We start from the raw sequence: 57671 nt of genomic DNA, 5'->3' as shown, positions 1-57671 counted from the left end.
CAAACAGCGGTGCCTCGCTGCGCAGTACGGTCTGGGCGGTCAGGTGGCCGGCCGCGTCATAGCGCAGCTGACGCTGGACGCTGCTGCTCAACTGCTCCTTGACGACGCGCCCAAGCGCATCGCGCTCGATCAAGATCGGCGCTGCGTCGTTAATGGCGATGCTCGCCGCTTGGTCGCGCAGATCGTAGGTGGATATGATCTTGTTGCCGGCGCTGGTTTGCCGCGACAGCTGGTTGCCGGCTTCGTCGTAGCTGTACGTGATCTGGAAGCCATCCTGCACTTCTTCGCTGAGGTGACCATCGGCGTCGAACTTGCGCAAGATGTGCCGATGCGGATTGCGCATCTCGACCAGCATGCCGTTCTTGCCGTAACCAAACGTTTCGTGGAGTTGCTGCGCCGGACGGTCGCTATCGTGCAAGGTTTTTTTTATGATGCGACCCAGCCGGTCGGTGGTGTAGGCGATGATGCGGCCCAGCGGATCGGTGGCGCTTAACAGATTGCCGCCGGCGTCGTAGCGATAGTGGCGCGACTGTTCCCAATAATCGATTTCTTCAACAACCCGGCCCAGCGCATCGCGCTTAAGCCGATAGCTTTCCTGACGCTGATTGACCACGCCGGTCAGTTGCTCTTCAGTGTCATAAAGATATTGCATGATGTGGCCGTCAGCCTGCAGACTTTTAGAAATTTGGCCTGTACCGAAGTATTCCAGCCGGGTTCGGCCACCGTTCTGGTCGGTATAGCCGATCAGTTGGTCCTCGGCGTCATAGTCGCAATGGATACTGACGCCGTCCGCCTGCCGGGTCTGTAGCAGGCGGCCTTTGGCGTCATAGCGATATTCGGTGACGTTGCCGGCAGCGTCGGTGCTGCGCTTCAGGCAGCCGAGCGCGTCGTGCTCGAAATGGCTGCGGTGGCCGAGCGGGTCGGTCAGTTGCGCCAGGTTGCCGTAACGGTCGAAGGCCAAGCTAGTAGTGGCGCCGCGCGGGTTGATGTGGGTGACCAGTTGGCCGTGGGCGTCGTAGGTAAAGCGCGAACGGGCGCCCATCGGGGTGCTTTGTTCAAGCGGCAGGCCGTGCTTATCCCAGATGCGCAGCCAGTGCTGACCGAGTGGGTCAATCACCTCGGTCATGTGGTTGGCATCGTCGAATACCGCATTTACAGCAGTCCCGTCTGGCTGCAAGAGCTTCAGCAAATTGCCACGCTCGTCATAGTCAAATTCGGTGCGCAAGCCAGCGGGGTCGACCACGGCGGTAGTGCGTCCCACCTCGTCATACTCAAATATCGTGACGCCACCCAACGGGTCGATCTCGCACAAGGGCAGATTGTTCTCGTCGAACTTGATCAGCGAGGTATGACCCAGCGAGTCGGTGACTTCAGTTTCGCGCAGCAGTTCGTTGTAGGCGAAGCGGTAGTCATGCAGCCCGTGATCGCCCCAGGCGTGCACCACCCGCCATTCGCCGTCGTAGGCATAGTAAAACGACAGGCCTAGGCGGTCAGTGTGGCGCACCATGTGATGGCGGTCGTACTCAAAAGTACGGGCGGCGTTGAGCGCATCGAGCGCGGCGACCATGTCCCGGTTCTGATATTTGTATGCCACCAGCGGGTGGGTCAGGCCGGTGGCTGGATCGTGCAGACTTAATTGATGAATTTTTCCATCGTGTTCATGGACTTCAAGGAAGCGGCCCGGCAAGGCGTCGATGCCGCTCTCTACGATCCGCGTCAGATGACCGTCGGCACGTTCGAAGCGCCAGTGATTGCCGCACAAATCCTCGATCCGATCAATCGGCAGATGCAGGGTTCGATGCAGCGGCGTCACATTCGATACCGGCTTGCGGAAGACGTAGCGCAGGTCGTCCTTGGTTAGTACTTGCAGGACGTCAGCGCCATCATCCTGCGCCCAGATCAGGCGGGCGCCATCGACAAATTCGGTCACAGCATGCTCGATACCGGTGGCCGCAGGTAAGTGCGAAAAGACAGCGGCACCGCTGGCTTCGAAGAACAGGACCGTGCCGTCGGCGTCGATTTCCAGCCGGAAGTCAGCCGGGGTCTGCCAGCCATAACCGCACATACCGTCATGACTGTTGCCCGATGCATAGTTGCGACTCCAGCTCAGCGGCAAGCGGCCCGGAATGGAGAAATCCTGGTGCGAGACGGCGACGCTGCCATCGCGAATATCGACAGGTTCAGCTCGCAATACTTTGCACTTAAGGAAGCCGGCCTCCATATTCTCGAACAGCTTCTTGTATTTCGTCTTAAGGGCGTCGGCGGCGCGCTTGAAAGCCTTGGTCCCGCGCAGAGCCTTTAAGCCCTTGCCCAGGCCTTTGGCCAGGCCAGCCAGCGCCAGCTGAGCGGCGATTCCCTCCAGTGCCTCCATGATACTCGGCGGGCCGCCGACGAAGACGGTGTCGGGTATCGCCAGGTTGACCGACGTCGGCAGGGTCATCGACATATGCGGTTCGGCCGACTTCTTGAGCCGGAACGGCGGCACCATGCCGACCACGCTGCAATCGAGCACCGGCGTGCCCAGGCGTGAAAATGGCGAGCCATCGGCCAGCACGGTCTTGCTGCCCATGAAGATCTGGTCGTCAAACTGCGGTCCCTCGGGAGCGCGCAACGGCGGCATCCACACTCCCAGGGGGATATGGACCGACAAGCCTTGGGTGCCTGCCGTGGCGCGCTTGACCCCGGCCACCTGCACCGTGGCGCCAATGAACGGCAGATAGTCGAACGGATCCAGAACAATGGAAATGTGCGCCGTCGGCAGCGGCCCTGGCGGCATCTCGTACATGTGAATATCGATACCGATCTGCGGATCGAAATGTTTGGCGGCGTTGGTCATGGACGCTTCCCTGTCAGGCTGTCGTGGCGGCGCCCTGCGGCTCGGCGACATGTGCGTTTGGATTGGCGGCTACCGGGCCGTCGATCACGCCGGAGGAGTCAGGCAGCTTGGTGAATTGCGGCGGCTCGCTCCATTGCGGCACATCCTTGTCGAGCGGATGCTTGACCTCGGGCAGCCCGTTCCAGAGCGGGTTGAGCAGCTCGCGCGCCAATGCCACCACCTTGCGGAAATATTCGTCGCCGCCGGCGATCAGTTGTTCGCGCTCCTGGCGCTGGCGCTGGAAGCTGCTTTCAAAACGTATGTGCATGGCGCTTTCGATTTTTTCCAGATCACTGGCCTGCGGTTGTGCGCCCAGCTTGGCGGCTTGCTGTTCGGCTTGCAAGTGCGCGGTGGAGATAGCGGCCTGGTAGTCTGTCGCGCTGCGCTCCAGTTTTGCGGTGCGCGCCGGGTCCTGTACCCGCAGCAGATCGTGCAGCGCCAGCGCCATGGTGGTGAGCGGACGTTCGGCCGGGCTCACAGCCTTGGCGGCGCGCAAGGCCAGTGCGCCGTGCTCGCGCGCCGGCTGTTGCTGGCCGTTCTGCGCATAGCAGTAGGCGGCCATGCGGAAGCCTTCGATTTCAAACATGGGATTCGGCACGCGCTGCGCCTGTTCCGCCGCGCTGCGATAGGCTTGCGCGGCGCGCTCGGGCTCCTTCGCCACCAGCCATACGCCGGCTTCGCCGAACCAGGTTTGCATGATCAGGTCGGCGCCCATCGGATGCTTGCTTTGCTCGGCCTGGGTTGCGCATTCGCGCGCATCGCGATAGCGCTTGATGGCGTCGGCATAGTTCTTTTCCTTGAGGTAGGCGCCGGCGACCGCCATCTGCAGCACGACCTGCTGGTCCGGCCATTGCTCGCGCTGCACAATCTCCATCGCTTTTTCGGCTCGTGCGGAGGTTTGCGCGGCGCTGCCCTTTTCCACCAGGGTGATGACGTCGGTAAGCAGCTGGCGATACGCCACGGTAGGGCCGGCGCCGCCGGCCTGGGCCACGGTTTCCCGGGCGATGTCGAACATGTCGATGGGTGCTTCGACCACGCGCACGCGGTCGCCATGGCGTTGCGCCAGCGCTTGCCAGCGCTGATCGGTGACCGTATCCACCAGCACCAGCCGCACGCCGGCGCCGTCCGCTGCCAATGCGGGGCTGCGCAACGCGGCATCCAGCCATGCTTCCCACGCCTCCTGGCTGGTGACCGGATGCGGCGCCAGCACTGCCGCCACGTAGCGCAGATGCTCCAGCTGGGCCTGATGGTAGCGTGCAAACGAAGCCAGCGTAGCCATCACGCCGGCGGCCGAATCGTGCTGCGGCGTCTGCGCAACGGACCAGTCGGTGCTCACGCCTTGCTCGCGCAGGCTGTCCTTGCTGTCGATATAGTTTTCCGCCAGCGACTGGCGCAGTGCGCGGCTGTAGCCGAAACTGGTATCGAACGCGGCATCGAAGCGCAGGAACAGGTCCGGCGTGGTCCAGTCGCCTGGGTGCTGCTGAATCTCGAAGAAAGCTTGCAGCATGCGGTCGGCATTGGCGGGGATGCGCCATACCAGCACTCGCATGCGCGGATCCTGGGTATGTTCCAGCCACAGGTCGCGCAGGGTCGCGACTCTTTTTTCGACAGGATTCTTAGCCATGCTGGCCCCTCTCAATAATGCTTAGCTGTTCAGGTTGATCTTGCTGCCGTTGATCGACACGCCGCCGCCGTTGACCTTGATGATCGAACCGCCTGCCTTGATCGTGATCTCGCCGCCATCGATGCTGATGCCGGCCTCGCCGACCACCAGCTCGACCTTGCTGGCGGAGCTCATTTTCTGATTGGCGCCGGAATACACGGTGTGGCTGCCGGAGACTTCATGCTGCATATCGCCGTCCACCGACAGCAAACGATGGCCCATATTGCTATCCTTTATCTCGCCATTGACCGTACGCTTATCGAGCCCGGTCACCGTCACTTCGCGGCCGGCATGCATGGTCTGGTTGACGGCGCCGGTGACGGTGTGCGTGAGCGTGCCGCTGATATCGTGTTTCCAGTCGCCGTTGGTATTGCCGCTATAGTTGCCGATCAGCGTGTTGCTGTGATTGCCGGTGATGTTTTCGGTATAGCCCGCTGCGGTGATGGTCCGCGTCTGGCCGGCATGATAGGTTTGCGTCACCGCACCGGTCACCGTGGCGGTCGAGGCGCCGGTCACTGTGCGGGTATCGGTGCCGGTCACCGTCGCGCCGCGGTTGCCGCCCACCGAGATATCCTGGTTGGCGCCGACATTCAGGCTGTGGTTGACGGCGACCGTGGTCGCCTTGTTGTTCTTGACGGTGCTGTTGTGATCGTTCAGCACCGTCACCGCCATATCCTTCTGGGCGTGCATGTTGAGCAGTTCGCCGCCGGCCGTGTCGTGCATGGTGACTTCGTTGAAGCCGCCGCCGCGCACGGTCTTGGAGCGCATGCCGCTGACTTCCTGGCCGAACGGCGGCATGTTGTCGGCGTTGTAGACGCGGCCGGTGATGATGGGCCGGTCCGGATTGCCGTCGAGGAAATCGACCACCACTTCCTGGCCGATGCGCGGCGCCGACACCCCGCCCATGCCGGCCCCGGCCCACGGGCTGGCGACCCGCACCCAGCAGGAGCTCTGGTCGTTGAACTGGCCCAGCCGGTCCCAGTGGAACTGCAATTTGACGCGTCCGTACTTGTCGTGCCAGATCTCTTCGCCTTTCGGTCCCACCACGGTCGCGGTCTGCGGTCCCGGCATCCTTGGCCTGACCGTATCGCGTAAGGGACGGAAAGGAATCTTGCGGCGCAAGGCGGTGACCTCGACACGGTAGATGCAATCCTGGGCGGTGCTGAAATCGCTGGCGAAATTATTCCGCGCATCATGCGCGATCTGCAAGGCGATGAAACGGTGCTCGGTGGCGTCGTCACTCTCATGTTCGAAATGGCCTTGCAGATCGAAATAACGGCCGACGACCAATTCGCGATAAGTGCCGGAACCTTCGAACAGCTTGGTCTGCCAGCCCGCCTCCTCGGCGCGCACCGCGCTCAGCTGTTCGCCGATCGCGCTATTGCCGTAGCTGGCGGAACCGTCGTAGGCATAGCGTTCGAACTGCGGCAGGTTGCCGCGCGGGACGTCGGTTTTCTGCTCCACCGCCAGCGGATTGCGCGGCTGCTTGAAATCGAAGCTCTTGATGCTGTGCACGCTGGCGCCGACCCTGCGCCGCGGCCGCCAGTCGTCCAGCACGTCGCTGGCCTGCAGTTCCTGGTTCGGCTGGAAGCGCACCGTCGCATCGTCTTGCAGCGGCAGGGATTGGGTGGAATCGTCGGCCAGCACCAGCTTATGGCCGCTCTCGCTATGCTCGAAACTATAGTAGATGCCGGCATCCTCCAGCAGCCGCGAGACGAAGCTGAAATCGGATTCGTTGTACTGCACGCAGTAAGACAGTTTCGGATAGCGGCTGGCGATCAGGTCGAAGCGATAGTCGGCCAGCTGGCCGTACTTGTGGAACACTTCCTGGGCGATGTCGAGCACCGACAGATCCTGGAACACGCGGCAGTTGCTGGCGTAATCCAGAAAGGAAAACCAGGGCGCCAGCTGCGCCTGGTAGGTGGCCATGCCGCCGTCGCTGCCGGTGCGCGCAAATTCGCGCACGAAGCCATGGAAATGGCGTTCGCCGGACTTGGTCTGCATGGTCAGCAGCAGCGGCTGGCCAACCAGCTGCTTCAGCTCAAGCTGCTCGTAGGGCGACAATAACTCCAGCGTCAGGTCGAAGGGTTTGGATAGCGCTTCCGTGCCGTGCAAGCGGTGCACCAGCAGCAGGTCGGCATCCAGCGGCGTCTTGATACGGACCAGGCGGCGATCCTGGTTGAAGCGGCCGACGCGGGCCAGCATCGCAGAAGCGTTTGGATACATTGACATTCTCCGTTTCGCAAAAGGAATGGCTCTGCTGAGGATAGCTATTCAAGCCACGATCCCGAATGAGTTAGGCGCGGACATTGGCGCGCATGGACACTTCATTGAATTACCGAGCAGCAATATTATTGCCGGAATGCAATTATATCGAGATTTAAGGACGATGCGACATTCCGCGACAATAATTTACATTGATGGAATTAACAGCGGATGACGCCGGGTAATTGCGCAGCCAGCCGGCAGCCGGCTGCGGAAGGAAGCTTGCAGGGAAGCAGCTCGGATGGCGATGCCTGGCATCGCCATGTGTGAATTACTGCAGTACGTTATTGCAGCGCACCAAACGGCTTGGCATCGCCGCCGGCGTCGGTCGGTGCTGCGGCTTTGGCGGCACGCACGACTTTCTTGCGCAATGGGCGACTGGCCTTAGGCTTGGCTTCCGCCACTGCCGACGGATCAACCACGGTTTCTCCCAGGCTTTCGCGCAGCAATTTTGTCTGGCTTTGCGCGTCCGTCAACACAGTGCCGTTCAAATCGCTTTGCGCATTCAGGTCATTGAGGGCCTTGATAGAGAGCTTGAGGCTGCCCAAGGCGACCACGCCGCGCGCATATTTGTCGGCCGGATCGCGTTGCAGCACTTCCAGTGCGTAGGCAACCGCGTCGCCATAGCTGCCGGCATCGTATTTGATCTGGGTCATGCGCAGCCATGGCGTTTTTTCGGTTGGACGGGCTTGCGCCACGTCCTTGAGCACTTTGATTTCCTGGTCGGCTGCGCTGTTCTTCTGCGCCGTATCTGCAACGGCAGGCACGGTGGCAGCGGCCGATGCGGCGAGCGGCAGCATCAGGCAGCTCATGGCAACGCTGCAGATCAGTTTGTTTTTCCAATGATTCATAGTCCCTTACTCACTTTCTTAAAAATATTAAACCGGGGCAGCACGGCACGGCCGTTTCTCACATGACAATCATAGTCGGCTATCAACCGCCGCCACGACTATTGCCGCCTAATTAACAAATAATGACAATTCACGCAGGCGAAACGACCGCTTTCTCAACATGAGGCCTCCGTTTTCACCTGCCGATAACAATCCGGGCGCCGGCATCGCATAGCGGGCAGCGGCAGCTTATCAATACATGCTCTGAGGACACATGTTACTACGGAAACATATCCTTTTCCTTTTTGACACCTGCATCGAAAGCAAACTGCAGAAAAACCACAACTGGAGGCATTGGCAATTTACCTATCGTTTGTAGAGCCCTGGGGAAACACTGGAGTATGATTGCATCAAGGAAATGCCAACATTTGTCCGGCGTTTCATGTAATGTATTGGCAAGATGTTATTTACTGTTGCGATATGTTGTCGGTCAGGGCGGCAGCGGGTTTCTCCTCGATCCTGCGACTGCGACCTTTCTTAGCTCAAATTATTTTTGTGGGTTTTCTTTTATGTTTTCTGTCGAACAATTACTTAATCCCATCAGTGACTCCGCACCTTGCGGCGCCGACCTGTCCTTTTCCAGCGACCTCGACGCCATCGCCCATGCACGCCGTTTCGACGACCCGTCGCTGGACCAGGGCGAGTGGATTACCGAACTGAAAGAGGCCGACTGGGGCTTTGTCGTCGACAATTGCGCGCGCCTGATCGAAACCCAGAGCAAGGATTTGCGCCTGGCGGTCTGGCTGAGCGAAGCCAATGCCAAGGTGCGCCATTTCCGCGGGCTGGCCGATGGCTATCTGCTGCTGGCCGGCTTGAGCGACCGCTTTTGGGACATGCTGTATCCGATACCGGACGACGACGATCAGGAACTGCGCATCGGCAATGTCGGCTGGCTGCTGTCGCGCTCGGTGCAGCTGGTGCGCGAAATCCCGCTCACCGAAGGCCGCGGCACGGCGTTTTCCACCATCGATTTCGAATCCGCGCGCATCCGCGCCGCCAATGAAGAACGCGGCAACAGCGATGGCGGCGACGGCGTCAAGCTGGCGGATGTGGAGTCGGCACGGCGCAAATCCTCTCCCGCTTACTACGAAAAACTGCTGGCCGACGCCAACGCCTGCCAGCAGGCGTTGCTGCAGCTGGAAAAGTCGATCGATTTCCGGGTCGGCCAGGACGGCCCCGCTTTTTCCTCGGTCAAGGAAGCGCTGGAAAGCGTGATTGCAACCATTACCCGTTTCGCCCAGGAAGCCGGGATCAATACCCGCCCTGCAGCGCAGGCCAATGGCGCAGACACCCATGCCAACAATGGACAAAACGCGGGACAAAGCACACCCAAGGTGCAACAGGAGGCGAACAAGGTGGAGCAGCAGGAACCGCAAGCAAGCGGCCTTAACGGCCCGATCCAGAACCGCACCCAGGCCTTGATGCAACTACGCCACGTGGCAGATTTCTTCCGCCGCACCGAGCCGCACAGCCCGGTCGCCTATCTCGCGGAAAAGGCCGCCCACTGGGGCGAGCTGCCGCTGCATCACTGGCTGCGCACGGTCATCAAGGATCCGGGATCGCTGGCGCATGTGGAAGAATTGCTGGGACTGCAGGGCGACAGCCAGTCGCACGACCAGAACTGAGGCCCCGAGCCCAGCCGCCCTACTTACTGGGAAACCCGGAACTCGATCCGGCGGTTGCGCGAGCGGCCGTCGGCGGTATCGTTGGTCATGATCGGCCGGTCCGGTCCCTGCCCCGAGGTGACGATCAGGTCGCCATTGATGCCCTTCTGCCCCAGATAATCCTTGACCGCATCGGCGCGCGCCTTGCTCAGCGCGATGTTGCGCGCGCGCAGGCCCTGGTTGTCGGTATGGCCGATCACTTCCACCTTCTTGTCCTTCAGCTTCGACAGCGCCGCCGACATTTCGTCGAGGATGCGCATGCCCGAAGGCGTCAGCGTCGCCTGTCCGCTTTCGAATTCAATGGTGCGGTTGGCCAGCGTCTGATCCAGCAATCCCTGTTCCGAAGCCGAGACCCGCAAACCGTTCTTGACCGTATAGGTCGGATTCAGGTTGCCGGCGATTTCACTGGCGATCTGCTGGCGCTGCGCTTCGTTGCTCACTTCGCCGTTGATGCTGACGGTATTGCCGTCGATTTTCAGCTGGCCGCGGCTGACCTGTTTCAGGCTGGGATTGATCAGCTTTTGCACATAGCCGTTCCAGTTGGCCGGCGCCACTACTGACCCGACCGAGATCTGGTCGACCACGCGGTCGGCGCCATACAGTTCCTGCAACTTGCTCAGCGCACTCTGTTTGCTGGCTTCGTCCGGCACGGTGCCGCTGACCAGGATCTGGCCGGGTTTCGGTGTCGCCACCGGGGGCGCCACATTTTGTGCCAGCGCCAGGTTCGACAGCAGTAACGATGTCAGGGCAATGCTCAGATAACGCATGCGTCAGGCTCCAATAAATGCTTCACGAAACGAATCATGAGCCGATTTTAACGATAAGGTGGGTTGCGCCAGGTAGCTGGCGATTTTGGTGATGCTGTAGTCCGTGCTGACCTGTTCTTCGACCCAGTTGGCGTCCTCGAAAGAGATGTGATGCTCCAGCGCCACTTGCGGATCCATGATCGCTTGCAGAGTGCGCGGCGAAGCGCCGCTGAAGCCGATCACCATCGCCGGCCGGTCGTTGATGCGGGTGACGAAAGTGGCCAGCTCGAAATTGCCGCGCAACAGGAAAGGCGTGATCAGGTGCAGCCAGTAGGACGCCACCAGGTTGCGGTACAGCGGATCCTCGGGCAAAGGCATCACCAGGCTCTTTTCCAGGCGCGAGGAAGCGCTCGCCATCACCGGCTGCAACAGGATGCCGAGCGCCAGGATCAGGTGCCGCAAGGAGCCTTTGAAGCCGGTGCTGCGCAACATGTTCTCCAGTCCGCCGACGCTCTGGATTTCCATGAAATCGGCAAACGCCGCGTGATAAGCGCCGCTGCCCAGCTGCAAAGGAATGCCGGTAGCGGTCAGGTTTTGCAAGGAAATCGCCGGATCGGTTGCCGCCACCACTTCGGAGGCCTGGCTCTCCATGCGGTTCCACAGGCGCGAAAAGGCCATCGGACTCTTCGCCGTGAAATCCTGCGGCTCGTCGATTTCCATGGTGCTGACGGCGAGGAAGGGAAAGCGCCGGTTGGCCTGGTCGTTGCTGGCGATCAGATGACCGGCGATGGCGCGCCGGCTGCGCGGGCCGATGAACGCGAAGTGCAGCGGACTGACGGCGTCGTAGGCGATCTTCCAGCGCGGCTCGGCCGACAGCAGGTCCATGGCTTGCGCCAGCCACTCGTCGAGAATCGACACCAGCGGCATGTTGTCGGTCGCCTTGATGAAATCGCCGCGGCTGGGGATTTTTCCGAAATAACCGATATTCGCCAACTTTTCTCCAACGCTCATTGTGCTGCCCCTCCCGCAGTCGCTACGCCTGCCGCAGTGGCTGCCGTTGCTGCTCCTACCGCTCCTGCCGCTCCCGCTGTTGCCGTTGCCGCCGGTGGCGCTGCAGCCGGATTGCTGGCCGGGCTGGCGGCGCTGCCGACGATGGTCTCCGGCAGTTTCAGGCCACGGAAGCCCTGTCCTTGCTGGGCGCCGCCGTCCGGCGCCTTGGCGCTGACTTGCGGGCTGCTGATGATCTTCAGGTTGATCGGCACGGTAATATTTTCATTGGTCCAGCTGAGTTCGAAGTTGCCATCCTTGCGCTTGCGCACCGCCGTGTTGATCAGGCGTTCCAGGCCGAAACGGCCAGGCTGGTTGGCGATTTCGACGGTGCGACCATCAAACGTCACCGCCGTGATGCGGGCGCCGGCCACGCCTTGCGGATTAGGCCAGACAAAGTTGGTCCACTGCGCCTGGGTATTGCGGTAGCGCAGTTGCTGGCCATCGATTTCGATGGTGTATTCGGTGGTGCCGGCTGCCGGCAGCGCCTGGATCTGGAACACGGTTTGCGCATCGGCCGCAGCCCCGCCGCCGCCAGCCGCCGCGGCGCTGCTGGCGCCCAGCGGCGCAACCCAGCGCGCGAAGCTCGACACCATGGTCGGCGACAAGGTAATGCCCATGTCAGCCCAGGTCTTGGCCGCCAGCGTGTCGCCGCGGCGTACTACCAGCGGCCCCATCGAGGCATTCACGAATTTCGCGATGCTGCCGTCCGGGCCGAAGGTCTGGCCGATCTCGGCGCTGGTCGCCTCGATCTTCGAATTGGCGGCAAACGGATATTTCTCGGCCAGGGTTTTCTCGAACGGCGCGTATACCTGCGCCGCCCAGGTGCGGTTCATCTCGGCCTCGGTCGGCTTGATGGTGACGGCGAAAGCCTGGATCAGCGGCCGCACCAGGATCGGGCGGATCGCCTGCTTCTGCGAATCGCTCATGCCGACCAACATTTGCTCATCGACATACTTGAGCGCATCCGCCAGTTCCGAACCGCTGCCGTTCAAGGTCTGCTGCATCAGCTGGTTGGCGCCCGGGCCGGTATCGCCCTGGTTCTTGATCTGGTTGAAACGGGTACGCAGTTTCGACAAGGTTTCCATGTAACCGCGCATCAGCGTGGCGTTATTGTCCTTGGCGCTCACCATGCGCGCCACGCCGGCAAATTCCTTGCCGACCGGTCCCATCGGCATTGCGGCGGCGTCGGGGCTGGCATTGACGTTGACATTCACGTTAACCCCGGACGGCGCCTGCCGCAGGATGGTTTGCTTGAACCAGGCGACCACGCCGCTTTGCGCGCGCCCCAGGCTGCTGTTGATCAGCGAAGGGTTATCCCACGAGGTCTGTTCATACACGGCGCTGACGAACTTGTTGATCGGCGAAGTGGACGGATCGCCGAAACGGTTCATGGCCTTGACCGCGTTGTCGAAACCACCGAGGTCGACGATATTCGCGCCCTGCATGAATTTCTGCCATTCCTTGGCGTACTCGGTCTTGTACTGCGTGACCAGCGCCTTTTGGATCTGCTCCGGGCTGCCCTCCAGCGTCAGGTCGTCGCTGGAAGCGGTCTTCAGCACCCAGTCCGCGCTTTGCAGTTCCTTGTTGGCGGCTTCCTTGAACGCGCCCTGGACGAACTTCTCCCAGGCATCGCGCGTGAATGTCCCTGGAATCGCGTAGCTGCCGACGATCAGTTCCTTGTCCTGGTCGCCGACGATGCTGGCCACCGTGATCGACGGGAAGCGGGTCGAGGCGCGCGCCTTGATATCGGCATACACGCGATCCCTTGCCGCCATGCCGCGCACCACGCGGCGCAGGTTGTCGCGCGACTGGTCGACCAGGGTCAGCTTGCTTTCGATGGTCGGCCAGGACGGATCGCTGATTTGCGACAGGTAGAAACTCATCAGGCGCTCGGCGCTGCGGATCATCTGTTCACGCGTCATGTTGCCGCGGTTGCTTTCCAGCCAGCCGCGCCAGAAGCGGGTCAACTGATCGTTCAGATGGCTCGACTCGGCACGCTGGCGGTCGCTCAGCATCAGATAGGTTTTCAGGGCGTTGTAGCCGTCTTCGACATTGGTCGGCGAGGAATCCTTGTATTGCTGGGTAGCGCCGCTGCTGCCTGTCGCAGCTGCTGCCTGGGCGCTGGCGCCCGGCGCGGCGGCGCCAGCCGCGGACTGGCCCGGCTGCCCGGCTGCTGCGCCCGCCGCCGGCGCCGTCGCGCCAGTCAGCTGCACCGGATGCGACATCGGCTCCAGCTGCCCGGCATGCGCATTCATTTCAGACAGGAAGGATTCGATATTCGCCGTGACGGGCTTGAGCATGATGTCCTTGACGCCGGCGAAGTATTCCTCTCGCAGCTTCTGCTGCAGCAGATCGCCCTGGTACAGCCCGAAGCCCAGCGACAGCGGACGGCCATGGTCATATTTTTGCAATTGCTCGATGCGGTCTTGCAGGATTTCCATCGCTTCAAAGCGCGATTGCAGGTCGATCCGTTTTTCCTGCAGCTTGATGGCCTTGTCCAGGTCTGCCTGGACGTTGGCGGTCAGCTGGCGGTTGCCGATGTAGGACCAGCTCCAGCCGGCCAATGCCAGGCCGACGAAGGCTGTCGCGGCGAAGAACATGGTGTAGCGCAGGCGGGTCTTGTGGCGGCTGGCGTATTGCGACACCAGGTCCTTGTCGGCAAAAATGACTTTGCGGAACAGGTTGAGCAGGAAGAAGCCGTGCTTGGAGTGGATTTCAGGGCGCTCGATTGCTTGCAGCTTGAGATCGAAACGGTCGGCGATCCGTTCCGAGGAACTGCTGATGCCGCTGCCTTCCTGCAAGGCGCTGGTGAAATAGAAGCCGCGGAACACCGGCTTGAACTGGAACGGGTTTTCTTCAAACAGGGTGGCGATGAACGCACGCAGGGAGCTCTTCACCGCAGCGAATTCGAGCGGGAAAGTCAGCACGCCCGGCGGCAGGCGGTCACCGCGGCTCAAGGCCATGTTGGCCAGGCTGATTTCCTTCAGGCCTTCAAACAATTCATCAAAGCGTTCATCGAAATGCGCCAGCACATCCTGGCTGCTGGTCTTCCTGTTGTACGGCAGCGTGGCGCCCCATACGCGGTCCTTTTCGCCGCGGTCCATGTCGACGAAGAACTCGGTAAAGCCGGTGATCAGGTCGGCCTTGGTGAACATCACGTAGACCGGCGCAAAGACTTCCAGCTTCTCGGTCAGCTCCTGCACGCGCTGGCGCAGGTTCTTGGCCAGGTTGATGCCGAACTCGGGACGGTTGCCGGCCAGCTCGGCGACGCTGACGGCGATGATGATGCCGTTGATAGGCGCGCGGCTGCGGTGTTTTTTCAGCAGGCCGAGGAAGCTGAACCACTCGGCGCGGTCTTCCTCATGGACGGAATAGCGTCCTGCGGTATCCAGCAGGATGCCGTCGGTGGTAAAGAACCAGTCGCAATTGCGGGTGCCGCCTATGCCCTGCACGATATTGCTGTTCTTGTCGGCCAGCGGAAATTGCAGGCCGGAATTGGCGACCGCCGTGCTTTTGCCGGCGGCAGGATTGCCGATGATCATGTACCACGGCAATTCATACAAGGCAGTAGCGCCGGATTTCTCACCGAGCTTGGAATTCTTGATGGTGGAAATCGCCTCCAGCATCCGCTTGCGGATGGTCTCGGTCTCGTCGCGGCCGACAACGCTAGGCTTGTCGGCGGCTTTCTCAGCCTGCCCTTCCAGCATGTCGCTCAGGTTTTGCGACGCCTTTTTAGTACGCTGCTTGCGGTACAGCCAGACCAGGCCCCAGATCAGCAGGACCGCGAGCAGGAAAATCACAACCCAGATGCCGTCGACCTGCAAGGCATCCGCTGCAAGAAAGAGAAAACAGGCCAGGGCCACAAAACCGACGATTGCCAGGGTGCGTGCATTCGTCAAAAATTGCCAAATTCGTTGCATAGGTATCAGTAATTAAGTAATTGATTCTTTTGAAAGTGATGCAAAACGGCAATTTCCACCGGCAGCCATGACGATAGCCGATTCAGCGTCACGACTGCACATTGTTGCCCTATGTTGCTTTTACACAACAAAAATCTGCCCTGTTCGACACGGACATCCGCGCCTGACTGCATCAACCTAAACGGTAAATCTGGATTGCACTGCAAACAGCTGCTTCATTTTTTCATTACCCCCGGCTTGCGGAATTCCACATGCCCCAGGTCCATCATTTTCCAGCGGCCGCCCCAGGTCAGCCCTACCGATTCAGCCACTTCGCCATACAGCTGATAACCGCGCATGGCCCACGGGTCTTTCTCCGTAATCACCAGCTTGCCGTTGCGCATGAACGCCGAATCGGCGGCCAGGCCATACTGGTGGTAACTCTGGAACGCCTTGGCATTGGTCACGCTGCCCCCCATCTGCGCCAGCGCATTCTGCCGTTCCGGACTGCGATACCCTTCGATAATCACCATGTCATAGCCATGCTGCTCTTTCATGATCTTGAAAGTCATCAGCAGGCGCTGGGTGAAATCGGCATCCAACTGCTGCCAGTTGCGGCTGGCGGTATCCAGCATCGGCCGCACCTGCGCTACCTCCTGGGTAGTAAAGACCTCAGGCGGCAATGGCGGCGGCGGTACTAATTGCTCTCCTTCCAGCAGCGCGGCAATCTGCTGGTTCACAACTTGCCCTGAATCATCATAGCTGCCCAGCATCGCTTTTCCACTCAGCATCCAGGCAATCAACGGCGGAATCAGCACAACCGCCATTCCTGCGAGCAGAATCAAATGATGTCTTTTAATAAATTGCCAAGTTGAGAGCCTCGACGCTTGCAGGTTTTGCGCAAAGGATTTTGTTGTCCTCGACCGGCGTTCTTTCCAGTTCTGGACCTGGGCGCCGAGTTGCTGCCGCCCTCTAAGCAGTGCAGAAAATACAATTTCACGGGCAGCCGGAAACAACAGCAGACCCGAGATGCCGCAGGCGAGTATGAAATAAAGAGCAACGGCTAAGACCAACGCAAATACCTTTCGTGAATATTACCAAAAAAAAATTGTATTTTTTTGGTAATATATTGCCTGTTGACATATTTAGTTGTCAGAGAGTATACCTTATCAAACTGGGCGTCACGTCGGTCTGTGTTTAATACCTGACATTTGGAGAACTGTGTCTTGCAACCATCAGAAGAAACTGCGCGCGGCTCTGTAAAACCGAATTTGCTATCAGGTTCGACATCGACAGACAATCGCAGCGGGAGCATCCTGAACGCCCTGGAGGGCAAGGACTCTTCTGCGAAAGGCATTGCGCAAAAGAAATCCGGCGTAGTGCGCGGCGCTGTCGTGCTGGCCTTGCTGGCAACGATCGGGGCTGGCGGTTTTTTTGCCTGGAATCAACGCAGCAGCCAGCTTGCCGACGCCACCGCGGCCAGCGCGCCGGCCGCGCCTACGCCGGCTGCACCTACGCCGGCCGCACCGAAAGAATTACCGTCAAGCACTCCAGCCCTCGCCGCCAATGCGTCCGCATCTGAAAAAATCGAATCGCAAGCGGCGGTCATCGAAAACGATCCGGCCATCCACACTGACAAATCCGACGCAGCTGCCGACCAGGCGCCCGCCGATCCGCGCGCCAAGCTGACCGAGAGCCTGGAAGCCGGCGTGCCGGTAACTGCCACCTCGCTCAAGAGCGCGCTGGAAGAACCGAAGCCGGCAAAGGCGAAACCTGTCGCAAAGAGCGTGAACGCGCCACTGGTCAATCGCAACGTGCCGGACAAAAAAGCAGTTGCGCAGAAGCCGGCCAAAACCGCCAGCACGCCGCCCGACAGCGACGTGAATATATTGACCGCGCTGGTGTCGCACGGCGACAGCGTGAACGAACCGGCCAAGCCTAAAGAAACTGCGAAATCCAGGCAGCAAGCCAAAAAGAAAGCCGCCGAGCCAGTGCTGGCGCAAAACAGCGCCGACGGACCGGATATCGTTGAGCGCAAAGCCGGCGACAGCACCGCCGGCCTGCTGCAGCGCTGCCGTCAGCTCGGCATGATCGAAGGCGAGCTGTGCCGCTGGCGCATTTGCTCCGGACGCTGGGATACCGATACGGCGTGCAAGGTCAACCGCTAAGCACTTGCAAACGGCATCGAAAAAAAGGACACTTTCACGGTGTCCTTTTTTATTGTGGCTATCCGGTCCTGATCCGCGTGGCGCAAGAAGTCTGCTGCGCGCATTGGAGCGGAAACCTGCATAGGAAGCTGCAAGGCGGCCTGCCGCTGCCGCTCTGCCCGATCCGGCCCCGCTTCAGCGCACGCTCACCTCGACCCGCCGCGCCTCGGCGTTGTCGCCGCTGCCGGTAGTCACCTGCGGCTTCTCCAATATGATCGCGTCTTCCGCCACGCCGCCGATCAGCAGCAGCGCCTTGACGCTCTTGGCGCGTTCCTTGGAGATTTCTTCATTCCTGGCCGCATCGCCGGTGGTGTCGTGGAAGCCGCTCACCACCACTTTGGCGTCGCTCTTGGCCTTGGCGGCTTCGATGACCGGCGCCAGCTTTTCGCTGGTGTCGGCCGGCGCCTCCGACTTGCCCGATTCGAAATAGATCACCGCGGACGGCGCTGAAGCCGGCGCAGTCGCCGCTGCTGCGGCGCTGCCGGCGCTGGCCGTTTCAGCTGCGGACGCCGTAACCGGCGCCGGCGCCAGGATCACCTCCGGCCCGGCGACCGCCTGGTTCATGCCGCTCCCCGGCAACAGCGGCACCAGCAGCAAGGCCACGATGTTGATGATCTTGATCAGCGGATTGACCGCCGGACCGGCCGTATCCTTGTAGGGATCGCCGACCGTGTCGCCGGTCACCGCCGCCTTGTGCGCCTCCGAACCCTTGCCGCCATGGTTGCCGTCCTCGATGTATTTCTTGGCATTGTCCCAGGCGCCGCCGCCGGTGGTCATGGAAATCGCCACGAACAGGCCGGTGACGATGGTGCCCATCAACAGCCCCCCCAGCGCCGCCGGACCGAGGATCAGGCCGACCAGGATCGGCACCACCACCGGCAGCAGCGACGGGATGATCATTTCCTTGATCGCCGACGAGGTCAGCATGTCGACCGCCTTGTCGTACTCCGGCTTGCCGCTGCCGTCCATGATGCCTTTGATGTCGCGGAACTGGCGCCGCACCTCGACCACCACCGCGCCAGCGGCGCGCCCCACGGCTTCCATCGCCATCGCCCCGAACAGGTAGGGGATCAGGCCGCCGATGAAGAGGCCGACGATCACCAACGGGTTGGAGAGATCGAAGACGGTGCTCTTGCCGACCGAATCGAGGGCATGGGTGTAATCGGCGAACAGCACCAGCGCCGCCAGGCCGGCCGAGCCGATGGCATAGCCCTTGGTGACCGCCTTGGTGGTATTGCCGACCGCGTCCAGCGGATCGGTAATCGCCCGCACCGAATCCGGCAAGCCCGACATTTCGGCGATGCCGCCGGCGTTATCGGTAATCGGACCGTAGGCGTCCAGCGCCACGATGATGCCGGCCATCGACAGCATGGCGGTAGCGGCGATGGCGATGCCGTACAGGCCGGCCAGCCAGTACGACGCGAGGATGGCGATGCACACCGCCAGCACAGGATAGGCAGTCGACTTCATGGAAACGCCCAGGCCGGCGATGATATTGGTGCCGTGGCCGGTGGTGGAAGCTTGCGCTATGTGGCGCACCGGCTTGAAATCGGTGCCGGTGTAATACTCGGTGATATAGACCATCAGGCCGGTGAGGACGATGCCGATGAAGGCCGAGCTCATCATTGGTATGCGCATCGGCTCCGGCAGGATCAGCCAGGTCACTGCCGCAAAGCCGAGCAGGCTCAGGATCGCCGCCCACCACAGGCCGGTATACAGCGCCGACATGATTTTCTTGCCCGGCTTGGCCTTGACCATGGAGCAACCGATGATCGAGGCCAGGATGGAGACGCCGCCCAGGGCCAGCGGATACAGCACCGCCTGCAATTCGGCGCCATGCACCAGCAGCGAACCGAGCAGCATGGTGGCGATCAAGGTCACCACATAGGTTTCGAACAGGTCGGCCGCCATGCCGGCGCAGTCGCCGACATTGTCGCCGACGTTATCGGCGATCACCGCCGGATTGCGCGGGTCGTCTTCCGGAATGCCGGCTTCCACCTTGCCCACCAGGTCGGCGCCGACATCGGCGCCCTTGGTGAAGATGCCGCCGCCGAGACGGGCGAAAATCGAAATCAGCGAAGCGCCGAAAGCCAGCCCGATCAGCGGCCGGATGACATCATGCAGCGACGCGCTGGCAACGCCGGTGAAGGCCAGCAGCCACAGGAAAAACAAGGTTACGCCGAGCAAGCCAAGGCCGACCACCAGCATCCCGGTGATGGCGCCGCCGCGGAAAGCGACGTTCAGCGCCGGCCCCATGCCCTTGGTGGCAGCCTGGGCGGTGCGCACATTGGCGCGCACCGAGACATTCATGCCGATGAAGCCGCAGGCGCCCGAGAGCACGGCGCCGATCAGGAAACCGGCGGCGGTCACCAGCCCCAGTCCCGGCAGTATCGCAATGACGATGAACAGCACCGCGCCGACGATGGCGATGGTGCGGTACTGGCGCGCCAGGTAGGCAGCGGCGCCCTGCTGGATCGCGGCGGCAATTTCCTGCATGCGCGGATTGCCGGGATCCTGCTTCAATATCCAGCTGCGTGAGACCAGCCCGTAGATCACGGCAATGATGCCGCAAGCGACGGCAAACCATAGACTTGATGCCATATTGACTCCTCCTGTTTTTCGAACGGCTGCACGACAAAATAAGACAATCACACCATTTCACCGGTCTGCGCGACGCCAACTTGGCGCCTGCGATTCCCGGCCGATACTGCGTAATGCAAAATTTTTCGTTACCCTTTTATTTTCAGTGAGATGCTTGGGCTGGCTTTGACTGCTTGCTGCCTGAAGATTGGCGCTTGGCTTTTTGAAGCTTGGATTTATTCTAAATGACTTTATCGGAAAGTATTGATTAAAAGAAAAAGCGGACCGAAGTCCGCTTTCTTTATGCTTCCAATGCCGCAAACGCGCTATCGCGTATCTGCTCGACCGGACCGACGCCGGCGATCTTGCGATACTTGGGCGCGCCCGGCAAGCCGGCCTTGGCCCAGTCGCCGTAGTAGTTGACCAGCACTTCAGTCTGTTCGTGATACACGGACAAACGCTTCTTGACGGTTTCTTCCTTGTCGTCGTCGCGCTGGATCAGGTCTTCGCCGGTGACATCGTCCTTGCCTTCCACCTTCGGCGGATTGAACTTGGCGTGGTAGGTGCGGCCCGAAGACAGATGTACGCGGCGGCCGCTCATGCGTTCGATGATGGCGCTGTCGGGGACGTCGATCTCCAGTACGTAATCAATCGACACACCCGCTTCTTTCATGGCATCGGCCTGTGGAATGGTGCGCGGGAAACCGTCGAACAGGTAGCCGTTGGCGCAATCGGACTGTTTCAGGCGGTCCTTGACCAGGCCGATGATGATGTCGTCGGAGACCAGGCCGCCTGCATCCATCACCTTCTTCGCTTCAATACCAAGCGGAGTGCCAGCCTTGACTGCTGCGCGCAACATGTCGCCCGTGGAAATCTGCGGAATGTTGAATTTCTCTTTAATGAAAGTCGCTTGCGTGCCTTTACCGGCACCAGGCGCTCCTAAAAGGATGAGGCGCATGTTAAAGTCCTAAGGTGAGTTTGTGAATTGATTGTGGCGACGGCGCACAGCGAACTGGCAGCGACGTCTCCTGAGATGCTTATTTATATCACGCTATCTTTGCATGAAACTTACCATACAATTTTACCAAACAGCGCGCTTTGCCCACGATTTGGGCACGATTTCTGTTGGTTCAACGATAATTTGCCGACGTTCCCCGGTATTTCATGCAGTGAAAAAACTGCGCACCCGCTCCAGGTCTTCCGGCGTATCGACGCCGGGCGCCGGCGCCGCGGGGGCAATATGCACCGCAATCGGGTAGCCGTGCCACAGCACTCGCAGCTGCTCCAGCGCTTCTATCTGTTCCAGCGGCGACACGGCTAAAGTCGGATAGGTTTGCAAAAAATCATTGCTGTAGGCGTACAGGCCGATATGGCGCAATGGCTGGTAGCCGGCCGGCAGGCTCTGCTGCGTTTGCGCAAAACCGTCCCGGTGCCAGGGAATCGTCGCCCGTGAAAAATACAGGGCGCGCCCGGCCTGGTTCAGGACGACCTTGACCACATTCGGATTGAATACGTCGGCGACAGCGTCGATGGCGTGCGCCGCGGTCGCCATCGGCACCTCGGCATCGATCAGGGCGGCAGCGGCCGCGATCAGGGCCGGATCGATCATCGGTTCGTCGCCCTGCACGTTGACCACCACGGCATCGGCCGCCAGGCCCAGCGCCGCCGCCACTTCCGCGATGCGGTCGGTGCCGGAGGGATGGTCGGCGCGCGTCAGGCGCGCGGCGATCCCGTGTTGCGCGCAGACCGCCAGGATTTCCGCATGGTCGGTGGCCACGATCACCTGCGCCGCCCCGGATTGCGCAGCGCGCTCGGCGGTGCGCACGATCATCGGCTTGCCGCCGATATCGGCCAGCGGCTTGTTGGGCAGGCGGGTAGAAGCCAGCCGCGCCGGGATGATGACCGTGAAAGGCTTGCTCAAGCTCACAGCGTCTCCTAGGCTGCGGGGGCCGCGCCGGCGGCCGGAGCGTTGAGGTCGCGCGCCTGGTCGGCCCACATGATGGGGATGCCGTCGCGGATCGGATAAGCCAGCTTGTCAGCGTTGCAAATCAGTTCCTGGGCTTTCTTGTCGTGATGCAGCGGCCCTTTGCAGATCGGGCAGACCAGGATGTCAAGCAGTTGAGTGTCCACGGAGTTTCTCCAGAATTTGATGGGACAGTGCGGCGTCAATCTGCGCCGTCACCGGAACGACCCAGATGCGCGGGTCGTTTTTAATAGAAGCTATTTGCCGACATTTTACTGCATCCTTTTCCGTGATCAGGATCAGCTCGGCCTGCAGGGCGGCAAACGGGTTGTCGGAAAAATCATGATGATCGGGCAAGGCCAGCGTCTCGAAGCTCAGGCCGGCGGCGCTCAGCATGCTGAAAAAGCGTTGCGGATTGCCGATGCCGGCCGCCGCGACGATCTTCGACGCCGCATCGCCCAGGCTGGCCAGCGGCCGCGCGTCAGTGGGATCGGCAAGACGTTCGGCCCGGTCGCCCGCCAGCTGCATGCGGATCGAATCGACCGGCATGGAGGCCGGAATCGCGGGGGCATTGACCACGGTAAAGTCGCGCCGGCGCGAAGCCGGTTCGCGCAAGGGCCCGGCCGGCAGCAGCCAGCCGTTGCCGGCGCCGCGGGAATCGAACAGGACGATTTCGATATCGCGCTGCAGACGGTAATGCTGCAAGCCGTCGTCGGACAGAATCAGGTTGACTTCGGGATGCGCCTGCAGCAAGGCTTGCGCCGCCGCCACCCGGTCCCGTCCGACCACTACCGGGCATTGTGCGCGGCTGGCAATCAGCAAAGGTTCGTCGCCGACCTCTGCCGCCAGCGAAGCTGCATTCACCTGCCGCACCTGCGGTTTTCCATCGGAAGATTGCGCCGCGTAGCCGCGCGAGATCACACCTGGCACGTAGCCGGCCTGGCGCAGCGCCTGCACCAGCCAGATCGTCAGCGGCGTCTTACCTGTGCCGCCGACAAAGATATTGCCGACCACGATCACCGGCACCGGCAGGCGGATGCTGGCCTGCCAGCCGGCGGCATAGAGTCGTCGGCGCAATGCCGCCAGCAAGCCGAACAGCAGCGACAGCGGCCACAGCAGGCATGCCAGCAAGCCGCGCCGCTGCCAAGCGGCGCTCAGGGTCGATTCAAGCGAGCTTTTACTTGTGGCCACTAGTCTGGGCGGCAAACGTGATCTTGTCGAAACCCGCCAAACGCGCGGCTTCCAGCACATTGATCACAGTCTGGTGGGTCGCCATGGCATCGGCATTGATGATCACCACCGGGTCGGCCTTGGACTGGCCATCGGCCTGCACCGCACTCTTCAGGTCCAGCGCCAGCGACGCCGCATCCTTGGACGACACCTGCACGTTGTTCACCGCGTACTGGCCCTGCGGATTGACGGCGACGTTGATCTCTTGCGGCTGCGTCATGGCCTTGTCGGCGTCGGCGGTCGGCAAGGTGATCTGCAGCGCGGTGAACTTGCTGTAGCTGGTGGTCACCATCAGGAAGATCACGATCACCAGCAAGACATCGATGAACGGGATCAGGTTGATTTCAGGGTCCTCGCGGCCCTTGCCTTTACGAAAATTCATTTACGGGCACCATGAACTGTATCAACGAATTTTACCGCCTGCTGCTCCATGTCGACGACGAAGCCATCCACCAAAGCGCGGAAATGACGATAGAAAATCAAGGCAGGCATGGCAATCGCCAGGCCGAAGCCGGTGTTATACAAAGCCACCGAAATGCCATGGCCCAGCTGCGTAGGATCGGCGCCGGCGCCGGTCGTCGCGCCAAAGATCTCGATCATGCCGACCACGGTGCCGAACAAGCCCATCAGCGGCGCCAGCGAGGCAATCGTGCCCAAAGTTGTCAGGAAGCGTTCGAGGTCATGCGCAGTTGCCTGGCCTGCCTCTTCGATTGATTCCTTCATCAGGTCGCGCGGCGCGTCGACATTGCGCAGGCCGGCAGCCAGCACCCGCCCCAGCGGCGAATTGGTTTCCAGATTGGTCAGGACTTCGGTATTGATCTTGCCGTTGTGATAAACCCGTATCACTTCCTGCAACAGTTGCGGCGGCAGAATCCGCGGACGGCGCAAATAAACGAGACGTTCGATAATCAATGCGGTAGCAATGACTGAGGCAGTTAACAACAACCAGATTGGCCAGCCTGCAGCTTGAATAATGGCAAACAAAAGAAACTCCTTGGTGAGGTACGAATGCAGTAGAGCGTATCGGTGAGACGGGATCGCCGAGACAAATGCAAATGCAGATGAGGGGTTCATCGGCATGGATGCAGAATGTAACTTGTTGACGGCTTGCGGGCAAGCGCGACAAGCATTGCTGAGCAGAAATTTTTATCGCAGTGTTTCCCGCTGTGTTCTATGTTGATAAAACGCTTCTCGTAGTTTCACACACATTATGTGAACAAGATTGTGGACAAGTAGCGAACTCGATATTGAAGTCCATGATTTAAAAGGAATTTTTCCCGTTGCTGCAAAAACAGGCAGGTTTTGCCGGCGCTGCGCGCGCAAAGTTCTCCACAGATTTTGGGGATAACTTTGTGCACAAGCGCACTGGATTCAGCTGAAGTCATTGATTGGAAACGCATTTTCACCAGTGTGAAGGAATGCTGCAAATGCGACTGAAACGCATATCTGCGGACGGCGAGAAGGATTTCCACCATCATCCGTGATCGTTTTGCCATGCTTGCCTGGCGCATATCCGACACGTATCCGACGCGTATCCACAAGCCGGCGGAAATCCACAGTTACCCACAGAATATGTGGATAAGCTTGTGCGCAAACCCACTGCTTTCATGACAAGCCCTTGATTTGTTTCGCTTTTCCATTGCTGTGCAGCGGCTGTGCTTTACAATGTCAGCGCTCCTGCCGCGCTCGCCGCAGCGGACCAGGTAATCATTTGAATCGAAAGCCCGCATGAATCTCTCCAGCTCTCCCGACAATCGTTCCGACGGACCGCAGATGTTGACGGTCTCCGCCTTGAATCAAGCCGTTGCGCGGATGCTGGAACGCAGCTTTCCACTGGCCTGGGTCTCGGGCGAAATCTCGAATTTCAAGAGCTACGCTTCCGGCCACTGGTACTTCACGCTGAAGGACGATGCAGCGCAAGTGCGCGGCGTGATGTTCAAGGGCCGCGCCCAGCATGCCGGCTTTACCCCGCGCGACGGCGACAAGGTGGAAGTGCGGGCCCTGGTGACCCTGTACGCCGCGCGCGGCGACTACCAGCTCAATGTCGAAGCGATCCGGCGTGCCGGCGTCGGCAATCTGTACGAAGCGTTTTTGCGCCTGAAAGAAAAACTCAACGCCGAAGGCTTATTCGACCCGGCGCGCAAACGGCCGCTGCCGCCGTTCGCCCGCACCATCGGCATCGTCACCAGCCTGCAGGCGGCGGCGCTGCGCGACATCCTGACCGCACTGGCGCGCCGTGCGCCGCATGTGCGCGTGATCCTGTATCCGACGCCGGTGCAAGGCGACGGCGCCGCGGAAAAAATCGCGCGCGCCATCAACACCGCGGCGACGCGCGCCGAATGCGAGCTGCTGCTGGTGTGCCGCGGCGGCGGCAGCATCGAAGACCTGTGGTCGTTCAATGACGAAGCAGTGGCGCGTGCGATCGTGGCGGCGCCGATGCCGGTGATTTCCGGCGTCGGCCACGAAACCGATTTCACCATTGCCGACTTTGCCGCCGACCTGCGCGCCGCCACGCCGACCGCCGCCGCCGAGCTGGCCACGGTGCCGCGCGGCGACTGGCTGGCGACGCTGGAAGCGCACGCCGACGACCTCACCCGCGCCTTGCGCCGTCAGCTGGGCGAGGCCAGCCAGACATTGGACTGGCTGGGACGCCGCCTGAGCAGCCCGGCCGCCACCATTGCCCATGAACGGGTCAAGCTGCAAAGCCTGCACAGCCGCTTGCTGCACGCCACCCGCATTCCGCTGACGCAGTCGCGCTACGCCCTGCTCAACCTGCGCACCCGCCTGGCCGCACAGATTCCCGACACTACGGCGCCACGCAGCGCACTGCTGGAGCAGAGCCGCCGCCTCGGCAGCGCGCTGGCGGCAAGCAACCGCGACCGCAGGCAGGCGCTGGCAGCGCTTCATGCGCAACTCGAACTGCTGAATCCGCAGCGCACGCTGGAACGCGGCTACGCCATCGTTTCCGATGCCAAAGGCCATGTGATCCGCACACCGCAGGCCTTGCAGCCGCGGCATTTCATCACTGTCCAACTGGCGCAAGGCAGCGCCAAGGTCGGCATAGACAGTGTGCAGGCAACACTGGATTGAGCGGCGGCTTTCGCGGATGCCGCGCGGGCCGCACAATGGATGGATAAAAAGGCGCAGGAAAGCGCAAGCTTGCTGCATGGAATAGCTAAGCGCTTTACAATAGCTCTTTCCTGGAAACTGTTCATCACTTGTACTTGACTTGTATAGGCAACAGCTTCTTTGTAATCCCAATAAAACTATAGGAAGGACGCACAACATGGCACACACTCTCCCGCCCCTGCCGTACGCTCTGGATGCATTAGCTCCACACATTTCCAAAGAGACTCTGGAATTTCACTATGGCAAGCATCACCAGACCTATGTGACCAACCTGAACAACCTGATCCCAGGCACAGAATTCGAAAACGCATCCCTGGAAGACATCGTCAAGAAATCCTCCGGCGGCATCTTCAACAACGCAGCGCAAATCTGGAACCACACGTTCTACTGGCACAGCCTGTCGCCGGTAGCACAGGGTGGCGGCAGCGCACCAACCGGCGCATTGGCAGATGCGATCAACGCCAAGTGGGGTTCGTTCGACAACTTCAAGGCTGAACTGACCAAGACCGCAGTCGGCACTTTCGGTTCCGGCTGGGCCTGGCTGGTGAAGAATGCCGACGGTTCGCTCGGCCTCGTGTCGACTTCCAACGCAGCGACTCCGCTGACTACCGACGCTAAGCCTTTGATCACCGTCGATGTCTGGGAACATGCTTACTACATCGACTACCGCAACGCCCGTCCAAAATACCTGGAAGCATTCTGGGCATTGGCGAATTGGGAATTTGCTTCGAAGAATTTCGCATAACAGACCATTTGTCCCGGCCGCTCAGGAATAAAAGACTGAGCGGCACGCATCTGAAAAGCGCTTACTTCGCGGTAAGCGCTTTTTTTTGTTAACGGCCTCTTGTCAGTCTTGCTGCCAGCTCGCCTCATAGGCATCCAGGGCCGATGGCGGGAGGTCGAAATGCGGCGGCGTCTCCGACATATGCTCCGCTGGCGCGACCGCACTGATTTCGCCATAGGAAGACGCCATCGTCTGCCGCCACTGATCGACTTCGGCCGCACCAAGATCGGCCTGCTGCAGGCCATCGGCAAGCCGTGGCATGGACTGCAGCCAGCGGCCGGTTTGCGCCAGCGATACCCGCGCCCGCCAGCCCCCGCCTTCCGTGGCCCGCCTTTGCAGCGCAGCGATGGCGCAGAAAGCAGCCAGGTAACCGGTGGCGTGGTCGAGCGCCTGGCACGGCAGCTTGCCAGGCTGGTCGCTGCCGGCGGCCCGACCCGCTTCCCAGGCGATGCCGGTAGCCGACTGCACCAGGCTGTCGAAGCCGCGCCGCTCGGCCCATGGACCGGCGTGGCCGTAGGCGGAAAGACGCACCTCGACCAAACCAGGCCGCAGCGCCTGCAATTCTTCGCTGCTAAAGCCAAGCGCGGCGAGCGCGCCGGGGCGGTATGCGTGCAGGAAAACATCGGCGCCGCGTATCAGTTCGCGCAGGCCCTGGCGCCCCGCTTCGCTGCGCAAATCCAGCTGGGCGGCGCGCTTGCCGCGCCCGTTGTCGATCACCAGCGTCGGAATGTTCGGCAAGTGCGCGGCGCCGATCGCCAGCACTTCAGCGCCATGCTGCGCCAGCGTGCGGCCCGCCACCGGCGCCGCGATCACGCGCGACAGATCGAGCACCCGCACGCCGCTGAGCGGCCGCTGCCCGGGCTGCGGCAATTCAGGAACGCTGTCGGCGACACGTTCAATCTCGAACAAGGGCAGCGAGGCAATCGCCGCCGCCTGCGGATGCGCCAGCCATTCATCGGGACTGCGCACCAGCGCTGCAACCATGCCCTCTTGCGCCAGGCGCGCATCGAGTTCGCTGGCCTGCCAGCCGGCGATGGCGGCAGCCACCGCGGCGCGGTGGCCGGCGCATTGCAGGACCCGCAGCACGCCGTCGCGGTGATGCGGGAAATTGGTATGCAGCTGTATCCAGAGGCCGTCGCCGGCCTGGTAATAGCCGGCGATAGGACTCCAGGGATCGGCCGGCGGCTTGCCGTCTATCAGCAGATAGCGTTCGCTGCGGAAGATGGCGAGCGCATGGCGCTGGTCGAGCGCCACGCTTTGCCGGCGGCCACCGCGCAAACGCCAGAACTCGGCCGCCGCCAGCGCCTGCGCGCCGATGGTGGCGGACGCCAGCGCGCCGACCTGGAACTGCGAAGGCAATTGTCGCGCCAGATTGGAAAAGCTGAGCTGCCCCAGTGCATCCGGCGCTTGGCCGGCGAGATGCCAGAGCGTGCTGATCAATTGATCGGCTGTGGTATCGGCTTGCATGATCGTCCTTATAGGAAGTAACGATTCAGTCTAGAATTTGGCTACCGGCCGCGTCAATCTTGATTGCGGCAATCGATACAAAGAAATTTCCAGATGAAGAAATTGCTAAGCGCGGCTGAAGCCGCCAGCCTGCTCGGCGTCAGCACCGCTACATTGTATTCCTATGTCAGCCGCGGCATGCTCAGTTCCCAGCCCGGCACAGGCGAGCGCAGCAAGCTGTATCCGCGCGACCAGGTGCTGCGCCTGGCGGCCAGACGCAAGGATGGACGCCAGGCCGGCCACGCCGTCGAGCAGGCGATCGACTGGGGCAAGCCGATCCTGGAATCGCGCATCGCCCTGATCGAACACGGCGTCATCCGCTACCGCGGCCATGACGCCATGAAGCTGGCGCAGGGCGCCACGCTGGAACAGGTTGCGATGATCCTGTGGGACAGCGCCTGCAAGAACTATTTCGACGCCGCAGCTCCAGCCATCGACCCGCAACGCTGGTCAGCCATGCGCCAGCCGTTTGCCGGCTGCCTGCCGCTGCAGCGCGGCGCTGCCCTGCTGGCGGCTGCCACGCCTTTGCTAAAGACATCCGATCCGCTCACGGATGGCGCGCAGCTGATGCGGCTGCTGGCGGCGGCATTGCTGGATGCCGATATCGGCAGCGCGCCCCTGCATCAGCAGTGCTGCGAGGCCTGGCGCCTCAGCGCTGAACACGCCGACCTGGTGCGGGCGGCGCTGATCGCTTGCGCCGATCATGAGTTGAATGTCTCCACCTTTACCGTACGCTGCGTGGCCTCGACCGGCGCCACGCTTCCGGCGGCGCTGCTGGCCGGCTTGTCGGCCTTGTCCGGTCCGCGCCACGGCGGCGAATCGCTGCGCGTGCGGGCCATGATCGACGCCGCCATGTCCAGCGAGGACATGCGCAGCGTGCTGCAGCAGCATTTGAGCCAGCCCGGCCTCATCCTCGGTTACGGCAGCCAATTGCCGGGCTTCGGCCATCCCCTGTATCCGGACGGCGATCCGCGCGGCCGCATGCTGATCCAGATGCTGGCGGCCCAAGCCGGCAGTGCCGATATCGCCGCCCTGCTGGCGATTGCCGACGCCGCCGGCGAGCTCACCGGCCAGGCTCCGAATATCGATTTTGCGCTGGCGGCAATCGAACATGCCTTCGGCCTGGCGCGCGGCGCTTCGCAAACCTTGTTTGCATTAGGCCGTTGCGCCGGCTGGATCGCGCACGCCAATGAACAGACGGCGGGCGGGCAGTTGATCAGGCCGCGGGCGCGCTATGTAGGATCCTTCGATTTTCTGGATTAATTCGCGGGCCTGGCGATTGCCCGCCACAACATCCTGAACAGCGCATTCGCCTGCAGCGCCAGCGGCTCTTTCTCGCCGCGCATGGTGTGCATGTGCACCAGCCGCTCGAGGATGCCGATGAAATAATCCAGCAGGATTTTTTCATCCACCTCGTCCGTCAGGACGCCTTCCGCCCTGCCGTCAGTCAAAGTCTTCATCAGGACTTCCATCATTTCCGGCTGGCGGAAAGTGCGGTCGCGGCCCCACGCGCTGATCTGCAGCGAACTCATGATGAGCTGGCTGACCTTGGGATTGCGGTCGAAAAAATCCAATACCACCCAGAAGACCTTGCGCAGCTTGTCCTGGCAGCTTTCGATGCCTTGCAGGTGATCCAGCATGCGCGAGGCCAGCGTACCCAGCCAGGTTTCCAGGCAGGCAAACAGCAGCGCCTCCTTGCCGCCGTAGTATTTATAAACGGTCTGCAGGGATACGTTCGCGGCGGCGGCGATTTCACCAAAGCTGACGCTGTGGAATTCGCGTTCCGAAAACAAATCCAGCACCGCGCTTTCTATCCTTTGCCGTATCGCCGGCTTGAGCAGGGAGCGGTCGAGGAGGATTTTCTGTTTTTCCACAGCCATGGTTTTTGTCATTTTTGTCATTTTCGTCATACGTGTAATTAAAATTACCGAAACGGCCGTCAGCACTGCAATTGCTTGATTTAGAGTGCCTTACCAATTGACGCTTGCTACTGCTTTCAATAAAGTAAGTATTCAGCTGCAATCAGACACACCCAAAGTGTAATAATTATTACGCAAACATACAAGCCGGAGACGCTATGACTGAAGCTTATATTTTCGATTCCGTGCGCACGCCGCGCGGCAAGGGCAAGAAGGACGGCAGCCTGCATCAGGTGACGCCGGTCAACCTGCTGGCGCAGCTGCTGCAGGCGCTGGAGCAACGCAACCGGCTCGATACGTCTCAAGTGGACGACGTCGTGCTCGGCTGCGTGACGCCGGTCGGCGAGCAAGGCGCCGACATCGCGCGCACCGCCGTGCTGTATGCCGGCTGGGACCAGTCGGTGGCGGGCGTGACGCAATCGCGTTTTTGCGCTTCCGGCCTGGAATCGGTCAACCTGGCGGCGATGAAGGTCATGTCCGGCCAGGAGCAGCTGGTGGTGGCCGGCGGCGTCGAGAGCATGTCGCGCTGGGCCATGGGCTCGGACGGCGGCGCCTGGTTCATGGATCCGCGCGTCAACCAGAGCACCGGCTTTGCGCCGCAGGGCATAGGCGCCGACCTGATCGCCACGCTGGAAAATTTCTCGCGCAGCGATGTCGACAACTTCGCCCTGCAATCGCAGAAAAAGGCGGCCCATGCGCGCGCCGAAGGTTACTTCAGCAAATCGCTGGTGCCGGTGACCGACCTCAACGGCCTGGTGGTGCTGGATCACGATGAATACATCCGCGCCCAGACCACCATCGAAAACCTGGCCGCCTTGAATCCGGCTTTCGAGCAGATCGGCCAGATGGGTTTTGATGCGACCGCGCTGCGCAAATACACCACGGTCGAAAAAATCAACCACGTGCATCACGCCGGCAATTCCTCCGGCATCGTCGACGGCGCCGCGCTGGTGCTGGTCGGCAGCAAGGAGATGGGCGAGAAGCTGGGATTGAAGCCGCGCGCCCGCATCGTTGCCACCGCCGTCACCGGCTCCGAGCCGACCATCATGCTGACCGGGATCGCCCCGGCGGCGCGCAAGGCGCTGGCCAAGGCAAAAATGTCGGTCAAGGATATCGACCTGTTTGAAATCAATGAGGCGTTCGCGGCCGTGGTCATGCGCGCCATCCGCGACCTCGATATCGACCCGGCGCGAGTCAATGTCAATGGCGGCGCTATCGCCATGGGCCATCCGCTGGGCGCCACCGGCGCCATGATACTCGGCACCGCGCTCGACGAACTGGAGCGCAGCGGCAAGCAGACTGCCCTGATCTCGCTGTGCGTCGGCGGCGGCATGGGCATTGCCACAATCATAGAACGTGTTTGATTCACTGACGGGATACCTATCATGAGTGTGAATTTTCAGAAAGACAGCGACAACATCGTCACCCTGACCCTGGACATGCCGGGCCGTTCGATGAATGTGCTGAACGAGGCGCTGACGGCGCCGTTCATGCAGGCGATTGCCGCCATCGAAGCGGATGCCACTATCGCCGGCGTCATCATCACCTCCGGCAAGGCCGATTTCGTGGCCGGCGCCGATATCGAAAAGCTGTACCAGATCACCGAAGCGCAAGCGGCCTTCGACCTGGTGCAGGAATTCAAAGCCTTCATGCGCCGCCTGGAGCTGTGCGGCCGGCCGGTGGTGGCAGCGCTCAACGGCACCGCGCTGGGCGGCGGCCTGGAGCTGGCGCTGGCTTGCCACTACCGCATCGCCATCAACAATCCGAAAGCCAAGTTCGGCCTGCCGGAAGTCAAGCTCGGCCTGTTGCCGGGCGGCGGCGGCACCCAGCGCCTGCCGCGCATGATCGGCATCCAGAGCGCGCTGCAGCTGATCCTGGAAGGCAAGGAACTGCGCGCGGAAGAAGCGCTGCAACAAGGCATCATCCAGGAGCTCGCCGACGACAGGCAAGACTTGCTGGCCAAGGCCAAGGCCTGGTGCCTGGCCAACCCCAAGGCCAAGCAGCCTTGGGACGACAAGAAATTCCGCTGGCCCGGCGGCGATTCGCGCAGCCCGGGCAACGGCCAGCTGTGGGCGATTGCGCCGTCGATGGCAAGCGCCAAGACTTTCGGCAACTATCCAGCCGCCACCAACATCATGAGCTGCGTGTTCGAAGGCGGCATTGTCGATTTCGATACTGCCTGCGAAATCGAATCGCGCTACTTCGTCAATTGCGCCTTGTCGCCGGTCGCCAAGAACATGATCGGCACGCTGTGGTTCCAGCTCAATGCCATCAACAAGGGCAAGTCGCGTCCGGAAGGCTTTGCGCCGTCCAAGGTCAGCAAGGTCGGCATACTGGGTGCGGGCATGATGGGCGCTGGGATTGCCTACGCATCGGCGAAAGCCGGCATCGAAGTAGTGCTGCTCGATAACAGCCTGGAAAATGCGGAAAACGGCAAGAACTACTCCGCCAAGCTGCTCGACAAATCCATCCGCCGCAAGCAGCAAACCGAAGAAGGCAAGAACGCCCTGCTGGCGCGCATCCAGCCAACCGCGGATTTCAATGACCTGGCAGGCTGCGACCTGATCATCGAGGCGGTGTTTGAAGACCGCGCCATCAAGGCCGACGTGACCCGCAAGACTGAAGCGCTGATCAGCGCCGACGCCGTCTTCGCTTCCAATACGTCAACCCTGCCGATCACCGGCCTGGCGCAGGCCAGCGTGCGGCCGGCCAATTTCATCGGCCTGCACTTCTTTTCGCCGGTAGACAAGATGCCGCTGGTGGAAATCATCGTCGGCGAACATACCAGCCAGCAAACCCTGGCGCGCGGCTTCGACTATGTGCAGCAGATCAAGAAGACGCCGATCGTGGTCAACGACTCGCGCGGCTTCTACACTTCGCGGGTGTTCGGCACCTATGTGATGGAAGGCTTGCAGCTGCTGATGGAAGGCCAGCATCCGCGCGCCATTGAAATGGCCGGCTTGCAGGCGGGCATGCCGGTAGGACCGCTGGCGGTGCACGATGAAGTCAGCCTGTCGCTGTCGCTGCACATACTGCAGCAGACCCGCAAGGATTTCGCCGAAGCCGGCAAGCCTTTTGCGGGCCACCCGGCCGATGCAGGACTGGAAAAAATGGTGACTGAGCTGGGCCGCAAAGGCAAGAAAGCCGGCAAGGGTTTCTACGATTATCCAGAAAACGAGAGCAAGCACCTGTGGCCGGGCTTGCAGCAAGCGTTTCCGTTGGCGGCCGCGCAGCTGCCGCAAAAGGATTTGATCGAACGGATGATGTTCGTGCAGGCCAATGAAGCAGCCAAATGCTACGAAGAGAAAGTCGTGCTGACCGTGGCCGACACCAACATCGGCAGCATTTTCGGCTGGGGCTTTGCACCCTTCCAGGGCGGTGCGCTACAGTACATCAACGCTTACGGCGTCGCCAATTTCGTCAAGCGGGCGCGGCAGCTGGCGGAGCAGTTCGGCAGCTACTTTACGCCGGCTGCAATCCTGGTGCAGATGGCGGAACAAGGCAAGCAGTTCGAATAAGCCTGGCGTAAAAAAACAGCCTGGATGCGCGCGACGCGATCCAGGCTGGATCCGCTCAATCCGATCAGGAAATCCTGCTGGCGTCGAACAGGGAAGGAATGCGCTGCGCCAGCATCATGTCGCCTTTGAGCTTCAGCTTGCCGCTCATGAAGGCCATGGCGCCGTTCAGCTCGCCTTTCAGCAATGCCTTCAGGTCGTCATCCGCCATTGTCAGCGCGACATCTGGCGCATCCATCACGCCTTCGTGAGCGGTACATTTTCCGTGATCGATCAGCAGGTACATCGGCTTCGATATGTCGAACTGGATGCTGTTCTTCATGTTCAGCGCGGCGGCTGCATCCAGCGCGCTCGGCATGAGCTTGATGATGTCGTTAACGGTCATTTTTATCCTCGGGTTGTTTTAAAAATCTGTTGCTGCTCTGTTTGACCTGGCTCGGGGCCGGCCTGTCATTCCCATCCGACCGCGCTGCGCACCAGCAGTTCCCGCTCCATCAGGCCGGCGTAGCGCCTTTCCACTTCGCTGCGCTTGACCTTCATGGTCGGCGTCATCAAGCCGTTGTCTATGCTCCAGGCATCTTTCAGCACCACGCACTTGGCGATCTTTTCATGCGGCTCCAGCGTCGCATTGACCAGCGCCATGTCGGCAATCAGCTGCTGCTCGACTTCGGCGCGCGGCTTGCTGCGCGCCGCCGCGGTCAGGGTTACCGCCATCACCGGCTGGTTCATGCCGCTGCCGATGAACAGCAGGTTTTCCACATCGGCATTGCGCGCCAGCGAACATTCGATGGGCGCCGGCGCCACGTATTTTCCCTTGGCGGTCTTGAAGATGTCTTTCACGCGGCCGGTAATATACAGGTAACCGTCCTCGTCCACCCTGCCCTGGTCGCCGGTGCGCAGATAGCCATCCTCGGTGAAGGCGGCGCGCGTGCTCTCCGGATCCTTGTAATAGCCCATCATCAGGCCCGGATGCTTGAACAGGATTTCGCCGTCCTCGGACAGCTTGAAGCCAGCGTTCTGCGGCGGCTTGCCGACCGAGCCGACGCGGTTCTGGTCGGGCAGGCAGGCGCTGGAATAGACCGAGGCTTCAGTGGGCGCATAACCCTGCAGCACCGTCAGGCCGAGATTGCGCTGGTACCAGTCCAGCAATGCCGCCGGTATCGGTGCCGCCCCGGACAGGCAGAAGCGCACATGCTGCAAGCCGACCGCGACCCGGATCTTGCGCCGGACGATGGTGCGCAACAGGGGTATTTTCATCAGGCGGTCCAGCTTCTGCTGCGGCATCTTGTGCAGGATGGCGGCCTGTATGCGCCCGTACACAAGCGGCACGCCGAAGAAGCGGGTGGGTGCGACCTGCGCCAGCTGCTCGCCCATCTTGTCGACGTTTTCGAGGAAATGCACTTCGCCGCCGTTGTAGCAGCTCGGCAGCGCAATCGCAAAGCGCTCGAAGGCATGCGCCAGCGGCATATACGAGAAATAGCGCTCCTGGCCGAGCGAAGGCGCCAGGTTCATGATGCTGTAAACCGCAAACTGCACGTTGCCGTAGCTGAGCATCACGCCTTTGGGCTTGCCGGTGGTGCCCGAGGTGTAGATCAGGGTCATCAGCGCCTCCGGCGGCGGCGCCTGATAGTCTTCGATTGCCATGGGCGCGTTGGCTGTGACCAATTCATCCCAGCCGAGCTGTCCTGCCGGCGCCTCCTGATACGGAAAGGAAATGGTGAGCATCGAGGCCGGGATCGCTCCGGTGAAATCGTCCGCGTCCGGCATCGGCCCGAGGAACACCGCCTTGGCTTCGCTATGCTCGAAGATGTAGCGGGTAGTGGCCGCCGCCTGTTTCGGATACATGCCGACGCTGACGTGGCCGGCCATGGAGATCGCCAGGTCGGCCATGATCCAATGCGCGGTGTTGCGGCCGGAGATGCAGATGCGGCTGCCAGGTTCCCAGTTCATCGCCTTCAGCGCTGCCGCCATGCGCCGTACCTGGTCGCTGCCCTGCGCCCAGGTAGTGACTTCCCATTCGCCGAGAACCGGCTGGAACAGCCAGGGCGCGTTGGGCTTGGCGGCGGCCCATTGCAACATCATTTGCACTGAATTCTTTTGTTCGTCCACGGGTGTCTCCTCGCACGAAGTTCAGGATGATTGCTGCCGATTTTTATATTTTCTTCGATCTTGCCGGTAATCGCCTTGCATTGATTTCGTCCATATCAGATTGCGCCGTGCGCCGCCAAGGCAGCCAGCTGCTTGTCGTCGATGCCAGCCAGCCTCGCCAGCACTGCGGCGGTATCCGCTCCCAAGGCCGGACAGGCGCCAGCCGCCGCGACAGTAGTATCGCTGAAGCGGATCGGCAGGTCGGACAAAGGCTTGCCGCCTTCCATCCGGATCAGGCCGCGGGCTCTGACCTGCGGATTGGCGAGCGCTTCGTCCGGGCTGTAGATGCCGGACACGCAGCAGTCGCGCTCCGCCAGCAGCAGCTCCCACTCATCGCGGCTGCGTGTCTTGAACAGATCGGCCAGGGCTTGGCGCAACGCTGCCCCATCCGGTCCAGTCGCCAGCGGCAAGGCGGCCAGGTCGGGCCGTCCGACTGCCTGGCAGAAATTGAAAAAGAATTTCGGTTCGAGCGCCGCCAGCGCCACGTGCTTGCCGTCGGCGCAGGCATAGATGCTGTAATTGGGCAGGCCGCCGCTCAGCACATCGCTGCCGCGCGCCTTGCTCTCGCCCAGCGTGCGGATAGCGGCCAGCGAGAGCGCCTGCAGCGCCAGCGTGCCGTCCAGCATGCCGACGTCGACCAGCGCGCCCTGCCCTGACGCGCGCGCGCCGATGACGGCGGCCAGGATGCCGAGGGCGCAAGTGAGCGCGCCGCCGGCCAGGTCGGCGCTTTGGAAATTCGATAGCACCGGCGCGCCGTCGGCAGCGCCGGTCTGGTCCAGCACGCCGGCATAGGCGCAGTAATTCATGTCGTGGCCGGCGCGGTCTTTATAGGGACCGGTCTGGCCGTAGCCGGTCAGCGCCGCATACACCAAACGCGGATTGATCTGTTTCAGAACCTGGTAACCGCAACCCAGCTTGTCCATCACGCCGGGCCGGAACGACTCGATCAGGACATCCGCCTCGGCCGCCAGCTGCTTCAGCAGCTCCACCGCCTGCGGTTGCCGCAGGTCGAGGGTGACGGATTGCTTGCCGCGGTTGACCAGCGTGAACAGTTCCGGCGCCAGCAAGCGGGCATAATCGCCGCCCTGGGGCTCTTCCAGCTTGATCACCTCGGCGCCCAGCTGCGCCAGGTAAAAACTGCAAAAAGGACCGGGCAGCAAACGGGTCAGGTCGAGCACCCGGATGCCGGACAGGAGCGGGTTAGCCATGGCTGTCAGGCTTGGGCTACTTGCTCTGGCCGAACGGCGAGTTGACGCCTTGCAGTATCGACATCAGCGATTCGCCGATGGTCTTGGGATAGGTGGCATCGCTGAAATCGCCGATCTCGGCCCATCGTTCCGCCACTTCCTCCGGACCGAAAGCCTGGCCGCGGAAATGATGGCCCTGGGTGCGCTCCCAGCGCAGCTTGGCATGAAAACCGGCGCCGACCTCGAACAGGCTGCCGCTTTCCTTGCAGCTGTCGTGGCACAGATAGGCTGCCAGCGGCGCGACGTATTCCGGCTTGAGCGCCTCCAGCATCTGCGGCGGCATCACGGTTTCGGAGATGCGCGAACCGGCCAGCGGCGCGATAGTGTTGACCAGCACATTCTTGGATGCGCCTTCCACCGCCAGCGTATTGGCCATGCCGATCAAGCCCATCTTGGCCATGCTGTAGTTGGCCTGGCCGAAATTGCCGTAGATGCCGGCGGCCGAAGTGGTCATGACGATGCGGCCGTAGCCCTTGTTGCGCATGTGCGGCCAGGCCGCGTGGGTAACGCGGAAGGCGCCCAGCACATGGACGCGGTAGATCAGGTCCCAGTCGTCCTCGCTCATCTTGGCGAAGCTGCTGTCGCGCAGGATGCCGGCATTGTTGATGACGATGTCGACGCCGCCGAAATGATCGAGCGCGGTCTGCACGATCTGGCCGCCGGCTTCCACCGAATCGTAATTGGCGACCGCCGTGCCGCCGGCGGCGATGATTTCCGCCACCACCTGGTCGGCAGCAGCGCTGGACTTGCCGCCGCCATGGACGTCGCCGCCAAGGTCGTTCACCACTACCTTGGCGCCGCGCGCCCCCAGCAGCAAGGCATGCACGCGGCCAAGACCATTGCCGGCGCCGGTGACAATCGCCACGCGGCCGTCATAGCGTAATTCATTTCGTAATTCATTTGCCATGATTTCTATCTTTATTCAATTGAAAAAAAAGCTCCGGCCACCCTGCAATCAGATGGTGCGGGAAATGATCTCTTTCATGATTTCATTGGTGCCGCCATAGATGCGCTGGGCGCGCGCATCGATAAAGGCGCGCGCAATCGGGTACTCCTGCATGAAACCATAACCGCCGTGCAGTTGCAAACATTGATCCAGCACCTTGCCCTGCAGGTCCGAGCACCAGTACTTGGCGGCCGCGGCAGCGTCCACCTGCAGTTCGCCCTTGACTTCCAGCTCGACGCAGCGGTCGACGAACACGCGGGCAATCTGCAATTCAGTCTTCATCTCGGCCAGCTTGAAGCGGGTATTCTGGAACGACGATACCGAGCGGCCGAAAGCCTGGCGCTCGCGCGTGTATTCGATGGTGACGTCGAGCATCGCTTCCGCGTTGGCCACCGAAGTGATGGCGATCAGCAGGCGCTCCCAGGCCAGCTCCTGCATCAGCATGCTGAAGCCGGCGCCGACCTCGCCGACGATATTGGCCTTCGGCACCCGCACGTTGTCAAAGAACAGTTCGCAGGTATCCTGGGCCTTCATGCCGATTTTCTTCAGCGGCTTGCCCTTGCTGAAACCGGGCCGGTCGGCCTCGATCACCAGCAGCGAGACATTCTTGGCGCCGCGCGCCTTGTCGCCTACCTTGAGCGCCACCACCGCCATGTCGCTGTTATAGCCGTTCGTGATGAAAATCTTGGAACCGTTGACGATGTAGTCGTCGCCGTCTTCGACGGCAGTAGTCTGTATCGCCTGCAGATCCGAGCCGGTGCCCGGCTCCGACATCGCAATCGCGGTAATCGCCGTGCCCGCCGCCATCTTCGGCAGCCAGGCCTGTTTCAGCTGCTCGCTGCCGTAGCGCAGCAGATAAGGCGCCACGATGTCCGAATGCAGCGGCCAGCCGATGCCGGAGGCGTTGCTGCTGGCCAGCTCTTCCAGCACGATGGTGCTGAATTTGCGGTCGACGCCGGAACCGCCGTAGTTTTCCGGCATGTTGGTGCAAAGGAAACCCAGTTCACCGGCGCGCTGCCAGATATCGCGGTCGACAAAGCCTTGCTCTTCCCAGGCAGCGTGGCGCGGCAGGACCTCGGCATGGAGGAAGCGACGCAGGTTTTGACGGAATTCTTCGTGGTCGGCATTGAACAACTGACGCGGGATCATTGAGTCTCCTGATATTTTATAGTGTGTAATTTTTTTTACACTTCGATTGATTTCTGATAAAAAAATTACCCAATCGATGGTATTTAAGGATTTATCGCTTGTCAATCTTAAAGCTAGTGCCACACCTCGACCAAAAGGTAATATTTATTACACATAGGCTTTGCCATAGCCCAAACAATGACTGGCAAAGGCTGGCGACCGAGAGCGTGCATATTCAGGCTGTCATTGCCAATGGATAAAACAAACATTGCGCGGCCCATAAAGTCACCTATAGAATCCGGCTTTGCAGAGTCCCGATCCAGGACCCGTCAGCAAAGTCATGCGGTCGTCATAACGATTCGCTACCATTAAAAATTTTACGGGGGCCCCATGAAATTCAAATTCAACGCACTAGCCATTGCCTGCGCGCTCGCGACCGTGAGCGTATCAGCGCATGCCGTTACCGAGATATCGTGGTGGCACTCGATGGCGGGCGCCCTCGGCGACCGCGTCAACGGCCTGGCCGACGAGTTCAACAAGAGCCAGACGGAATTCAAGGTAGTGCCGGTCTATAAGGGCGCCTACGACGAAGCGATGGCCGCGGCGACCGCTGCCTATCGCGCCGGCAACGCCCCCGACATCCTGCAGGTATTCGAAGTCGGCACCGCCACCATGATGTATTCCAAGGGCGCCATCAAGCCGGTCTCGGAAGTCATGAAGCTGGCCGGCGAATCTTTCGATCCGGCCTCCTACGTGCCGGCCATCGGCGGCTACTATGCCGCGCCCAAGGGCGCCGGCCTGCTGTCGCTGCCCTTCAACAGCTCGACCACGGTGATGTTCTACAACAAGGACATGTTCGCCAAGGCAGGCCTCGATCCGAACAAGCCGCCGGTCACCTGGACCGAACTGGCGGCCGATGCGGCCAAGCTGAAAGCCAACGGCGCCAAGTGCGGCTACACCACTACCTGGCAGTCATGGGTGGAGCTGGAATCGTTCTCGACCTGGCATAACGTCGAATTCGCATCGAAGAACAACGGCTTCGACGGCTTGGATACGCGCCTGAAGTTCAACAGCCCGCTGCACGTCAAGCACATCGAGAACCTCGCCAACTGGGCCAAGCAAGGCTTGTTCACCTATGCCGGCCGCAAGGACGAGGCAACCTCGAAATTCTATTCCGGCGAATGCGGCCTGCTGACCGGCTCGTCTTCCAGCTATGCGGATATCGCGAAGAATTCCAAGTTCAAGTTCGGCATCGCTACCCTGCCGTACTACAACGACGTCCCGGGCGCGCCGCAAAACACCATGATCGGCGGCGCTTCGCTGTGGGTCATGGGCGGCAAGAAGACCGAGGACTACAAGGGCGTGGCCAAGTTCTTCAAGTTCCTGTCCAAGCCTGAAGTGCAAGCCAAGTGGCATCAGGAGACCGGCTACCTGCCGACCACGCTGGCCGCTTACGACATCACCCGCAAATCCGGCTTCTATGACCGCAATCCCGGCACCGACGTCCCGGTCAAGCAGATGATCACCAAGACGACCGACAAGTCGCGCGGCATCCGCCTCGGCAACATGCCGCAGATCCGCACCATCATCGATGAAGAACTGGAAAATGTCTGGACCGGCAAGATCACGGCCAAGCAGGCGCTGGACACCGCAGTGGAACGCGGCAACCTGCTGCTGGAACGTTTTGAAAAAACCAACAAGTAACCGTCTCGCACGCTGACCCGGAGCCGCACACGGCTCCGGTTTCGGCAACATTGGAATAGTTGGTCTTTCCCGCAGCGTTCGCCTACACTGCGGGAATTGCAGCCCCGCCTTACCCTGATACCCCGCATCGCCGCGGACGATAGAAAGTCCCATCGTGGAAAAACGCGCTCGCTTCAAATCTGCCTGGCTGCCCTATGCGCTGGTAGCGCCGCAGATCATTGTCACCCTCTTGTTTTTCGTCTGGCCGGCGGTGCAAGCCCTGTACCAGTCGATGCTGCTGCAGGATGCCTTCGGCGGCTATTCGGAATTCGTCTGGTTCGACAACTTCCGCACCCTGTTCGCCGACAGCAACTACCTCGGCTCGTTCAAGACCACGGCTGTATTCTCGGTGCTGGTCGCGGTGCTCGGCCTGTCGCTGTCGCTGATCCTGGCCGCCTTTGCCGATCGCGTAGCGAAAGGCGCCGCCGTCTACAAAACCTTCCTGATCTGGCCGTATGCGGTGTCGCCGGTGGTGGTCGGCGTGCTGTGGATGTTCATGCTGAGCCCGACGCTGGGAATCGTCTCCCACTGGCTGCATTACGTCGGCATCGACTGGAATCACGTGCTGAACGGCCGCCACGCCATGATCCTGATCGTCATCGCCGCGGTCTGGAAACAGGTCAGCTACAACTTCCTGTTCTTCCTGGCCGGCTTGCAATCGATCCCGAAATCGCTGATCGAGGCTGCCGCCATCGACGGCGCCGGCCCGGTCAAGCGCTTTGCCACCATCGTTTTCCCGCTTTTGTCGCCGACCACGTTTTTCCTGCTGGTGGTCAATATCGTCTACGCCTTTTTCGATACCTTTGCGATCATCGAAGCCACCACCCAGGGCGGCCCCGGCAAGGACACCGAGATCCTGGTCTACAAGGTCTTCAACGACGGCTTCAAGGGCGGCGACCTGGGCGGCGCTGCTGCGCAGTCGGTGATCCTGATGACCATCGTCATCGTCCTCACGGTGGTGCAGTTCAAGTATGTTGAAAAGAAAGTCCAGTACGCATGAAAATTATCTTGAAAGACGCCCATGATTGAGCGCCGCCCCATTCTCGACATGGTCAGCCACCTGGTGCTGATCCTGGGCGTGATCATCATCGCCTTCCCGCTCTATGTGGCGTTCGTCGCCAGCACGCAAAGCGCGGAGCAGGCCTCTGCTGCGCCTTTGTCCCTGCTGCCCGGCAGCCACTTCATCGAAAACTACAGCGCGCTGCTGACCAAGGGCAGCTCCGGCAACGTCTCGGCGCCTCCGGTAGGCCGCATGCTGGCAGTGAGCCTGATTTCCGCGCTGGCGATCGCCATCGGCAAGATCTCGATCTCGATGTTGTCGGCGTTTGCCATGACCTACTTCCGCTTCCCGGGACGCTCGCTGTTTTTCTGGATGATTTTCATGACCCTGATGCTGCCGGTGGAGGTGCGCATCACGCCGACTTACCAGGTGGTGTCGGATTTCCACATGCTCAACACCTATGCCGGCCTGACCATTCCCCTGATCGCGTCGGCCACTGCCACCTTCCTGTTCCGCCAGTTCTTCCTGACCATTCCGGACGAACTGGCGGAAGCGGCGCGCATCGACGGCGCCGGCCCCCTGCGTTTCTTCAAGGACGTGATCTGGCCGCTGTCGCGCACCAATATCATCGCGCTGTTCGTGATCATGTTCATCTACGGCTGGAACCAGTATCTGTGGCCGCTGATGATCGCCACCAACCAGGACATGTATCCGATCGGTATCGGCATCAAGACCCTGATTGTCGGCGGCGATTCCGCGGTGGAATGGAATATGGTGATGGCCACCCTGGTGCTGGCGATGCTGCCGCCGGGTCTGGTGGTGGTCGTGATGCAAAAATGGTTTGTTAAAGGTCTGGTTGATTCCGAGAAGTGATATGGCACAAGTACATCTGAAGAACGTCAAGAAAACCTACGGCAAGGCGCCCAAGGCCGTCGATGTCATCCACGGCATCTCGATCGATATCGCCGACGGCGAATTCATCGTCATGGTCGGCCCTTCCGGCTGCGGCAAGTCGACCTTGCTGCGCATGGTGGCGGGGCTGGAAGATATCACCTCCGGCGACATCGTGATCGGCGAACGCGTGGTCAACAAGCTGGAGCCGAAGGACCGCGACATCGCCATGGTGTTCCAGAACTATGCGCTGTACCCGCACATGAGCGTCTACGAGAACATGGCTTACGGCTTGAAGATACGCGGCCTGAGCAAGGAAGATATCGAGACGCGCGTGCAAAAGGCGGCCAAGATCCTGGAACTGGGCGCGCTGCTGCAGCGTACCCCGCGCCAGCTGTCGGGCGGCCAGCGCCAGCGGGTGGCGATGGGACGCGCCATCGTGCGCGAGCCGGCGGTATTCCTGTTCGACGAGCCGCTCTCCAACCTGGACGCCAAGCTGCGCGTGCAGATGCGCCTGGAAATCCAGAAGCTGCACCGCACGCTCGGCACCACCAGCCTGTATGTGACGCACGACCAGGTCGAAGCCATGACCCTGGGCCAGCGCATGATCGTCATGAACGGCGGCCGCGCCGAGCAGATCGGCACGCCGGCGGAAGTCTATGCGCGCCCTGCCACCACCTTTGTCGCCAGCTTTATCGGCTCACCGCCGATGAACCTGCTACGCGGCCGCGTGGCGGCTGACGGCAACAGCTTCGCCATCGACAATGCAGCCGCCGTCAACCTGCCGTTCAGCTGCCATCCGATCGCCGGCCATGACTGCATCATGGGCCTGCGTCCGGAGCAGCTGATCTTCGGCCAGCCCGGCCTGAGCCTGCGGGCGGAACTGGTGGAAGCGCTGGGCGCCGATTTGCTGGTGCATGCTTCCATCGGCGACCAGTTGCTGGTAATGCGGGTGCCGGCGGCGACTGCGGTCGAAGCCGGGCAGGCAATCACGGCGGGCTTCGATGCCGCAGCCTTGCATTGGTTTAATCCTGAGACCACCCAGCGCATCGAGTTTGGCTGACAGGCGGCCCGGCCAGACACTGTCCGGGCCGCCTTCAATCCGCCGGTTGCAGGCTGATCCGCTCGACCGTGGCTTTCTCCACCGCTGCGCGCGAATATAGCAGCGGGAAATATTCGCCTTTCAGCCACTTGTCGGCCAGGTCGTGATAATGCGGGCTGTCCGGATCGCCCGACTGTCCCGGCGAGTTGACTGCGCGCGAGTTGTCCCAGTTGCCGACATCAACCACCACCCGGAACGAGGGACCGTTGGTTTGCTGGAAATCGCTGCTGCGGTAAGTCGACTGGTTGGGCGAATAGGCGCCGCCATGGGTCGGCATCGGTCCGACATTCAGCTTGGCCCGCGTCGCCTCATCCACGGCCGCCGCCAGCGGATGCTCCATCAGATTGTGGTGCAGCTTGCCCCACTGCCATTGGACGCTATCGCTGCCCTGCAATTTCTCCATTTCAGCATAGGCCGCCGCCAGGCTGGCCAGCAAAACCTGGTTGCGCTTTTGCAGCGCATCCTGGCCGAAACGCGCCTGCGGCTGCTCCAGCGTATCCAGCAGCACCGCGGTGTCCGGTGCGCCCATGGCATCTGCAGCAGCCGGACTCAGCACAGCAGCCTTGAAGGCCTTGCCCAGATGGCGCGACAGCCACACCTCGAACAAGGCGGCCTGCGCCGAATCGGCGCGCTCCACCGCATCCCAGCCGGCCAGCAGCTTGAGGGCGGCCTGGGTCTGCGCATCGCTGGATGACAAAGGCTTGAGCAAGGCGACCAGGCGCCGCGCCGGTATCGACAGGTCGTCGTTTTGCAGGCGCATGGAGTCTTCCAGCGAGACCTTGTTGAGCGATGACAGCACTTCGCTGATGCGGGTAAAACGCGCATTATTGGTCCACTCGAAACCGAGCTTGCGTTCGCGGTAAGGATAGCCGGCCGGCAGGTTCATCTGGTTGGCCGAGGCGAACCAGCCTTGCTTCGGATTGTAGCTGGAGGGCAGCTGGTCGCCCGGCCAGAAGCCGGCCCACTCATAGCGGCCATCGCCCGGCACCGGCAGCAAGCCGTCCCAGTTGGGCCGGATCGGCGCCAGGCCGCCCGGCACCCAGCCGATATTGCCCTTGGTGTCGGCATAGACCTGGTTCTCGGTCGGCGCGCCCCAATGCAGCAGCGCTTGCTTGAACTGGGCGAAGCTGGTGGCGCGCATGTATTCTATGCTGCCGAAATACGGCGCCATGCCTGGCTGCAGCCAGCCGGAGCGTACCGCGAAGGCGCGATTCTTGCCCGGTTCGACAAAGATCACCGGGCCGTGCCGGCTGAAAGTGAGCTCGACTTCGACCGGCTTGGCACCCTTGACCTCGATCTGTTCCTTGATGATATTGAACGGCTCCCACTTGTCCTTGTATTTGTACTGGTTTTCATGCTCGGGATTGAGCTGGTAAACGTATAAATCTTCCTGGTCGATATTGAAAATCGTCAGGCCGAAGGCGACGCTGCCGTTATGGCCGATCGAAATTCCCGGCAGCGCCGGTTCGCCGGCGCCGATCACGTCCAGCCCCGGCGCATGGAGATGGGCGATGTAGCGCAGGGACGGCGTCGAGTAGGCGCGGTGCGGATCGTTGGCCATGATGGCGCGGCCGGTGGCGGATTTGGCCGGCGCAATCACCCAGTTGTTGCTGCCCTCGGCGGCTTCTTCCGGATTCTCGGCGGCGGCCATGACCACCGCATCGGCCTTGCCGCCATCGGCCAGGCTGTCCTTGCTGATCTTCACGCCCTGGGTCGCCAGCTTGAATACGTTCAGCAGATCTTTCGGCAGGCAGGGATCGAGACCGTCAGGCAGCGAGGTTTGCCACTGCGGCGTCAGGCCGACCCGGATTTCATCGGATTTGAGATCGGCCTTGCAAACGACATTGGCGCGCGCCACTTCGCTGTCCAGGTTGCGCGTCAGGCCGTGGCTGCGGATGCGCACCACGTCTTCCGCCTGCCATCTGGCCGGCGCATAGCCGAGTTTCTTGAATTCAAAGGGCAACTGGTCCGGATTAGCCTTGAGGTATGCGACATAGGCATTGATGCCGGCCACGAAGGAAGTCGCCACCTGCTGCGCATGCGGACCGTAGGACTGCCATTCGCGCTGCATGTCGCCGCGGTACAGGAACAGCCGGGTGGCGCGGTCTTGCTGCACATAGGCCGGACCGAACACCTGCGCCAGCTGGCCGAGGCCGCGGCGGCGCCATAAATCGATCTGAAACAGGCGATCGCGCGCGGCGTTGAAGCCCTGGACGAAAAAGGCATCGTCTTGATTCGCCGCATATATGTGCGGTACGCCCCATTGGTCGATCAATATTTCGGCAGGTTTTTTCAAGCCGCCGACATGGAAAGCCTGGCTGGCCGCAGGCAGCGCGGCAGGTTCCCGGGCGTAGCCGGGCGTGCCTGCCAGCACGGCCAGCAAGGCCAGTGCATAAGGGGTGTGCAAGGACAAGGCTGTTCGCATAAGCAGCTTTTATAATTTATTTATAAAATATCCATAGACCGGCAAGAGATGCACAGCGCGGCCCAGCTGCCGCTGGCCTTATCCGGTCAGGGCGACCAGGTTATCGACCTCGACCTTGGCAAATTCGACGCTGCTGTCAAACGCCGCATGCAGCGTGCTGTGCGCGCTTTCGGTATTGGTGCGGCTGGAAACGCTGGCGCCGCCCTTCAGTATCTGGTAGCCGTCATGCCACAGGTCGTCGTGGCCCTGTACCGGCTTCGGCACAATGCTATAGCCGCGATATTCGACGTTCTGGCTGCTTTGATCGCTCATACATTCACCTCGCTGCAAATAAGAGCAATGCTAGCATGAGCTGCAAATACGCACATTGCCGAAAAATCGTGTACCTTGAACCTATTGCAGAGGAATGCGTCTTACCTTCATCAGTCACAACCAACCGGAGAGATTGATCATGCACAAAGGTCGCGAAGAGAGTACGCATTGGAAAATCGCCGATCTGGATTTTTCAAAAATCGATATCGCGCAAGTACGCCCCGATGAAAACCTGTTTTACCTGGTTGCCTGCGCCTCGTTTGTGGAGAGCGGTTCAGATCTCTATACGCAGAATCTGGTTGATTATTATGGCGACGAGCCGGAAATTTCCAGCTGGCTGCGCGAACAATGGGAAGTCGAAGAACTGCAGCACGGCCAGGCGCTGCGCGCCTACGTCGAGCATATCTGGCCGGAATTCGACTGGCCGGCCGCCTACGCCAATTTCCTGAGCGAATATTCCAGCTATTGCAAGGTTGAATTGCTGGAACCCAGCAAGGGCCTGGAAATGGTGGCGCGCTGCGTGGTGGAAGCCGGCACCGCGACCTTCTACAGTGCGCTGTCGCGCAGCACCAGCGAGCCGGTATTGAAAGACCTGGCGTCGCGCATCGCCAAGGACGAAGTGAACCACTACAAGCATTTCTTCCGCTACTTCCGCCGCTTCCGCCAGAACGAGGGCTTGCGCCGGCACCGCATCTTTGGCGCCCTGCGCCGCCGCACCATGGAAATGAAAAACGAAGATGCCGCCTGCGCCCTGCGCCACGTGCTCGGCACCAGAGCGCCCTCGCATGCCGATGACCAGGACATGCTGCAGCGGATACACAGCAAGATGAACACGACCATCCGCGCCCACCTGTCCGCCGACATGACCATCAAAATGATCATGCGGCCGCTGGATTTGCCGCCAACCGTGCAGACAATGGTGGCCTACCCGGTGACGCAGATCATGAACAAAGTGTTCCTGCGCTAGCGCCGCTACAAGCGATAGAAGCGTTGTGCATTTCCTCCCATGACCTGTTGCTTTTGCCAGGGCTCCAGGCCCGCCAGCAGCGCCTCGGCAACCTCCAGCCAGCGGCCGTAGTCCGCAGCCAGGTTGAGCACCGGCCAGTCGCTGCCCCAGATCACCCGCTCCGCCCCGAAAGCTGCCAGCACATGTGCAGCATAGGGCTGCAGCTGGGATATTTGCCAGCCGGCAGCCGCCTCCGTCACCAGGCCTGATAATTTGCAGTACACCTGCGGCATGGCCGCCAGCTGGCTGATCAGCGAGCGCCACGGCTCCATCCGGCCGTCCGCGATGTGCGGCTTGGCAGCATGGTCGATGACCAGCGGCAGTTCCGGGTAGCGCTTGGCAAACGCCAGCAAGGACGGCAAATGACGCGGCAAGACCAGCGCATCCAGGCTCAGCCGATGACGATGCATGGCGGCGATCGCCGGCGCCAGCAGCGGATCGTCTATCCAGTCGTCGGCAAGGTCCTGCAGCATGGGCCGCAAGCCGCGCATTTTCGGATGGCTCGCCAGCACAGCGATCTGCTGCTCGGCATGCGTTGACTTCAAGTCGGTCCAACCGACCACGGCGCGGATAAACGGGTTCTGTTCCGCCAGGCCGATCATGAACAAGGTATCGCTCATGCTCGGCAAGGATTGCACCAGTACGCTGCCGCCTATGCCATGCTGCTGCAATAGCGGCGCCAGGTCGGACGGCAGGAAATCGCGGTGGATAGCCGCCAGCTCAGGCGGCGGCCATTGCCCTGCCCGGTTGGCCAGCAGCCAGAAATGCTGATGGGCGTCGATGCGCATGACGCCGCCGTTTTCAAGAACCATTGCGTTTTATCCTTCCTGCGACAATCAATGCAGCACGTTTCCGGCTTTCCGCCAGTAGCGGCTGGTTTGCTATATTACGCCGCTGATCGGGCTTCGTTGCGGCCGCCCAAAAGGTCTATTGGCTGGACCAATAATAGCATGCAAGATTTTGACCGGGCAATTGAAAACCGCCTGGAATACCGCTATATCTTCGCTCTGCCAAGCGGCATGCCCCGTAGCAGCAATTGCGGACTTATAATTCGCGTCATCGCATGGCGATAAACATGCAGCATCCCCTGGGCAGAAACGAATATGCGAATTTTGCTGGTAGAAGACAACAGGCCACTATCCGAATGGCTGGCGCTTACCTTGCACCGAAACAAATATGCAGTCGACTGCGTGTATAACGGCGCCGACGCCGATCACTTGCTGCTGACCCAGCAATACGAACTGGTCATTCTCGATCTGTCCCTGCCCAAGCTGCAAGGCAGCGAGGTGCTTAGGCGGCTGCGCGCGCGCCACAACAATGTGCCGGTGCTGATCCTGACCGCCAACAATTCGGTCGAAGGGCGCATCGGCAGCCTCGACAGCGGCGCCGACGACTACATGGCCAAGCCGTTCGATGTGCACGAGCTGGAGGCGCGCATCCGCGCCCTGCTGCGGCGCGCCAGCCAGCAAAAGAATCCGGTCCTGCAATGCGGTTCGCTCAGTTACGACAGCAACAGCCTGATCTTTTCGATAGACGGCGTCGCGCTCACCCTGACCCGGCGCGAGCACGCAGTGCTGGAGACGCTCATCATGAAAATGGGCAAGACCGTCAGCAAGCAAGCGCTGGCGGAAAGCCTGTACGCCATGGACGAAGAAGTGTCGCAAGACGCCATCGAAGTCTATATCCACCGCATCCGCAAGAAACTGGAGCATGGCGACGCCGCCATCATCACCTTGCGCGGACTCGGCTACCTGCTGCAGCACCAGCATGTGGTTTAACAGCCTGCGCACCCAGCTGCTGCTGTGGCTGCTGGTGCCGCTGGTGCTGTTCGTCGGCTTCAACGCCTGGGTCACTTACAACAACGCCATCGAGATGGCGACTGTGGTGCACGACCGCATGCTGCTGGGTTCGGCGCGCATCATCGCCGAACAGATACGCTATGAAGACGAGACCCTGCAGGCGACGATTCCGCCGGCGGCGCTGGAACTGTTCCAGTCCGATTCGCACGACCTCATCTATTACCGCGTGGTGACGGCGCATGGCGCACTGCTGGCCGGGCAGCCCGATTTGCCGGCGCCGCCGAAAGCCAGCCATAACGAAGAAGCCGTCTATTTCAACGCGACGTTCCGCGATGAACCGGTGCGCATCGTCGCTTTTTTCCAGCAAGTGGTCGGCAACCCGGAACGCGCGCCGGTCATCATCGAAGTCGCGCAAACCCAGCATTCCTACAAGGCGCTGTCGGACCGCATGTGGGAACACACAGTGCAGGAGCAGCTGGTCATCCTGCTGCTGGTGGGCCTGCTGCTGCTGCTCGGCCTGCGCCATGGACTGGCGCCGATGATGCGCCTGCGCGACCGCGTACAGCGCCGCAAGCCGGGGGCCCTGGAAGAGCTCGACACCGCGCCGGTGCCTTCCGAGCTGGTGCCGCTGGTGCACGCCATCAATGACTATGTACAAAGGCTGGACGAGCATATGTCGGCGCAGGGGCGCTTCCTGGCCAATGCATCGCATCAGCTGCGCACGCCGCTGACGGTGCTCAACACCCAGGTCGACTATGGCTTGCGCAGCAGCGACAGCGCCAGCAAGGATGCCGCGCTGCGCGCGATCAACAAGGGCATACAGCATGGCATCCGCCTGGTGAACCAGCTGCTGACCCTGTCCAACGCCGAAACCGGCACAGGCCATCCCTTGCGCCAAAGCGACGTCAACCTGATCGAGGTGGTGCAAAGAGTGATCGAAGAACTGGCCACCCTGGCGCAGAGCAAAAGCATCGATCTCGGTTTCGAATTCCGCGACAATCCGGTCATGGTACGGGCCACCCCATCCATGCTGGAAGAGCTGGTGGCCAATCTGCTCGACAATGCGTTGCGCTACACCCCGGTCGGCGGCATCGTGACGATTGCGGTCGACGACAGCGAGCACGGCACGCTGCTGCGGGTGGAAGACAACGGCCCCGGCATTCCCGAGGCTGAACGGGAACGTGTTTTCGAACGCTTCTATCGCCTGCAGGAAGACCGTTCCGACGGCAGCGGCCTCGGCCTGGCGATCGTCCGTGAAATTGCGGCGGCCAGCAAGGCTGAAGTTGCATTATCGACACCATCCTGCGGCGACGGCCTGATGGTGACGATCAGCTTTCCCCCCCTTGCCAGCCCTACTCCGGCGGCCGCGGGTGGATCGCAAACAACACAGTGAGCCTTTTCCGGAAGAAAACTTACAGCCAGCTTTCAAATCCGGGATATATTTGATCCCAGCTGTGGCGCGGTTTCCACAGTCGAAGCACCCTGATTTGCGCTCTGAAAGCAGTTAGTAAGCTTGCGAATTTTATAGTCTGGCGACCGATCCACGCGATCGGCAAATTTAACTATAAATATCTGGAGACACAAATGAAAAAATCGCTGCTGGCGCTGGCCGCTCTCGCGACCCTGGGATCCGTGAATGCCGCCCATGCCCAATCCAATGTCACCATCTACGGCTTGATCGACGCCACCATCAGCACTGTCAACCACGCTGACAGCCAAGGCGACCGCCTGACCGGAATTCCGGTCGCATGGTTCAGCGGCAACCGCCTCGGCTTTCGCGGCGCCGAAGATCTGGGCGGCGGCATGAAAGCCATTTTCAAGCTGGAAGCAGAGTTCGTGGTCGGCACCGGTGAGATGGATACGCCGGGCGTGCTGTTCAACCGCGACGCCTGGGTCGGCCTGCAAGACAACACCTTCGGCCAGATCACGCTGGGCCGTCAAAATACATTGGCGCGCGATTTTTCCCAGGTCTACGGCGATGCCTACGGCTCCAAGCTGGGTCTGGAAGAAGGCGGCTACACCAACAACAACAATTTCAAACAGCTGATTTTCTACTCCGGCAGCGCTACCGGCACCCGTTACGACAATGGCCTGGTCTGGAAAAAAGTGTTCAGCAACGGCGTAGTAGCCGGCCTGGGTTATCAGTTCGGGAACGTCGCCGGCCAGTTCGCGCACAATACGACCAAATCTGCAGCGATCGGCTATAACGGTTCCAACTTTATCGTTTCGGGCTTTATCAATCAGGCCGACGTCGGCAACGGAATCGACTCCAGCCTGGAAAAACACAAATCCTATTCGATCGGCGGCAGCTATATATTTGACCTGGTCCGTCTGAACGCCGGCTATTTCCATTACACCGCCGACCAGGGTGCACTGGGTCAGCGCAAGGACAATGCGTATACCGTATCGGCCAAGTTCACGCCGCAAGGTTCGTTTGACTATGAAATCGGTTACCAGGTGATGAAGGCTGACAACGCTGCCTACAACGCAGCCGGCACCAGCACCCTGAACGCCTACGCCGACGCCAGCAGCTCGACCGCCACCGGCAGCGGCAACAAGAAGACCCTGTACGGTTCAACCTTCTACCATCTGTCGAAGCGTACCGAACTGTATGTGGCTGCCGACTATATGAAACTTAGCGACGGCTATCGCGTCGGTTCGGCCAACGGCTTCAAGAACCAGACTGAATTCGCGATGGGCATGCGCACCCGTTTCTAACCCTGTTTGAACCCGGTGCAATTGGCCGGGACTGCCGTAAAACTTGAAGCTGGCAAGGACTCCACGGTCTTGCCAGCTTTTTTATTGCCGGCAACTGTTGCCGGCTTCAGGCACGATTTCCCCTAGAGAACTATCCATTCCGCCTCCTCAGCCAGCGCTAAGTATTTGCAACTATCCTGTCGTCAGCAAGTCTCAAACGACCACATTGACGCAGCGGCATCTCGCTGGATCCTGAAACTTAAAGGCCCCATGGAAGAATTCAATCAATCGCTATTCCTATTGTTCAACGCCAGCGCACATCCCCATCCGATTACCTTAAGCGCTGCGATGTTTGCCGCAGAATTGCTCATTTACCTGATTCCGGTTTCGCTGCTGGCCGGCTGGCTGCGCGGATCCGAAGCCACCCGCAAGCTGATGCTGGAAGCAGTCGCGGCCGGCATCGTCGGCCTTGCTATCAGCATGCTGTGCGGCATGCTTTGGCAGCATCCGCGGCCTTTCGCGATCGGCCTCGGCACCAACTTCCTGGCGCACAGCCCCGACTCGTCGTTTCCCAGCGATCACCTGACGCTGCAGTGGAGCGTCGCTTTCAGCTTCCTGCTGCACAAGCGCTTGCGCGCTCTCGGCCTGGCGTACAGCCTGCTCGGCTTGCCGATGGCGTGGGCACGCATGTATCTGGGCGTCCACTATCCGTTCGACATGGCAGGCGCCGCCGCGGTCGCCGCGGTCAGCGCCATCATCTGCCATCGCTGCGCGCCTTGGTTCATGCCGCCGCTGTTCCGCTGCGCTTCCGCCATCTACGGCTTCCTGTTTGCACCGTTCATCCGGCGCGGCTGGATGATGAAGTAACGATCCTGGAAGCTGGTTCCGCCATGCTCAGATCTCAGATCACGCCCTGCTCACGCAGCGCGGCGATCTGCTCCGGACTTCTGCCGATACCCGCCAATACCTCGGCGGTATGCTGGCCCAGCTCGGGGCCGACCCAGTTAGTCTGCCCCGGCGTCGCCGACAGTTTGGGCACGATGCCCGGCAGGTCGATCGGCTGGCCATCCGGCAGCGCATGCTGCTGGATCATGCCGCGCGCGCGGAAATGCGGGTCCTGGTGGATATCGGCAGCGGTATAGACTTTGCTGCTCGGCACTTCCGCCTGCTCCAGCACCTGCAGCACGTGCTCCAGCGCATGTTGTGAAGTCCATTCGGCGATGGCGGCGTCGAGCATATCGTTGTTCTGCGCGCGGCCGTCATTGCGCGCCAGGCGTGGATCTTCGGCCAGGTCGCTGCGGCCGATGGCATGCATCAGGCGCTTGAAGATGCTGTCGCCATTGCCGGCGATGATCACATAATGTTCGCCCCGCTCATCGCTCCGGCAAGGATAGGTGCTGGACGGCGAAATGCCGGGAAAGCTGGCGCCGGTCCGTTCGCGCACGAAGCCGAATTCGGCGTATTCGGGAATCAGGCTTTCCATCACGCCGAACACCGCTTCATACAGGGCGATATCGATGAACTGCCCTTTGCCGCCATTGGCCTTCAGGTGATGCATGGCCAGCAGCGCGCCGATCACGCCATACAAGGACGCCAGCGTGTCGCCGATGCTGACGCCGACCCGCACCGGCGGGCGGTCCGGATAACCGGCCAGGTTGCGCAAGCCGCCCATTGACTCGGCAATCGCGGCAAATCCCGGACGCGCATGATAGGGGCCGTCCTGGCCGTAGCCGGAAACGCGCACCATGATCAGGTTCGGGTTGATCTTCGACAGCTGCTCCCAGCCGAGGCCCCAGCCTTCCAGCGTGCCGGGGCGGAAATTCTCGATCACGATATCGGCATCCTTGACCAGGTCGCGCACGATCTGCTGACCCTGCTCCGACTTCAGGTTCAGCGTCACCGATTTCTTGTTGCGGCTCTGCGAATACCACCATAGCGAGGTACCGTTGTGCAGCTTGCGCCACTTGCGCAGCGGATCGCCGTCGCCCGGCGACTCGATCTTGATGACCTCCGCGCCGAACTGGCCCAGCAGGCTGGCGGCATAGGGGCCGGCAATCAAAGTGCCGAGTTCGATCACCTTGACGCCCTGGAGGGAGGATTGCTGTTCTGCGGATGGCTGGTTCATGTCTGTAGTCTGCTGGCTGCGGATCGCCGATTATAGAATATGTCCGCGCGTGCACGGCCAAGAACGGCGCCAGCCCTGGCTGCCGCAGGAAAATGCATGTCGCAACGCAACAATCGCGCGCATCGCCAGGCCCGCCGCGGCCGGCCGCCGCCGACGGGTTAGAATAGCATGTAGCGGCACGCAACATGTGCAACCAGAAGTAACTCCTTTTGGCTGCTGCAGTCGCCCGTTCTACTATTTAATCACTAAGAAATGCGTGGGATATATCATGAAGAAAATTGTTCTGATGGTACTGGCTGCAGCGGCCCTGATGGTGACCAGTTCGGCCAGCTTTGCATACGGCTATTACGGACATGGCGGCTTCTACGGCCCGCGTTTCGGCGTCACCATAGGCGGACCGTTGTACTGGGGCCCGCCGCCGGTGTACTACGCGCCGCCGCCGGTCTATTACGCACCGGCACCGGTGTATGTTCAGCCTGAGCCGCAAACCTATATAGAAAAAGCCCCTAACTACGCTTATTACTGCCCGAGTCCGGCGGGCTATTATCCGCAGATCCCGCGCTGCCCCAAAGGCTGGATGAAAGTATTGCCGGATGAAGCTCAACCTCGATAAGGCGGTGTGACGATGAACAGTACAACCAAGGTATTCGCGGTCTCGATGGCCGTCCTGCTGTCCGGCTGCGTCACCGCGCCGACCGGTCCCAATGTGATGGCGCTGCCTGGCGCCGGCAAGAGCTACGAACAGTTCCGCAATGACGAAGCAGCCTGCCAGCGTGCAGCGCAAGACCGCATAGGCCCGTATGCACCGCAAGCGGCGGCAGATAATGCTGTCGGCACGGCGGCAGCCGGCACCGTCATCGGCGCCGCAGCTGGCGCCCTGATCGGTGCGGCAACCGGCCGCGCCGGCGCCGGTGCGGCGATCGGCGGCGGTGTCGGTTTGCTGGCGGGCAGTTCGGTCGCCGGCGACTCGGCTGCGCGCAGCAGCTATGGCATGCAGCGTGAGTACAACAATGTGTATACCCAATGCATGTACGCCAAGGGCAACCAGGTGCCGGTCTCCGGCGGCTATGCCAACAGCCGCCGCCTGTATGCGCCGCCGCAATACGCGCCGGCGCCGCAGTACTCGGTGCCGCCCGACTACTACCCGCCGCAACGCGGCAACTACGGCCCCCCGCCAGACTACGCGCCCTACTGATCCGGGCTGATCGCAACCACGACAAAGACATGCTGCGGCATGTCTTTGTGCATTCCAGGGCGCGCATTTCTGCAGCTGCCCGCCTCGAATTCCTCCTCCAGCCGTTCTGAAGCAATACAGCTTTTGCCTTCGGCCCGGCCCCGCCGCAAGTTACAATATTAACAATGACACGCCGCCATTCAGTCCGTGGCAATATGCAATCCCGTAGCGCCGACCTGTTTCAATCCCAAGGAGATAGAGGATGAGTTTCATCGTAGTTATTCTGGCTTTGCTGTTCCTGATGTTTGTCGCTTACCGCGGCTACAGCGTTATCCTGTTTGCGCCGGTCGCCGCTCTCGGCGCAGTGCTGCTGACCGATCCCGGCATGGTGGCGCCGATGTTCACCAGCGTCTTCATGGAAAAGATGGTGGGCTTCGTCAAGCTCTACTTCCCGGTGTTCCTGCTCGGCGCAGTATTCGGCAAGGTGATTGAACTCTCCGGATTTTCCAAATCGATCGTCTCCAGCGTCATCCAGGTGGTCGGACGGCAGCGCGCCATGCTCTCCATCGTGCTGGTATGCGGACTGCTGACCTACGGCGGCGTATCGCTGTTCGTGGTGGTGTTTGCGGTCTATCCGTTTGCCGCCGAAATGTTCCGCCAGGGCGGCATCCCGAAGCGCCTGATTCCTGGCACCATCGCCCTCGGCGCCTTTACCTTCACCATGGATTCCCTGCCAGGCACGCCGCAGATCCAGAACATCATTCCGACCACCTTTTTCAATACCACCACCTGGGCCGCGCCTTGGCTGGGCGTGATCGGCGCCGTCTTCATCCTGGCCACCGGCCTGCTGTACCTGGAGTGGTGCCGCCGCAAGGCCACCGCCAACGGCGAAGGCTACGGCAACGCACTGTTGAACGAGCCGGAGCCGGTCGCCGACGGCAAGCTGCCGCATCCCCTGATCGCCCTGCTGCCGCTGGTGCTGGTAGGCGTCATGAACAAATTGTTCACCAGCTGGATCCCCACGGTGTATGGCGCCAGCCATGAAATGACGCTGGCCGGTTCCAGCAAGCCGGTCGTCACACAGGTATCCGGCGTGGTGGCGATCTGGGCGGTGGAAGCAGCTTTGCTGATCGGGATTTTTTCAGTGCTGCTGTTCGCTTTTAAAACGGTCAAGGAAAAATTCGCGGAAGGCAGCAAGGCCGCCGTCAGCGGCGCTTTGCTGGCATCGATGAACACCGCCTCCGAATACGGCTTCGGCGCCGTCATCGCCGGCCTGCCAGGCTTTGTGGTAATCGCCAACGCCTTGAAAAGCATCCCCAACCCCCTGGTCAACGAAGCCGTCACCGTCACCACCCTGGCCGGCGTCACAGGCTCCGCCTCCGGCGGCCTGAGCATCGCCCTCGCCGCCATGTCGCACACTTTCATAGAAAACGCCCAGGCCGCCGGCATCCCCATGGAAGTCCTGCACCGCGTCGCCGCCATGGCCAGCGGCGGCATGGACACCCTGCCGCACAACGGCGCAGTAATTACCCTGCTGGCAGTAACCGGGCTATCGCATCGGCAGTCATACAAGGATATTTTTGTGGTGACCCTGATCAAGACCGCAGCGGTGTTTGTGGTGATCGGGGCATACTATCTGACGGGCATAGTCTAAAAAAATGCACTGCCGCAGATGATGTTTTTCGCGTTTGGGGGTTGCCGTTGTTTTTGACTTACCGCGCAGACAAGCAAAAGAAAGTGCATACCTGCCACCGTTCTTAGCATACCGCCGCACGCACTCCGTAGCCCGTCAATTGGGGTCAGAGTAATTTTCGCAAAGAACGCGAAAAAAAACTCTGACCCCAATTGACTAGAGCGACTCCGGTTTTGACGTTGGGGTTGTTTTTGAAGTTGCTGTTGCCGTTGCTTTTGACGTACCCCGCATGGAGACGTTGCCAAATCCGGCGCGTGTCAGCCGGGAATTGTGAGGGGCATGTTTGAGCCGAAGGCGAGTTTTGCCCCTCACCCGGCTGGCGCGCGCCGGATTTGGGGACCCGACCGAAG

Annotated in this window: 46 protein-coding genes (1 of these 46 running past the window's edge); 19 read left to right on the top strand and 27 right to left on the bottom strand. The window is 61.1% G+C overall.

Features of this window, described 5'->3' with window-relative positions:
* The 4 genes from KHU30_RS23685 to KHU30_RS23670 form a co-directional block, all read right to left on the bottom strand.
* Positions 1-2836, bottom strand: the 5' portion of a protein-coding gene (locus KHU30_RS23685) for a polymorphic toxin type 17 domain-containing protein (protein ID WP_211445067.1). The gene continues 1628 nt to the left of window position 1, outside the view; the window shows 2836 of its 4464 coding nt (coding positions 1-2836); its start codon is at positions 2834-2836; its stop codon lies off the left edge, out of view.
* 13 nt (positions 2837-2849) lie between these two features.
* The gene (locus KHU30_RS23680) at positions 2850-4499 is read right to left on the bottom strand and encodes a hypothetical protein (protein WP_211445066.1); all 1650 of its coding nucleotides are present in this window, start codon (positions 4497-4499) and stop codon (positions 2850-2852) included.
* 21 nt (positions 4500-4520) lie between these two features.
* Positions 4521-6764 carry a type VI secretion system Vgr family protein gene (locus KHU30_RS23675; RefSeq protein WP_230427555.1) on the bottom strand — a complete coding sequence of 748 codons (2244 nt, stop codon included), beginning with the start codon at positions 6762-6764 and terminating at the stop codon, positions 4521-4523.
* A 323-nt stretch (positions 6765-7087) separates the two neighbouring features.
* Positions 7088-7654: a hypothetical protein gene (locus KHU30_RS23670; protein ID WP_211445064.1), complete on the bottom strand. Its 567-nt coding sequence runs from the start codon at positions 7652-7654 to the stop codon at positions 7088-7090.
* Between the two features lie 548 nt (positions 7655-8202).
* Between KHU30_RS23670 and tssA the strand changes: the two genes are divergently transcribed.
* On the top strand, positions 8203-9318 hold the full coding sequence (gene tssA, locus KHU30_RS23665; protein ID WP_211445063.1) for a type VI secretion system protein TssA: 1116 nt from the start codon (positions 8203-8205) through the stop codon (positions 9316-9318).
* Between the two features lie 23 nt (positions 9319-9341).
* On the opposite strand, the gene KHU30_RS23660 is transcribed toward tssA, so the two are convergent.
* The 4 genes from KHU30_RS23660 to KHU30_RS23645 form a co-directional block, all read right to left on the bottom strand.
* Entirely contained in the window at positions 9342-10124 is a 783-nt protein-coding gene (locus KHU30_RS23660) for an OmpA family protein (RefSeq protein WP_211445062.1), read from the bottom strand.
* A gap of 3 nt (positions 10125-10127) precedes the next feature.
* Entirely contained in the window at positions 10128-11114 is a 987-nt protein-coding gene (gene tagF, locus KHU30_RS23655) for a type VI secretion system-associated protein TagF (protein ID WP_211445061.1), read from the bottom strand.
* Complete coding sequence (gene tssM / locus KHU30_RS23650; protein WP_211445060.1) at positions 11111-15073, bottom strand: type VI secretion system membrane subunit TssM; 3963 nt, start codon at positions 15071-15073, stop codon at positions 11111-11113. Before tssM ends, tagF begins: the two co-directional genes overlap by 4 nt.
* Before the next feature lie 215 nt (positions 15074-15288).
* The gene (locus KHU30_RS23645) at positions 15289-16125 is read right to left on the bottom strand and encodes a M15 family metallopeptidase (RefSeq protein WP_211445059.1); all 837 of its coding nucleotides are present in this window, start codon (positions 16123-16125) and stop codon (positions 15289-15291) included.
* A 153-nt stretch (positions 16126-16278) separates the two neighbouring features.
* Between KHU30_RS23645 and KHU30_RS23640 the strand changes: the two genes are divergently transcribed.
* Positions 16279-17220: a hypothetical protein gene (locus KHU30_RS23640; RefSeq protein WP_211445058.1), complete on the top strand. Its 942-nt coding sequence runs from the start codon at positions 16279-16281 to the stop codon at positions 17218-17220.
* 174 nt (positions 17221-17394) lie between these two features.
* Here the strand turns inward: KHU30_RS23640 and KHU30_RS23635 are convergent, their stop codons facing one another.
* The 7 genes from KHU30_RS23635 to KHU30_RS23605 all read right to left on the bottom strand — a co-directional run bounded on the left by KHU30_RS23635 (position 17395) and on the right by KHU30_RS23605 (position 24016).
* Positions 17395-19860, bottom strand: a complete 2466-nt coding sequence (locus KHU30_RS23635; RefSeq protein ID WP_211445057.1) for a sodium-translocating pyrophosphatase — start codon at positions 19858-19860, stop codon at positions 17395-17397.
* Between the two features lie 280 nt (positions 19861-20140).
* Positions 20141-20797 (bottom strand): adenylate kinase, encoded by a 657-nt coding sequence (adk, locus tag KHU30_RS23630; protein WP_211445056.1) that lies wholly within the window; start codon positions 20795-20797, stop codon positions 20141-20143.
* 204 nt (positions 20798-21001) lie between these two features.
* Positions 21002-21766 carry a 3-deoxy-manno-octulosonate cytidylyltransferase gene (kdsB, locus tag KHU30_RS23625; protein WP_211445055.1) on the bottom strand — a complete coding sequence of 255 codons (765 nt, stop codon included), beginning with the start codon at positions 21764-21766 and terminating at the stop codon, positions 21002-21004.
* An 8-nt stretch (positions 21767-21774) separates the two neighbouring features.
* Positions 21775-21969 (bottom strand): Trm112 family protein, encoded by a 195-nt coding sequence (locus KHU30_RS23620; RefSeq protein WP_061942518.1) that lies wholly within the window; start codon positions 21967-21969, stop codon positions 21775-21777.
* The gene (gene lpxK, locus KHU30_RS23615; protein ID WP_329956713.1) at positions 21950-22993 is read right to left on the bottom strand and encodes a tetraacyldisaccharide 4'-kinase; all 1044 of its coding nucleotides are present in this window, start codon (positions 22991-22993) and stop codon (positions 21950-21952) included. Before lpxK ends, KHU30_RS23620 begins: the two co-directional genes overlap by 20 nt.
* On the bottom strand, positions 22980-23414 hold the full coding sequence (locus KHU30_RS23610; protein ID WP_211445053.1) for an ExbD/TolR family protein: 435 nt from the start codon (positions 23412-23414) through the stop codon (positions 22980-22982). Before KHU30_RS23610 ends, lpxK begins: the two co-directional genes overlap by 14 nt.
* Positions 23411-24016, bottom strand: coding sequence for a MotA/TolQ/ExbB proton channel family protein (locus KHU30_RS23605; protein ID WP_211445052.1), 606 nt, complete (start codon positions 24014-24016; stop codon positions 23411-23413). The genes KHU30_RS23610 and KHU30_RS23605 overlap by 4 nt, the downstream gene beginning before the upstream one ends.
* A 744-nt stretch (positions 24017-24760) precedes the next feature.
* On the opposite strand from KHU30_RS23605, the gene xseA reads away from it, so the two are divergent.
* Positions 24761-26122, top strand: a complete 1362-nt coding sequence (xseA, locus tag KHU30_RS23600; protein WP_211445051.1) for an exodeoxyribonuclease VII large subunit — start codon at positions 24761-24763, stop codon at positions 26120-26122.
* A gap of 196 nt (positions 26123-26318) precedes the next feature.
* Complete coding sequence (sodB, locus tag KHU30_RS23595) at positions 26319-26906, top strand: superoxide dismutase (protein WP_211445050.1); 588 nt, start codon at positions 26319-26321, stop codon at positions 26904-26906.
* A gap of 102 nt (positions 26907-27008) precedes the next feature.
* Here the strand turns inward: sodB and KHU30_RS23590 are convergent, their stop codons facing one another.
* On the bottom strand, positions 27009-28412 hold the full coding sequence (locus KHU30_RS23590; RefSeq protein ID WP_211445049.1) for a CoA transferase: 1404 nt from the start codon (positions 28410-28412) through the stop codon (positions 27009-27011).
* A 93-nt stretch (positions 28413-28505) separates the two neighbouring features.
* Here KHU30_RS23590 and KHU30_RS23585 point away from each other — a divergent pair, with 93 nt between their 5' ends.
* A complete protein-coding gene (locus KHU30_RS23585; RefSeq protein WP_211445048.1) occupies positions 28506-29714 on the top strand; it encodes a citrate synthase family protein in 1209 nt (402 codons plus the stop codon).
* Here KHU30_RS23585 and KHU30_RS23580 read toward each other — a convergent pair.
* Positions 29711-30343 carry a TetR/AcrR family transcriptional regulator gene (locus tag KHU30_RS23580; protein WP_230411055.1) on the bottom strand — a complete coding sequence of 211 codons (633 nt, stop codon included), beginning with the start codon at positions 30341-30343 and terminating at the stop codon, positions 29711-29713. The genes KHU30_RS23585 and KHU30_RS23580 overlap by 4 nt on opposite strands.
* A 185-nt stretch (positions 30344-30528) precedes the next feature.
* On the opposite strand from KHU30_RS23580, the gene KHU30_RS23575 reads away from it, so the two are divergent.
* Positions 30529-31734, top strand: a complete 1206-nt coding sequence (locus KHU30_RS23575) for an acetyl-CoA C-acetyltransferase (protein WP_211445047.1) — start codon at positions 30529-30531, stop codon at positions 31732-31734.
* Positions 31735-31755: 21 nt separating this feature from the next.
* Complete coding sequence (locus tag KHU30_RS23570) at positions 31756-33888, top strand: 3-hydroxyacyl-CoA dehydrogenase NAD-binding domain-containing protein (RefSeq protein WP_211445046.1); 2133 nt, start codon at positions 31756-31758, stop codon at positions 33886-33888.
* A gap of 64 nt (positions 33889-33952) precedes the next feature.
* Here the strand turns inward: KHU30_RS23570 and KHU30_RS23565 are convergent, their stop codons facing one another.
* The 5 genes from KHU30_RS23565 to KHU30_RS23545 form a co-directional block, all read right to left on the bottom strand.
* Entirely contained in the window at positions 33953-34270 is a 318-nt protein-coding gene (locus KHU30_RS23565; protein ID WP_211445045.1) for an SCP2 sterol-binding domain-containing protein, read from the bottom strand.
* A 65-nt stretch (positions 34271-34335) separates the two neighbouring features.
* A complete protein-coding gene (locus KHU30_RS23560) occupies positions 34336-35994 on the bottom strand; it encodes an AMP-binding protein (protein ID WP_211445044.1) in 1659 nt (552 codons plus the stop codon).
* A gap of 95 nt (positions 35995-36089) precedes the next feature.
* The gene (locus tag KHU30_RS23555) at positions 36090-37241 is read right to left on the bottom strand and encodes a CaiB/BaiF CoA transferase family protein (protein WP_211445043.1); all 1152 of its coding nucleotides are present in this window, start codon (positions 37239-37241) and stop codon (positions 36090-36092) included.
* 16 nt (positions 37242-37257) lie between these two features.
* A complete protein-coding gene (locus KHU30_RS23550; RefSeq protein WP_230411054.1) occupies positions 37258-38187 on the bottom strand; it encodes an SDR family oxidoreductase in 930 nt (309 codons plus the stop codon).
* Positions 38188-38235: 48 nt separating this feature from the next.
* Entirely contained in the window at positions 38236-39375 is a 1140-nt protein-coding gene (locus tag KHU30_RS23545; RefSeq protein ID WP_211445042.1) for an acyl-CoA dehydrogenase family protein, read from the bottom strand.
* Between the two features lie 369 nt (positions 39376-39744).
* On the opposite strand from KHU30_RS23545, the gene ugpB reads away from it, so the two are divergent.
* The 4 genes from ugpB to KHU30_RS23525 all read left to right on the top strand — a co-directional run bounded on the left by ugpB (position 39745) and on the right by KHU30_RS23525 (position 44051).
* The gene (ugpB, locus tag KHU30_RS23540; RefSeq protein ID WP_211445041.1) at positions 39745-41058 is read left to right on the top strand and encodes a sn-glycerol-3-phosphate ABC transporter substrate-binding protein UgpB; all 1314 of its coding nucleotides are present in this window, start codon (positions 39745-39747) and stop codon (positions 41056-41058) included.
* A 154-nt stretch (positions 41059-41212) separates the two neighbouring features.
* A complete protein-coding gene (gene ugpA / locus KHU30_RS23535) occupies positions 41213-42097 on the top strand; it encodes a sn-glycerol-3-phosphate ABC transporter permease UgpA (RefSeq protein ID WP_211445040.1) in 885 nt (294 codons plus the stop codon).
* 21 nt (positions 42098-42118) lie between these two features.
* Positions 42119-42970, top strand: a complete 852-nt coding sequence (gene ugpE / locus KHU30_RS23530) for a sn-glycerol-3-phosphate ABC transporter permease UgpE (RefSeq protein ID WP_211445039.1) — start codon at positions 42119-42121, stop codon at positions 42968-42970.
* Between the two features lies 1 nt (position 42971).
* A complete protein-coding gene (locus KHU30_RS23525; protein WP_211445038.1) occupies positions 42972-44051 on the top strand; it encodes a sn-glycerol-3-phosphate import ATP-binding protein UgpC in 1080 nt (359 codons plus the stop codon).
* Between the two features lie 34 nt (positions 44052-44085).
* On the opposite strand, the gene KHU30_RS23520 is transcribed toward KHU30_RS23525, so the two are convergent.
* On the bottom strand, positions 44086-46515 hold the full coding sequence (locus KHU30_RS23520; RefSeq protein ID WP_211445037.1) for a penicillin acylase family protein: 2430 nt from the start codon (positions 46513-46515) through the stop codon (positions 44086-44088).
* 78 nt (positions 46516-46593) lie between these two features.
* A complete protein-coding gene (locus tag KHU30_RS23515) occupies positions 46594-46827 on the bottom strand; it encodes a hypothetical protein (RefSeq protein ID WP_211445036.1) in 234 nt (77 codons plus the stop codon).
* 139 nt (positions 46828-46966) lie between these two features.
* On the opposite strand from KHU30_RS23515, the gene KHU30_RS23510 reads away from it, so the two are divergent.
* A complete protein-coding gene (locus tag KHU30_RS23510; RefSeq protein WP_211445035.1) occupies positions 46967-47794 on the top strand; it encodes a ferritin-like domain-containing protein in 828 nt (275 codons plus the stop codon).
* A gap of 5 nt (positions 47795-47799) precedes the next feature.
* On the opposite strand, the gene KHU30_RS23505 is transcribed toward KHU30_RS23510, so the two are convergent.
* The gene (locus tag KHU30_RS23505; RefSeq protein WP_211445034.1) at positions 47800-48645 is read right to left on the bottom strand and encodes an amidohydrolase family protein; all 846 of its coding nucleotides are present in this window, start codon (positions 48643-48645) and stop codon (positions 47800-47802) included.
* A gap of 291 nt (positions 48646-48936) precedes the next feature.
* Here KHU30_RS23505 and KHU30_RS23500 point away from each other — a divergent pair, with 291 nt between their 5' ends.
* The 4 genes from KHU30_RS23500 to KHU30_RS23485 all read left to right on the top strand — a co-directional run bounded on the left by KHU30_RS23500 (position 48937) and on the right by KHU30_RS23485 (position 53196).
* Positions 48937-49611 carry a response regulator gene (locus KHU30_RS23500; RefSeq protein ID WP_211445033.1) on the top strand — a complete coding sequence of 225 codons (675 nt, stop codon included), beginning with the start codon at positions 48937-48939 and terminating at the stop codon, positions 49609-49611.
* Positions 49601-51025, top strand: coding sequence for a sensor histidine kinase (locus KHU30_RS23495; RefSeq protein WP_211445032.1), 1425 nt, complete (start codon positions 49601-49603; stop codon positions 51023-51025). Before KHU30_RS23500 ends, KHU30_RS23495 begins: the two co-directional genes overlap by 11 nt.
* Positions 51026-51216: 191 nt before the next feature.
* The gene (locus KHU30_RS23490) at positions 51217-52350 is read left to right on the top strand and encodes a porin (protein WP_211445031.1); all 1134 of its coding nucleotides are present in this window, start codon (positions 51217-51219) and stop codon (positions 52348-52350) included.
* Positions 52351-52599: 249 nt separating this feature from the next.
* Positions 52600-53196: an undecaprenyl-diphosphatase gene (locus KHU30_RS23485; protein ID WP_211445030.1), complete on the top strand. Its 597-nt coding sequence runs from the start codon at positions 52600-52602 to the stop codon at positions 53194-53196.
* A 34-nt stretch (positions 53197-53230) separates the two neighbouring features.
* Here KHU30_RS23485 and KHU30_RS23480 read toward each other — a convergent pair whose 3' ends face one another.
* Complete coding sequence (locus KHU30_RS23480; protein ID WP_211445029.1) at positions 53231-54454, bottom strand: CaiB/BaiF CoA transferase family protein; 1224 nt, start codon at positions 54452-54454, stop codon at positions 53231-53233.
* 268 nt (positions 54455-54722) lie between these two features.
* Between KHU30_RS23480 and KHU30_RS23475 the strand changes: the two genes are divergently transcribed.
* The 3 genes from KHU30_RS23475 to KHU30_RS23465 all read left to right on the top strand — a co-directional run bounded on the left by KHU30_RS23475 (position 54723) and on the right by KHU30_RS23465 (position 57282).
* Positions 54723-55067 carry a hypothetical protein gene (locus KHU30_RS23475; RefSeq protein ID WP_211445028.1) on the top strand — a complete coding sequence of 115 codons (345 nt, stop codon included), beginning with the start codon at positions 54723-54725 and terminating at the stop codon, positions 55065-55067.
* Positions 55068-55079: 12 nt separating this feature from the next.
* Positions 55080-55649 carry a glycine zipper family protein gene (locus KHU30_RS23470; RefSeq protein WP_230411052.1) on the top strand — a complete coding sequence of 190 codons (570 nt, stop codon included), beginning with the start codon at positions 55080-55082 and terminating at the stop codon, positions 55647-55649.
* A gap of 241 nt (positions 55650-55890) precedes the next feature.
* Positions 55891-57282 (top strand): GntP family permease, encoded by a 1392-nt coding sequence (locus KHU30_RS23465; protein ID WP_211445026.1) that lies wholly within the window; start codon positions 55891-55893, stop codon positions 57280-57282.
* A 145-nt stretch (positions 57283-57427) separates the two neighbouring features.
* Here KHU30_RS23465 and KHU30_RS23460 read toward each other — a convergent pair.
* Positions 57428-57671, bottom strand: a 244-nt coding sequence (locus KHU30_RS23460; protein WP_211445025.1) for a hypothetical protein, incomplete at its 5' end; no start/stop codon positions are given.

Origin of the sequence: Collimonas humicola (assembly GCF_018304945.1) — a bacterium.
Taxonomy (GTDB): domain Bacteria; phylum Pseudomonadota; class Gammaproteobacteria; order Burkholderiales; family Burkholderiaceae_D; genus Collimonas; species Collimonas humicola.
Note: the sequence above shows the minus strand (reverse complement) of the source record. Positions and strands in the feature narration are given on the sequence as shown.

Excerpts from the sequence above, each read along its gene's own strand:
- KHU30_RS23680 (WP_211445066.1), bottom strand. The coding sequence starts at position 4,499 with ATGGCTAAGAATCCTGTCGAAAAAAGAGTCGCGACCCTGCGCGACCTG.
- KHU30_RS23675 (WP_230427555.1), bottom strand. The coding sequence starts at position 6,764 with ATGTATCCAAACGCTTCTGCGATGCTGGCCCGCGTCGGCCGCTTCAAC.
- KHU30_RS23670 (WP_211445064.1), bottom strand. The coding sequence starts at position 7,654 with ATGAATCATTGGAAAAACAAACTGATCTGCAGCGTTGCCATGAGCTGC.
- tssA (WP_211445063.1), top strand. The coding sequence starts at position 8,203 with ATGTTTTCTGTCGAACAATTACTTAATCCCATCAGTGACTCCGCACCT.
- KHU30_RS23660 (WP_211445062.1), bottom strand. The coding sequence starts at position 10,124 with ATGCGTTATCTGAGCATTGCCCTGACATCGTTACTGCTGTCGAACCTG.
- tagF (WP_211445061.1), bottom strand. The coding sequence starts at position 11,114 with ATGAGCGTTGGAGAAAAGTTGGCGAATATCGGTTATTTCGGAAAAATC.
- tssM (WP_211445060.1), bottom strand. The coding sequence starts at position 15,073 with ATGCAACGAATTTGGCAATTTTTGACGAATGCACGCACCCTGGCAATC.
- KHU30_RS23635 (WP_211445057.1), bottom strand. The coding sequence starts at position 19,860 with ATGGCATCAAGTCTATGGTTTGCCGTCGCTTGCGGCATCATTGCCGTG.
- adk (WP_211445056.1), bottom strand. The coding sequence starts at position 20,797 with ATGCGCCTCATCCTTTTAGGAGCGCCTGGTGCCGGTAAAGGCACGCAA.
- KHU30_RS23610 (WP_211445053.1), bottom strand. The coding sequence starts at position 23,414 with ATGAATTTTCGTAAAGGCAAGGGCCGCGAGGACCCTGAAATCAACCTG.
- xseA (WP_211445051.1), top strand. The coding sequence starts at position 24,761 with ATGAATCTCTCCAGCTCTCCCGACAATCGTTCCGACGGACCGCAGATG.
- sodB (WP_211445050.1), top strand. The coding sequence starts at position 26,319 with ATGGCACACACTCTCCCGCCCCTGCCGTACGCTCTGGATGCATTAGCT.
- KHU30_RS23590 (WP_211445049.1), bottom strand. The coding sequence starts at position 28,412 with ATGCAAGCCGATACCACAGCCGATCAATTGATCAGCACGCTCTGGCAT.
- KHU30_RS23585 (WP_211445048.1), top strand. The coding sequence starts at position 28,506 with ATGAAGAAATTGCTAAGCGCGGCTGAAGCCGCCAGCCTGCTCGGCGTC.
- KHU30_RS23580 (WP_230411055.1), bottom strand. The coding sequence starts at position 30,343 with ATGACAAAAACCATGGCTGTGGAAAAACAGAAAATCCTCCTCGACCGC.
- KHU30_RS23575 (WP_211445047.1), top strand. The coding sequence starts at position 30,529 with ATGACTGAAGCTTATATTTTCGATTCCGTGCGCACGCCGCGCGGCAAG.
- KHU30_RS23570 (WP_211445046.1), top strand. The coding sequence starts at position 31,756 with ATGAGTGTGAATTTTCAGAAAGACAGCGACAACATCGTCACCCTGACC.
- KHU30_RS23565 (WP_211445045.1), bottom strand. The coding sequence starts at position 34,270 with ATGACCGTTAACGACATCATCAAGCTCATGCCGAGCGCGCTGGATGCA.
- KHU30_RS23555 (WP_211445043.1), bottom strand. The coding sequence starts at position 37,241 with ATGGCTAACCCGCTCCTGTCCGGCATCCGGGTGCTCGACCTGACCCGT.
- KHU30_RS23550 (WP_230411054.1), bottom strand. The coding sequence starts at position 38,187 with ATGGCAAATGAATTACGAAATGAATTACGCTATGACGGCCGCGTGGCG.
- KHU30_RS23545 (WP_211445042.1), bottom strand. The coding sequence starts at position 39,375 with ATGATCCCGCGTCAGTTGTTCAATGCCGACCACGAAGAATTCCGTCAA.
- ugpB (WP_211445041.1), top strand. The coding sequence starts at position 39,745 with ATGAAATTCAAATTCAACGCACTAGCCATTGCCTGCGCGCTCGCGACC.
- ugpE (WP_211445039.1), top strand. The coding sequence starts at position 42,119 with ATGATTGAGCGCCGCCCCATTCTCGACATGGTCAGCCACCTGGTGCTG.
- KHU30_RS23525 (WP_211445038.1), top strand. The coding sequence starts at position 42,972 with ATGGCACAAGTACATCTGAAGAACGTCAAGAAAACCTACGGCAAGGCG.
- KHU30_RS23520 (WP_211445037.1), bottom strand. The coding sequence starts at position 46,515 with ATGCGAACAGCCTTGTCCTTGCACACCCCTTATGCACTGGCCTTGCTG.
- KHU30_RS23515 (WP_211445036.1), bottom strand. The coding sequence starts at position 46,827 with ATGAGCGATCAAAGCAGCCAGAACGTCGAATATCGCGGCTATAGCATT.
- KHU30_RS23510 (WP_211445035.1), top strand. The coding sequence starts at position 46,967 with ATGCACAAAGGTCGCGAAGAGAGTACGCATTGGAAAATCGCCGATCTG.
- KHU30_RS23505 (WP_211445034.1), bottom strand. The coding sequence starts at position 48,645 with ATGGTTCTTGAAAACGGCGGCGTCATGCGCATCGACGCCCATCAGCAT.
- KHU30_RS23500 (WP_211445033.1), top strand. The coding sequence starts at position 48,937 with ATGCGAATTTTGCTGGTAGAAGACAACAGGCCACTATCCGAATGGCTG.
- KHU30_RS23495 (WP_211445032.1), top strand. The coding sequence starts at position 49,601 with ATGTGGTTTAACAGCCTGCGCACCCAGCTGCTGCTGTGGCTGCTGGTG.
- KHU30_RS23490 (WP_211445031.1), top strand. The coding sequence starts at position 51,217 with ATGAAAAAATCGCTGCTGGCGCTGGCCGCTCTCGCGACCCTGGGATCC.
- KHU30_RS23485 (WP_211445030.1), top strand. The coding sequence starts at position 52,600 with ATGGAAGAATTCAATCAATCGCTATTCCTATTGTTCAACGCCAGCGCA.
- KHU30_RS23480 (WP_211445029.1), bottom strand. The coding sequence starts at position 54,454 with ATGAACCAGCCATCCGCAGAACAGCAATCCTCCCTCCAGGGCGTCAAG.
- KHU30_RS23475 (WP_211445028.1), top strand. The coding sequence starts at position 54,723 with ATGAAGAAAATTGTTCTGATGGTACTGGCTGCAGCGGCCCTGATGGTG.
- KHU30_RS23470 (WP_230411052.1), top strand. The coding sequence starts at position 55,080 with ATGAACAGTACAACCAAGGTATTCGCGGTCTCGATGGCCGTCCTGCTG.
- KHU30_RS23465 (WP_211445026.1), top strand. The coding sequence starts at position 55,891 with ATGAGTTTCATCGTAGTTATTCTGGCTTTGCTGTTCCTGATGTTTGTC.